The following is a 57,671-nucleotide window of genomic DNA, read 5'->3' on the forward strand; positions in this document are numbered from 1 at the left end:
AATCCATCAACCGACAACCAAAAACCAACAACTAAAAACCTTAAGGTGGTTATTGCGGCGGGGCTCACCTCTTCCCATCCCGAACAGAGTAGTTAAGCCCGCCTGCGCAGATGGTACTGCAGTTATGTGGGAGAGTATGTCGTCGCCTTTTTTTAGAGAATCCTCATCATTTATTTGATGAGGATTTTTTGTTTTATATAAATTTCTTAAGTAAAATAGCTGGTTTACCGCAAAGGGCGCAAAGTTTTTTTGTTATAGATCACGCTCATTAAACGCAAAGTTCGCAAAGCTTTATCAATATAGCTTGGCGAACTTTGCGTTTATATAAAACCTTACGAATAAAAAAACTTTGCGCCCTTTGGGGTTAAAATAATTAGTCAATACAAAATATTTTATGTTTCTGCGCAGGTTTTTGTGTTGATCCAAGATACGCTTAGAGGTATTTTCTGTATTTAAATGTGTCTGGATATTTAAAGTTAGCAAAGCTGGACCGGATATATTTTTGAGGCTTCTTGAAAAAAACTTCTGATGTATTTTGAATTGCGTTAGGGATGGAAGCGATATCCTTTTGTGATAAACCTGACTTCTTCTGTTTTTCTAAAGCCACTGTCACAAAAGATTTAGCGGACAGCCCGACCTGGAGGGGAACGCCTATAAAGAGTATTTGTAATTAAAGTAGTGATAAAATACTAATATTATACTAGATTTTATATTTTTGCTGCTCTATTATAACTAAAATATTAAACAAAACTAAGCCATGAAAAACATTTTTGATAAAGAGGTTTGTAACGAATTTATAAATCGAATCAATAAATTAAGTCCAGAGTCTAAAGCGCTTTGGGGAAAAATGAATGTTTCACAAATGTTGGCTCATTGTAATGTATCTTACGAAATGGTCTATGATAACATTCATCCAAGACCTAATGCTTTGTTTAGATTAATATTGAAATTACTTGTGAAAAATAAAGTGATAGACGATAAACCTTATGCTAGAAATAACGGGACTGCCCCACAGTTTATAATTAAAGATAGTCGAGATTTTGACGTTGAAAAGAATCGTTTAATCGCTTATATTAATAAAACGCAAGAATTAGGAGAAAGAGAATTTAAAGGAAAAGAATCTCTTTCTTTTGGAAAATTACATTCAAGAGAATGGAATAATATGTTCAGCAAACATCTGGAACATCATTTGAGTCAGTTTGGGGTTTAATTATATCTTTTAATTTAATTTTTATGAAAGTATATATTTTATTAATTGCATTATTGTTTGGATTGTCAGTAAATGCGCAAAAACAAGATGTTCAGAAAACTATTGAGTCTTTTTTTGAAGGATTTCATCAAAAAGACACAATTAAACTGAAATCCGTTTGTTCTGACAAGATTATTTTACAATCTATTAGCGAGAGTAGAACTAAGGGAAATAAATTATCTGATGAAAGTGCAAAAGAGTTTTATAATTCTATTGCTACAATTCCTTCTAATCTTAAATTCAATGAAAAGATTTTAAGTTATAACATTCAAATTGATGGTTCAATGGCACATGTTTGGGCTCCTTACGAATTTTATCTGAATGATAAACTGAGTCACTCCGGAGTAAATACTTTTACTTTGTTTAAAGAAAAAGATTCCTGGAAGATTATTTATCTGATTGATACGAGAAGGAAATAGTATTTTTTAGATAATTTCTGTTAGATAATAATTGCAAGAGTCTGCAATAAGGCATTCTTCACATTTTGGCTTAGGTCTGCAAGTTTCTCTGCCTAAAAAAGAGATTGTCATTCCAATTTCTGACCAAATAATTTTTGGTAGAACTTGCATAAGATCTTTTTCGACTTTAATTCCGTCTTTAGCTTCTTTTATTATTCCTATTCTCGGTGCTACACGAATTACGTGTAAATCAGCAATAATTCCTTCAGCAGGTTTGTGAGTTTCTCTCAGGATTACATTTGCAGATTTTCTTCCAATTCCCTTTAAAGCTGTCAATTCCTTCATGTTTAGCGGAATATCTTTGTCATTCTGAATGGTTTTGGCAATTTCCAAAAGCCATTGCGCTTTGGTTGGATAATTTCTAACTTTACTGATATAAGGAATAAAAGTCTCGGGATCAGTTTTGGATAAACTATTTAAAGTTGGATATTTTTCAAATAAAGCTGGTGCTATTTTATTAATATTCGCATCAGAATCCTGAGCTGATAAAACAACCATAACCAATAATTGATATGTATTTTGATATTCTAAAGGGTGTCTTTTTCCTTTATATTTCTCTAAAATTGGTGCAAGTTTCGTTTCCCAATTAGATGTTTCTCCAAATAAATCCATTTTCGCTTTGTTTAGAATTTAATAATCAAAATTGTAACTGTCACAAAATTAGTTAGTTTTGATGAATTCCAGTATCTTTTTTATAACATTTTGATTTCCAAGTATTTTTCGATGTCCCAATCCATCGGTTAGGTATAAAGTTCCGTTTTCAAGTTGTTGATGAATGTGAATACCTGCTTTAACCGCAACTTCAGGATCGTCATTATCATGCATTACTAAAACTGGAATTTTTACTTGTTGTGCTGCTCTATAAGCCGAAAAATCATCCATTTTTACTTGATATTTTTCTTCAAAAAGATCTCGAAGACGATCACTTATTTCTTGCTTTAAACCTAGTTTTGTAATAAAATCATCTAAGATATCCTGAACAATATCACCACTTCCTATTACTATTGCTTTGTTTACTTTAAGTCCGTCTTTTATAGCATTCAAAACCGACATTCCGCCTAATGAATGTCCTATTGCAATTTCAAATGGCCCATATTGTTTGTCGATTTCTAAAATAGAAGCAATAAACTCAGACATTATAGTGGTACTTCCTTTTGATTTACCGTGTGCAGGCGCATCAAAACTAATTGTAGAATATCCATTTTTTAAAAGCTCGTCGGCTATTTTGAATAATTGAGTGCCTCGTCCTGACCAACCGTGAACTAACAGAATTTTTTGATCACTTTGCCCGTACTGATACGTTACAACATTTTGGTTAATAGCTGGAACATAAACATTTTCCTGGACACTTTTTTGATCCATTTCAAGCTCTCGTTTTGGAACCTTATGTTTTATAGGTGTTGTAAATAACTTTGCTGCATAAGACGTAACTAATTTGGTTGAAATAAAAGCGCATATTTTACAAGATATAATTATAAACTGCGGAATTTCTAATGATTTAGTAGGATTAGTTGCCTTTTTTGTCATATCAATAAATTTTTTCTGAGGGCTTAGTTTTGCTTATTTTTTTTCTAAATTTAAAAAACATAAAAGTAGCATATTAATGAATGTTTACTGAAAAAAATAATTCACAAATTATTATTTAATACCACTATAAAACTTTAGCATGGAAATATTTCATATCAGTGCAGAATGTTACCCAATGGCAAAGGTTGGCGGATTGGCAGATGTTGTAGGCGCTTTACCTAAATATCAAACTAATGCAGGTCATCAGGTTAGAGTTGTGGTACCTTGTTATGATACTAAATTTAGAAAGGAAAACGATTTTGAATGTGTTCATTGGGGAAGTATTAAATTAGGAAATTTTAATTTCCCGTTTAGTGTTTTAAAAGAAACTACTAATAAGTTAGGCTACGAATTATATCTCATAGAAATAGATGAATTGTTCAATCGTCCTAATGTATATGGATATGAAGATGATATTGAGCGATTTATATCTTTTCAGATTGCAGCTTTAGATTGGATCTTGGCACGTCAAACGGTTCCGGATGTCATTAATTGTCACGATCATCATACTGGAGTAATTCCGTTTATGATCAAATATGCTTATAAATATGAAAGTCTTGCCAATGTAAAAACGGTTATTACAATTCATAATGGGTTGTATCAAGGCTGGTTCAGTTTTGATAAACTGTATTATTTGCCGGAATTTGATTTGATTCATGTTGGATTTTTAGAATGGAATAATTCTCTAAATTCTCTTGCAGTTGGAATTAAGTGTGCTCATGCTGTTACGACTGTTTCTCCTAGTTATTTAAACGAAATAAATGTCTCTGCAAATGGATTAGAAGGATTATTTAATTCTGTGCGTTATAAATCGAGAGGGATTTTAAACGGAATTGATATCGAAGTTTGGGATCCGTCAAAAGATATAATGATTGCTGAAAATTATTCTATTGATACTTTCGAAATTGGAAAACAAAAGAATAAAGAAAAACTATGTGAACAATTTGAATTAGATCCTTCAAAACCTTTGTTCAGTTTTATTGGTCGTTTGTTTGAAGAAAAAGGAGGGGATTTATTACCACAAGCTTCAGCATTAGCATTATCGGAAAATTTTGAAAACATTAATATTTTGATTTTAGGATCAGGAAATTCATTAATTGAAGAACAATTGCTGCAATTACGAAATGACTACAATGGAAATTACAATGTTTTTATTGGTTATAATGAAGAATTAGCTCATTTGATTTATGCGGGTTCAGATTACATTTTAATGCCTTCGAGAGTGGAACCTTGCGGATTAAATCAGATGTATGCTTTACGTTATGGTACGGTTCCAATTGTGAGAAGAACGGGCGGATTGCGTGATACTGTGGTTGATTTTGGTGATGATGGAAACGGAATTTGTCATGATCAGGCTTCAGTTGGTGATATTTGTTATTCTATAAATCGTGCGGTCAAGTTGTATGACGATAAAATAAATTTCAATAAAATAGTAAAGAAGGGAATGGCAACAGACCATTCCTGGGAAAGAGTTTGCCAAGAATATATCGAGATATACAACCTAATAATTGAGAAAAATGAAATTTAAAAAGAAAAATGTAGTTGCTATTATTTTAGGAGGAGGACAAGGATCACGTTTGTTTCCATTAACTGAGACAAGATCAAAACCTGCAGTTCCAATTGGTGGAAAATACCGATTAGTTGATATTCCTATTTCAAATTGTATCAATTCGGATATTTTTAAAATATTTGTTTTGACACAGTTTAACTCAGCATCTTTGAATGCTCATATCAAAAACACCTTTAATTTTAGTATTTTCAGTCAATCATTTGTTGATATTTTAGCAGCAGAACAAACTCCGGATAATCCAACTTGGTTTCAGGGAACTGCGGATGCTGTTCGACAATGTATGTCGCATTTTTTAAAACATGAATTCGATCATGCATTAATTTTATCTGGTGATCAATTATATCAAATGGATTTTAACGAAATGCTGGAAGCTCATATTGCTGCCGATGCCGAAATTTCGATAGCTACATTACCTGTAAACGCAAAAGATGCACCGGAATTTGGAATTCTGAAAACGAATCATGAAAGCTGTATTGAAGCATTTATTGAAAAACCTCACGCTTCGCTTTTACCGGAATGGGAATCTGAAGTAAGCGAGCAAATGCAGGAAAAAGGTAAAAAATATTTGGCCTCAATGGGTATTTATATTTTTAACCGTCAATTATTAGAAGATTTAATGGCTGATCCGGAAACGAAAGATTTCGGAAAAGAAATTATTCCGCAAGCTGTTGGAAAACATAAAATTCTGAGTTATCAATATGAAGGATATTGGACAGATATTGGAAATATTGAATCTTTCTTTGAGGCAAATATAGGTTTAACGGCTGATATTCCGGAATTTAATTTGTTTGATAATGATAATAAAATTTTCACAAGACCAAGATTATTGCCGCCTTCTAAATTTAGAAATTCAGTTATCAATCAATCGTTAATTTCTGAAGGTTGTATTATTAATGCAAAGGAAATAAAAAGTTCGGTTATTGGAATTCGTTCCAGAATAGGTGCCGGAACTGTTCTTGAAAATTGTTATGTGATGGGGAATGATTTCTATCAGGATCTAGATGAATTAAATCACGAAGCGAGTATTAATAAAATACATGTAGGAATTGGCGAAAACTGCTTTATACAAAATGCTTTAATAGATAAAAATGTTCGAATAGGAAACAACGTTCATATTAGCGGTGGAAAGCATTTGGATAATTTTACAAATGAATTATATAGCATAAAAGACGGAATTGTTGTCATTAAAAAAGGAGCTATTCTTTCTGATAATTTTAGAATTGAATAAAAACCTAAAAATTAATTGTTGCCTTAAAAACCAAATATGAATAAAGTTATCACGCATTCTCTATTTACTGATTTTGATATTGATTTATTCAAAGCCGGAAAACACTTCAAATTATACGAAAAATTAGGAGCGCATTTAATTGAAGTTAACGGAGTAAAAGGTGTTTATTTTGCGGTTTGGGCTCCAACTGCTCAATCTGTTTCGGTTGTTGGTGATTTTAATTATTGGACTCAGGGTGAACATTTATTGCAAGTACGCTGGGATTCTTCTGGAATATGGGAAGGATTTATTCCGTATATTACAAAAGGAGCACTTTATAAATATAAAATTCAATCGAATATAAATGGAATCATAACCGAAAAGGCTGATCCATTTGCTTTGTATTGTGAGAAACCACCTCATACAGCTTCTGTTGTATGGGATTTGGATTATAACTGGAAAGACGAAAATTGGATGCAATCCCGTCAGGAAAACAATGCTCTTGATAAACCATATTCAGTTTATGAAGTGCATCTTGGATCGTGGAAACGTGCCGAAAATAATCGTTTTTTGACATATCTGGAACTTGCCGATGATTTAGTAAAATATGTTAAGGAAACGGGTTTTACACACGTGGAATTCATGCCAATTATGGAATATCCTTATGATCCGTCGTGGGGTTATCAATTAACTGGATATTTTGCACCGACTTCTCGTTTTGGGAAACCGCAGGATTTTATGGTTTTGGTTGACAAATTACATCAGGCTGGAATTGGCGTTATTTTAGACTGGGTTCCATCACATTTTCCTGATGATGCACATGGTTTAGGTTTCTTTGACGGATCTCATTTGTATGAACATCCGGATCGTAGAAAAGGGTATCATCCGGATTGGAAAAGTTTGGTTTTTAATTATGGGCGAAATGAAGTTCGAGCTTTCTTAATTAGTAATGCTGTTTTTTGGCTTCAACAATATCATGCTGATGGTTTGAGAGTCGATGCTGTTGCTTCGATGTTGTATCTTGATTATTCCCGTAATGATGGCGAATGGGAACCTAATATTTATGGCGGAAGAGAGAATCTTGAAACGATAAGTTTTCTTAAAGAATTCAATGAAGTAATTTATGCTAATTTTAATGGAGTTCAAACTATCGCTGAAGAAAGCACTTCTTTTTCCATGGTTTCAAGACCTACGTTTACAGGCGGTTTAGGTTTTGGAATGAAATGGATGATGGGCTGGATGCACGATACTTTGAAATATTTTCAGAAGGAAACTGTTTATAGAAAATACCATCAGAATGATTTGACTTTTTCGATGACATATGCTTTTACGGAGAATTTTATGTTGCCATTTTCTCATGACGAAGTGGTTTACGGAAAGAAATCTATTGCCAATAAAATGCCGGGAGACGAATGGCAGAAATTTGCCAATTTAAGATTACTCTACGGTTATATGTTCACGCATCCGGGAACTAAACTATTGTTTATGGGATCTGAATTTGGACAAAGTGATGAATGGAATTTTGAAAAAAGTTTAGATTGGCATTTACTTCAGTATGATTTTCATGCAGGAATAAAAAATGTAATTACAGATTTAAATCACTTATATAAATCGCGTCCTGCATTGTATGAAAAACAATTTACCGGTGAAGGTTTTGAATGGATTAATTACTCAGATCATCAAAATGCGGTTCTATCTTATATTCGAAAAGGAAATAATTCAGATGAAAATCTAGTTGTAGTTTGTAATTTCACGCAAGTCGTACGAGAAAACTACAGAATAGGAATTTCGCAGAAAGGAAAACTGGAAGAAATCTTTAATAGTGACGCGACAGTTTACGGAGGAAGCGGCATTGGAAATTCCAAAACAATAAAAATAGACGCTACGCCTTATGATGGCAGAGATTTTTCTGTTGAATTAATTTTACCGCCTTTGAGTGTTACAGTTTATTCGTTTGTATAAAACATCAATTATATTTTTAGAATATCATTTTATCAGTTTAGAGTTTTTAAATTGTAGAATTGGTGATTTTTTGAACCGTTATTTAGTACTCGTTCAGAAAAAACGTTTTCGTGAATAAACCTTTTATTCATAGAGGTTTATCTAGTTTTTTTGTATGTTTGAAATAAAGATTAGCGTTCTACAATTAACTCATTAGCGATATGATTACAAATACATCATTAGAATACAAAGGCGATTTATATCCATCAAAAATTGTCTCATTTCAACATGAAGGCGATTCAATCTTTTTTCATACAGATAACAAAGTAATCTTAAAAGTTACTATTCTTAGAGACAGTTTAATTCGATTTCGTTTTACTACAAAAGGGTATTTTAGCAACGATTTTTCGTATGCAATAGATAAAACGCAGCTTCACGGTTATAATTTTTTAGAACTTAAAGAAGAAGAAACTTATTTTCAGATTAGAACAAGTAAGGTCAAATGCAAAATTCAAAAATCAGATCTTCGTTTGTCTATTTATGATTTAAATGATCTTTTGATTCTGGAAGATGAACTTGGTTTTCACTGGGAAGAAAGCTATGAATATGGTGGAAATATTGTAAAAATGAGTAAATCGTCAAAAGACGGTGAATGTTTTTACGGGCTTGGTGACAAAGCAACTCAAATGAATTTAAAAGGTAAAAGATTAGAAAATTTTGCCACAGATCAATATGCTTATCAAAAAGAGCAAGATCCATTATATAAGGTAGTTCCGTTTTATATCGGGTTGCATAACAAGCAATCTTACGGAATTTTCTTTGACAATACTTTTAGAACTTTCTTTGATTTTTGTCAGGAAAGAAGAAATGTTACCAGCTTTTGGGCAGAAGGTGGCGAGATGAATTATTACTTTATTTACGGGCCACAAATGCAAGATGTGGTCACTACATATACTGATTTAACTGGTAAACCGGAACTTCCGCCACTTTGGGTTTTGGGTTATCATCAATGTAAATGGAGTTATTATCCGGAAAGTAAAGTAAAAGAGATTACTTCGAAATTTCGAGAACTAAAAATTCCGTGTGATGCCATTTATTTGGATATTGATTACATGGAAGGATTTCGATGTTTTACCTGGAATAAAGAATATTTTCCTGATCCAAAAAGAATGGTTGCAGAATTAGCCGAAGACGGTTTTAAAACTGTAGTAATCATCGATCCGGGAATTAAAATTGACAAAGATTATTGGGTTTATAAAGAAGCTTTAGAAAAAGATTATTTCTGTAAAAGAGCTGATGGACCATATATGAAAGGAAAAGTTTGGCCAGGTGAGTGTAATTTTCCTGATTATACAAATCCCGTTGTTAGAGAATGGTGGGCTGGATTATTTAAAGAATTAATTTCAGATATTGGTGTAAAAGGAGTTTGGAATGACATGAATGAACCTGCCGTTATGGAGGTTCCAAATAAAACTTTCCCAATGGATGTTCGTCACGTTTACGACGGAAATCCTTGCAGTCATAGAAAAGCGCACAATATTTACGGAACACAAATGGCACGCGCAACTTATCATGGCGTGAAGCGATTTGCATATCCTAAACGTCCTTTCGTAATCACAAGATCTGCTTATTCCGGAGCTCAACGTTATACATCGTCATGGACAGGAGATAATGTGGCAACTTGGGAACATTTATGGATTGCCAATATTCAGGTACAAAGAATGTGTATTTCAGGGATGGGATTCACAGGTTCTGATATTGGAGGCTTTGCTGAACAACCAACCGGAGAATTATATGCACGTTGGATTCAGTTAGGTGTTTTTCACCCGTTTTGTAGAACACATTCTTCCGGAGATCATGGAAATCAGGAACCTTGGGCTTTTGATGAAGAAGTGATCAATATTACCCGAAAATTTGTGAGTTTGCGCTACCAGTTATTACCTTATTTATATACCATGTTCTGGCAATATATTGAAGAAGGAATTCCAATGCTGAAACCTTTAGTTTATTATGATCAGGATGATACACAAACGCATTATCGTAATGACGAATTCATCTTTGGAAACCAGATTTTAGTTTGTCCAATCCTTGAACCTAATGCTGTAGGTAGACGTATGTATATTCCAAGAGGTGAGTGGTATAACTATTGGACAAATGAGTTTTCGAATGGAGGAAGAGAAGTTTGGGTTGATACTAAATTTGATGAGATTCCCGTGTTTGTAAAAGCAGGCGCGATTATTCCAAAATATCCGGTGCAGCAATATGTTGGTGAACTTGAATTTGATGAATTGGTTCTTGATTTATACTTTAAAAACGGAAAAGAGAAGTCTGTAGTTTATGAAGATGCTCAGGATGGTTACGATTATAAAAAAGGGCGATATAGCTTTTTATCTTTCACTACAGTAGGAAAAGAAAAAGAACTAATTGTTCAGCTTCATAAAGAAGGAAAATACGATACACCTTATACCAAGTATAAAATTAATTTGATTGGATTGCCGTTTAAAGTTACCGAAATCGAAATTGACAATGAAAATGTCGTGTTTGATAAAATTGCTTTTGATGAAAATAACTTCTTAATTGTTGATAAAGAGTTTACTGAATTACATATTATTGGAGAATAAGTAAATTCTGATAAATTTTATGAAAATTATATAAATTGGAAATTAATAATAATTGTATTTTTGTGTGTTGTAAAATATCAAAATCATGAAAAAACATTTAATAATAGGCCTATTTGCAGTCGTTTTAGTCGGATGTGCAACCAATCCAATTACGGGAAAACAAAATTTAAACTTTGTTTCTAATAGCGAACTATTTCCAACATCATTTCAACAATACAGTACTTTTTTAACTGAAAACAAAGTCATTACCGGAACTGCTGATGCAAAAAGAGTTGACTTGGTTGGATCAAAAATTAAATCTGCCGCCGAAAAATATCTAAATTATTTAGGTCAGTCTCAGTATTTAAAAGATTATCGTTGGGAGTATAAACTAGTCGACAACAAAGAAGTAAATGCATGGTGTCTTCCAGGAGGAAAAATTGTTGTTTACTCGGGAATTTTACCTGTAACTCAAAACGAATCAGGATTAGCGACGGTTATGGGACATGAAGTTTCGCACGCATTGGCAAATCACGGAGCACAAAGAATGAGTGCTGCACAATTGCAATCAATAGGAGGTGCTGTTTTGGATGCTGCTACAAGTAATAAGACTGCACAAACTAAAGAAATATTTTCGCAAGCTTATGGAATGGGAACGCAAGTAGGAGTAATGCTTCCGTTTAGCAGAAGCAACGAAAGTGAAGCTGATAAAATTGGTTTAACATTAATGGCAATAGCTGGTTATAATCCAGATGATGCAATTGCATTTTGGACTAGAATGTCAGCTAATTCAGGAGCTGCAGGAACACCGGAATTTATGAGTACGCACCCATCTGATGCGACAAGAATTGCAAATTTAAAAGCATTAATACCAGAAGCAAGAGCGACAGCGATTAAAGTTGGCATTATAAAATAAAGATAATCATTTGATAAATAAAAAAGCTATTCTAGTTTTAGAGTAGCTTTTTTATTGTGATATAATACGCGCTGATTTCTGGATTGTTCATGATTTATTAATACAGGAATTTTTTAAAATCTACCTGTTTATGATAAAAATTAGATAAATTCGTAGCGCATTAACAAAACCATTTCTATGAAAAACCTACAAAAAGGAGATAAAAAATTATTAAATGCCTGGGCATTTTATGATTGGGCAAATTCAGTTTATACCTTGACAATTGCTTCTGCAGTATTTCCTATTTTTTATGAAGCTTTATTCTCTGACCGTGACCATTATATTGATGTTTTCGGCATGCATCTTAAAAACTCAGCTTTAATTAGTTTTACTACTGCTTTTGCATTTTTAGTGGTTTCTTTTATTTCGCCATTATTATCCGGAATTGCTGATTATGTTGGGAATAAAAAGTCCTTTATGAAGTTTTTCTGTTACTTGGGTGCTTTATCTTGTATGGGATTATATTGGTTTGATCTTGGAGATATCTATATTGGATTAGCATTTTATTTCTTTGGATTAATTGGATATTGGGGAAGTTTGGTTTTTTATAATTCATATTTACCTGATATCGCATTTGAAGAACAACAAGACAGAATTAGTGCCAAAGGATACTCATTAGGTTACATTGGAAGTGTAATTTTACTGATCATTAATCTGGCAATGATTATGAAACCAAAACTTTTTGGAATCACAGGAACAGATGGTGAAGCTGCGATGAAAGCAATGCGTTATTCTTTTATAATGGTTGGAGTTTGGTGGATATTATTTAGCCAGTATACGTATTATTATTTACCAAAAGGAAGTAAAGAAACTGGTGAAAAATTGACAAAATCTGTAGTTTTTAATGGTTTTAAAGAGCTTAAGAAAGTTTGGTCATTGTTGAAAGAAAATATTCCGTTAAAGAGATATTTGGGCGGATTCTTTGTTTCAAGTATGGCTGTACAAACTGTAATGTTGGTAGCAACTTATTTTGGAGCACAGGAAATTCAATGGTCATCAAAAGAAGAAGGTACTATTGGATTAATTATTTGTATTTTGATTATACAATTAGTAGCCGTTATAGGAGCTGTTTTAACTTCTAGAGCTTCTGCTAAATTTGGAAATGTCCCAACCTTAATTGTCATTAATGCTATTTGGGCAGTATTTTGTGCTTTGGCTTTCTTTATAACTTTACCAATGCATTTTTATGTTATGGCAACAGTTGCAGGATTTGTAATGGGCGGAATCCAGGCTTTATCACGTTCTACGTATTCAAAATTATTGCCGGAAACGGAAGATACAGCTTCGTTTTTTAGTTTTTATGATGTAGCAGAAAAAATCGGAATCGTAATCGGGATGTGTGTTTATGGTATTATCGATCAGATTACCGGAAGTCCTCGTGCAGCAATTGTAATTTTGGGAGTTTTCTTTGTTACAGCAATTTTCTTATTAAGACGAGTACATAAAAAGGCACTTTAAAAAAAGTACCTTATAATAAATTATTTTGATTTTTGCTGTGCATCGATTTTTGAAATCATTTGCGCAGCATTTTCATTTTTAGGATTTAAATCTAATGATTTTTGATAGTTTTGTTTTGCAAGTTCCAGCTTTCCAATAGCTTCATAAATTTCACCCAAACTATCATAAGCATTAGCTGATTTTGGATATTCTAAACAATTAAGCTTGAAAATTTGAAGTGAAAGATCAGTTTGTTTTTTATTAAAGTAACTATACCCTAAATTATTAAGACTTTCTTCAAAATTGTAATCTGGGTATTTTAATCTCAATTGTTTGAACTTCTTTTCTGCTATTTCAAAAGTATTTTCGCTAAAGATTTCAATCAATTGCGTTTGTGGCGTTCGTATTTGATCTAGCGTAAGTACTAATTCTTTTGATGTATCATTTGGTCGGGAAATAGTTAACCCTTTTAGTTCGTCTTTATTTAGGTTAAACCGAATGATATTGGGATAATTTTCAACTTTAAAAGAATTATTACCTATATAATACATTTCGTTTTTCTCGGCATTAAAATTATCTTTTAAATAAGGAGAATTAAGATATAAATGATTGTTTTCTTCAAAGATTTTGGTAACGCCTAATCTGTTATAACCATAAAGTACTTCATTATAATAGCCTTTTATCGCTTCTTTTAATTCTTTAGGGATTTGTTTATTATCGCTAGTATTAATTGGTTTAATCCAATGAAGTTTAGTGATAATTTCATTATCCATATAACACATTACAGGCAAACGATTTGGTTTGTCTCCATTTGCTAAAATTGCAATTCCGTTGCCATTTGTCATTGTAGCCAATAAATCGCCTCCGGTTCCGGTGTTTGATCCGTCATGCGAGAACCACTCCAGATTTCCGTAACCTAAACTTCTTTGCCAGCCATAACTCCAAGCACGAGGACCATTCATAGTCACAATATCAGTTACTTTTCTAGCGACATTTGTAGAAATTATTTTGTTTCCTTTTCCTGATAATGCTTTTTGCATTTCGATTGCAATGAACGCTAAATCAGTAGGAGTAGACCACAAACCTGATGGCGCAACTTGCGGAGTTATTGGTATTCCGGTTCTAATGATTTCGCCTTTGCTATTATGAACTTTTGCAATATTGGTTAAGAAACCTTTTTCGTTGGGTTGTAACATTGTTGAGTTTTGCAATTGCAAAGGATCAAGAAGAGTTTCTTTTACGATTTGTGCTAACGGCTTTTTAAAATGATCTTCAAGTGCACATTGAATAATTACATAACCGCCACCACTATATTCCCAGTTTGTTCCCGGTTTAAAGAGAAATTCAATTGGCTTTTTTGATCTTGGAAGTAATTTTCCTTGCAAACTTTCTACAATAGTTGGTATAGAATCACCTGTATAATAATCCTCAAAACCGCCTTGACTTGTTCCTGCGGTGTGAGATAAAAGTTGTTTCCAGGTTACTTTTGTATCTTTACTAAAAGTGCTTTCCGGAAGTTTCCATCTTTCAAGATAATTCTCAATTGGATCATCGAGATTTATTAAACCTTTTTCTTCAAGCATCGCACAAACAATAGCCGTTATTGGTTTTGAAATTGAAGCGGTCGAAAATGCTGTGTTTTCATCGATTTTTTCCTTAGAATCAGAAGCTTTTATTCCCCATTGATTTGTCCATATAATTTTGTAATTTTCAAATACAGCAACACTTAAACCTTTAAGGTTGTATTTTAGCATCATCTCCGAAGTACTTTTTTTAAGGTCTTCAAAAACTTTAATATTAATTGAATCTTGCTTTTTTTGCGCAAAAGACAGGGCACAAGAAAGCGCCAGAAGGATAATCATTATTGTCCGTCTCATCTGATTTTTATTTTTTAGATTGTTGTTTTTGCCGAAGCAGAACTTTCAGTTATTATTTCTGCTTTAATTCATTCAATAAATTATTTACTGCAGATTCGAGATAAGTTCCTGAATTTTTATCACTTTGGTTCATGATAATTACAAAACCAAAATTAGACTCAGGGAATATTTTCAAGATGTTTTGTGTTCCATTTGAGCCACCATCTTTTGCATAAACAGTATTACCGTCAGCGTCAGTTTGAATTTCCCAAAAATAGCCCATATCAGGATTTGATGCAATTTTTTGATGCGATTCTAATACTATTTTGTTATTTTGATCTAATTCAAATTTGATGAATTTTGTCAAATCACTAATAGTTGACTTAAGCATTTTTGAAGCGCCCCAAAGATTGCTTGAAAGAGGTGTCATCAATAATTCACTTTCATTGTAACCATTTGCAACTATATCATTTTTAATAAGCTTAATTTTTGTTGAATTCATTTTCAACTTATCAAAAATCACTTGATGTAATTGATCTTCGAAATTCTTTTTATAAACATTTTCTAAAACATGAGCGCATAATTCAGGTCCAAGCGCACCATATTTAAAGGTTGTTCCTGGCAATGTGTCAACTTTTACTTTTCGCAAAGCATTAAAAAAATCACTTTTAGTGTACGATTTATCAAGCCTGTTTTTGTGAACTAAAAAACTATCAGGGCTATATTTTTGACGAATTTCTTTGGTGTCTGGAAAAGGAGTTAATATACCGGTTCTATGCGTCAGCAAATCTTTAATTCTGATTGGATTTCCGTTATATTCTAAATTAGAAAAAGGTTCGTTTAGATATTTTCTAATATCGTCATTCAGATTGATTTTCCCTTCAAGAACAGCATTCGCCATTAAGGTTCCTGTAAAAATTTTAGTTACAGATGCAATTTCGAATAAAGTGTTATTGTGGGCCTTGTTTCCTTTTTTCTTATTAATTTCGCCAAAATGCCTGATATAAGATTTTCCATCTTTTACAACAGCAATTGAAACCGAATGTGCTTTTGAATCCTTTAATAAAGTTGTAGCTGTTTTTGTAATTGCTGCAAAAGCTTCTTTTTCTGTAAAGTTGTTTTGTTTTTGCTGGCTGAAAATTGTAAAATTAAAGCTCAATAATAAAAGCAGTTTGATTCTGTTCATTTTTTTATGTTTGATTTGATGATCGTTCAAAATTCTTTTATTATTGAGCTTTAATCAACATTATGCTTTTGAAATATTTCCTGAACCGGATACTTTTACGTCACGTTTTTCTGGATTTCCACTGTATTTAATATCGCCTGAACCAGAAACTCTTGCTGTTAAACTTTGATTGCAGTTAACACGACTATTTCCCGATCCCGAAACATTTACGTCTACATTTTTAGATTTTAAATCAGCAGCATCGATATCTCCGGATCCCGAAAGTTTTGTAGTAAAATTATCAGCCGTTCCTTTTAAGCGTACGTTTCCGGAACCGCTTAAATTAAGTTCTAAAGAATTTGAATCTACAGCTAAATTAAAGTTTCCTGAACCAGATAATTTTGCCAAAAACTTATCATTTTTAATTGGATTTTTAGTCTGAATATCTCCCGAACCTGCCAAAGCTAATTCTGAAATTTTATCAAACGGAATTGTCAACTGAACTTTTTTACCCATACTTGGACGTAAGTTCGTATTGCTTTTATTGTGGATTTTAAGCGTATTATCTTCAACTTCAACAACAATAGCTGCAAGAATATTCTCTTCTCCTTTGATGATGATTTTACCTTCTTTTCCTGCCACTAAATCAACATCATAAAAGCCTGATATTTTTATACCATCGTATTCAGCTGTAGTTCTGGTTTCGGTGACAACTTTACCATTTCCGTTTATTTTGTTTGATTGCGCATTTGCCATAAAACCAACTAAAAATGCTCCAAAAACTATAAGATGTACTACTTTTTTCATTGTTTTAAATTTTAAATTATTATTTTTTGATTAATGATACGTTTCCATAATTCGATGTTACTTGAATTTTATTTTGACCTTTTCTTTTATGATAACCGTTTATGTTTTTAGTACTGCTTTTACTTTCACTTACTGAAATTTCTAAATCATCGCCTGTTTTGATGCTTCCATATTTTGTTACTATATCAAAATCAAAAGGATAGTTTGAGCTATATCCCAATGAAACATCAGAATAACCAGAGCTAATATTGACATTGCCGCCTTTGTCATTTATAATACCAACACTCAGTTTACTATAAGTAATATCTGAAGTCAGATTGCTTGAAAGTTCAGAAATCCCAATTGTCAGATAATTTCCAGATCCCTGAAAAGAGTTCACTTTTTGGAATTTTATAGTTCCATAATTGCAATCATATTTAATATTCTGACTATCTCCTACAGTCAAATCACTATAATTGGCATCCAGATTTATATTTCCGGATTCGTTAATTTTTAAATTTGAATAACGTGCTTCAATATTTGAATTTTTGATGTAATCAATATTTGAATTTTGACAATATTCGATATGAATATTATTGCTAGAACCATTTAATCTCCCCAGATTTATTTTGCCGTACTTACATGAAATATCAGTTGTAGATTCCAGATTTAGAGTTGTAATATTTCCGTACCTGTTTTCGAGCTTTACAGAACCGTTTTTTGGGATTTTTATCACATAATTAATTTCGAAACTGTTGCTGCTTCCTTTACTTTTAAACGAAGAGCTTCCAATATTTGTAACCGCAGTAACCAATGATTTTAAGGCAGTAATATCAACATCAATACTGTTTAGTTTTTCGTTAACCCAGTTTTCATTTCCACCGGTTACTTTTATCGTAATATCAAGATCAATTTTATCTTCATCCCAGGTTGATACCGTGATGTTTCCGTATTTATTGGTAATATCAATTCCTGCATTCGAATTTACGATATAGGTTTTTTTGATACTTTTTTGTTTTGAGATGTAATTATCATCATTAGAAAAACCTAGTATAGGTATTAAAATGAATAGAATAAGTAAGTTATAATGTTTTTTCATCAGATGTGTTTTTTAGATTTTCGTTTTCTTCAATTCGTTTTAAAACTGTTTGTAAAAAAGAGATTCGTGTTTGCAGATTGCTAATCATGGCGTAAATAATTTGTTTGTTCTCGCCATTTTTCTGAAGCTCTTTTATGATTTTTGCATAATCGGCATCAAAAACTTTCATTTGCTTAAGCGCATCATTAATGATTTGCTCATTTTCCGGTGAGTTTTTCTCTTTTAATTTAACAAGTTCATTATCGATCAAAATGCTGAAAATAGAATCAGTTCGTTTGGTTTCATTAGACGCAAATTTGAATTCTTTTGGTTTGTTATTTTTATAAAAAACAGATATTCCTAACATCAATACAATTGAAGCCGCAACAGCTGTTACAAACCAATATTTCCTTTTGGATTGCTTTTTATTTAATTTGTTTAAGAAATCAACCTGATGGTCAGAATTCATTTCCTGAATATCCCATTGATTTTCAAATTTGTTAAATAATTGATCTAAATTGTCATTTTCCTTTTTCATATTTCCTCTAATTTTTTTCGTAAATTCTCTTTAGCTCTGCTTAATGTTGTTCGACAATTGGCATAACTAATATTCAAAATTTCGCAAATTTCTTCCTGATCATAACCTTCAATATAAAATAGCGTCAAAACCATTCTGTAATTATCTTTTAATGATAAAATGGTGTCCAAAACCTGTTTCACTTTAAGTGAATTCAAATCTATATTTTCAGAAAAGAAACTGTCATTTTCTTCTATTTTATAAAGTGTTTTACTCAAATCCTCGACTTGAAACGCGTTATTCTTTTTATAAAAATCAATACTATAATTGATGATTATCTTTTTTAGCCACGCTCCAAAAGCGACTTCCTGCTTGTAGTCATTGATTTTTGTAAACGCTTTCAAAAAGCCTTCTTGCATGACGTCTTGTGCAAAATGTTCGTCCTTCACAATACGGTAAGCCACGTTATACATAGCTTTACAGTAACGATTGTAAACTTCGAATTGAGCCTTTTGATTGTTTTCTTTACAAAGAGCGATTAATTCTTCGATATTTTGATTGGTTATGTTCAAGTTTTGATTGCTAGTTTTTTATAATGACTTTGCTTTTTTTGGTTTGTTACACTTTTTATAAAATTTTTTTATTTTTTTTCGTTTACGTAAAGCCGTAAGGAAAAATAAAATGATCGGTTTATTTTTGGTTAGAAATTTACTTACAATATACCATTAACAAATCTAAAACTATGAAAAAACTAAAAAGCCTAATGTTAATCACATTATTTGTTTCAACAACTTTATTTACATCGTGTTCAAGCGATTCCGGGAGCGATGATTCTGGATCAGAAAATTCTCAAGGAGATTATTGGCCGACAGCAGTTGGCAATCAATGGGTTTTCAACCAAGATGGAGTCGAAACTTCAATGAAAATTGTCAGCTCACAAAAAGCAAACAACGATACTTATTTTAAATTCGATAAGTTATTTATATCCTCTTCGAGTGAAGTTGCAGGTTCAGCTTCAGCATCGATTAAAAAAGTGCAGGGAGATTACTTTATCAAACTAGATGAGATTAATATTAGCGCAAACGGTTTTTCTGGAAAAATAAGCGGGTATGAATTTATCTTCTTTAAAGATTATTTAGATGTAAATAAAAATTGGACAGGAACTTATACACAAGAAACCACATATACTGGTCTGGGAACTATTAAAACAACAACAAAATACACAGGTACAATTTTAGAAAAAGGCATAACTACTGTTGTGAAAAATGTTACTCATAAAGATGTTATTAGATTTAAACTAAAACTTGAAACATCATTAGAAGGACAGAGTGCCGGTTCTACCGAAGCAGAATATTGGATTGCTAAAGGTGTAGGGGTTATTAAGTTTAATTATAATGATACAGCTTCAGAACTAGCTTCTTACAAAATAAATTAAGAATATTCCAAATTAAGATTTTAAAACCCGAAATAACTTTCGGGTTTTTTTATGCTTTATAATTTATCTTGTTTGAGAACTTAAAATACTAAAAACTGACATTTCAAAACTTTCTTTTTTGGTTTTGGCATAATGATTGTCTATTTTTACTGCCTATCATGTAAATCAAACACTTAATGAAGTTGTACTAAAAACTACATAGCGTTTGGATAAATTTGCAGTTAGGATTAAACTTTTAATGACAAAACGACTTATATATTATTATGTCAAACCATAAAATACTTACTATTGACAATCTGTCACTTCAAGAATTTGATTCAGAAGCCGAATTAATTCCATTATTAACTCCAGAGGACGAAGAAGAAATGAATAACGAGGAGCTTCCGCTTTCGTTACCAATTTTACCTTTGCGTAATACCGTTCTTTTTCCAGGAGTTGTAATTCCAATTTCGGCAGGAAGAGATAAATCGATTAAGCTAATTAATGATGCTAATGCCGGTGGAAAAATCATTGGTGTAGTTTCTCAAATCAATGAAGAAGACGAAGATCCATCAAAAGACGATATTCATAAAATAGGAACTGTAGCGAGAATTTTGCGCGTTTTGAAAATGCCTGACGGAAATGTTACGGTTATTTTACAAGGAAAAAAACGTTTTGAAATTGACGAAGTAGTTTCAGAAGAACCTTATATTACTGCAACGATAAAAGAGGTTGCTGAAGAACGTCCGGAAGAAGATGATACGGAGTTTACAGCTATTTTGGATTCTGTAAAAGAGTTGGCAATTCAAATTATTAAAGAAAGTCCAAATATTCCATCAGAAGCTACTTTTGCGATTAAAAACATTGAAAGCCAGTCGTTTTTGATCAATTTTGTTTCTTCTAATATGAATTTATCCGTAAAAGAAAAACAAGGTTTATTGTCTATCAACGGATTAAAAGACAGAGCGCTTGAAACCTTACGTTATATGAACGTTGAATTGCAGAAATTAGAATTGAAGAATGACATTCAGTCAAAAGTCCGTTTTGATTTAGACCAGCAGCAACGTGAATATTTCTTACATCAGCAAATGAAAACCATTCAGGAAGAACTGGGAGGCGTTTCGCAAGAGGAAGAAATGGACGAAATGGGATTGAAGGCAAAAACCAAAAAATGGGACGAAAAGACGCAGAAACATTTCGAAAAAGAATTGTCAAAAATGCGTCGTATGAATCCACAATCTCCTGATTTTGGAATTCAGCGTAACTATTTAGAGTTGTTTTTAGAATTGCCTTGGGGCGAATATTCTAAAGACAAATTCGATTTAAAACATGCTCAGAAAATATTAGATAAAGATCATTTTGGACTTGAAGAAGTAAAGAAAAGAATGATTGAACATTTGGCAGTATTGAAACTTCGTAACGATATGAAATCGCCAATTATATGTTTGACAGGACCTCCGGGAGTTGGTAAAACATCTATTGGACGTTCAGTTGCAGAAGCTCTTGGTCGCGAATACGTGCGTATTTCGTTAGGAGGTTTACGTGATGAAGCTGAGATTCGAGGACATAGAAAAACTTATATTGGTGCAATGCCGGGACGTATTATTCAGAGTTTGAAAAAAGCCGGAACTTCAAATCCTGTTTTTATTCTGGACGAAATTGACAAGTTGTCAAACGGAAATAGTGGTGATCCATCTTCTGCTTTATTAGAAGTTTTAGATCCGGAGCAAAACAGCGCTTTTTATGATAATTTCCTTGAAATGGGATATGATTTATCAAAAGTTATGTTTATCGCGACTTCGAACAATATGGCAGCTATTCAGCCAGCGTTGCGTGACAGAATGGAAGTAATCAAAATGTCAGGTTATACAATTGAAGAGAAAGTTGAAATTGCAAAAAGACACCTTTTTCCAAAACAATTAGAAGCACATGGATTGACGACTAAAGATCTGACAATTGGTAAAAAACAATTGGAGAAAATCGTAGAAGGTTATACACGTGAATCCGGTGTTCGTAACTTAGAAACAAAAATCGCTCAGGTAATTCGTAACGCTGCAAAAGCAGTTGCAATGGAAGAGGAATACAATAAAAAAGTAACCGACGAAGATATTGTAACCGTTTTAGGAGTTCCAAGATTAGAGCGTGACAAATACGAGAATAATGATATTGCAGGAGTTGTTACAGGTCTTGCCTGGACAAGTGTTGGTGGTGATATTTTGTTTATTGAATCTTTAATTTCCGAAGGAAAAGGTTCATTAAGTATTACAGGAAATTTAGGTACTGTAATGAAAGAATCAGCAACAATTGCATTAGAATATATTAAGGCCAATGCTAAGAAATTAGGTTTAAGTGTTGAGCTTTTCCAAAAATATAATATTCACTTGCACGTTCCGGAAGGAGCAACGCCAAAAGATGGACCAAGTGCCGGTATTGCAATGTTGACGTCTTTAGTTTCTTTGTTAACACAAAAGAAAGTGAAGAAAAGTTTAGCAATGACTGGAGAAATTACGCTTCGAGGTAAAGTATTACCAGTTGGTGGTATCAAAGAGAAAATCTTAGCAGCAAAAAGAGCAGGCATTAAAGAAATCATTTTATGTCATGAAAACAAAAGTGATATTGACGAAATAAAAGCTGAATACTTAGAAGGTTTGAGTTTTCATTACGTAAAAGAAATGAGTGAAGTTTTAGCACTTGCTTTAACAGATCAAAATGTAAAAAATGCCAAAACTTTAAAATAAAATTTTAAAGTTAAATTCCAATATTTTTAAATTCCAAATTCCAGGCTGATAACTCAGTTTTGGAGTTTGGATTTTTTTATTATGTCCAATATTTATTAGGAAACTTTAATGATTTCAAGCTCTTATTTAATAAATTTTGGTTTTGAAATTTGGATTTTTTAATTGGAATTTAATTTATAATTAATTTTATTTTATACGTTATATAATTTTATCTTCGCATTTGCGTTATTCACACATAGGATTCGCCCCAAAAGCATGTTAAAACGATTTGTTTTACTTTTTTTTAGTTTAGTTTGTTCGGTTTCTTACGGGCAAATTGGTGGTCGATATACTTATCAGTTTTTAAATTTAACGACTTCACCACGACAAGCTGCATTGGGAGGTGAAACGATTACAATATACGATGAAGATGTGAATCAGGTAATGTCTAATCCGGCAGCTTTAAATGAAGATATGGATAACCATTTGGCAATGAATTATGGAAGTTACTACGGAGAAGCATCTTACGGAACTGCTTCGTACGCTTATACTTACGATAGACATGTTCAGACATTTTATGCCGGAATGAGTTATGTAAACTATGGTTCATTTGAAGGATATGACGAAAACGGTCAGGCAACATCCAGTTTTTCAGGAAGCGAAGGCGCGCTATCACTGGGATACGCATATAATGTTCCTTTTACAGATTTGCATATTGGCGCTACAGCTAAGTTAATAACTTCAACTTTAGAAAGTTATAATTCAATTGGCGGCGCAATTGATGTGGGAATTATGTATCAAATTGAAAAAAATGATGTAAATTTGGCATTGGTATTTCGTAATATTGGTAGACAGTTTACAACATATTCTGGTATACAAGAAAATTTACCATTTGAAATCATTGCAGGAGTTTCTCAGGAATTAGAGCACGTTCCAATTCGTTGGCATCTTTCGTTAGAAAATTTGCAGCAATGGAATATTTCTTTTTCGAATCCCGTTCGCGGAGAAACCAACATTGATGGATCAACAAATGAAGAGAAGGTTTCGTTTGTAAATAATGTTTTGCGACACGTTGTTTTCGGCGTGGAGCTATTCCCCAAAAGGGCATTTAATTTGCGTTTAGGATATAATTTTAGAAGAGGAGAAGAACTAAGAGTGGCGGATCAACGCAATTTCTCAGGAGTTTCATTAGGGTTTGGTTTAAAGATGAATAAATTAAAATTTAATTATTCATATTCCAGATATACATTGGCAGCAAATACGAGTCTTTTTGGTCTAATTTTAAATTTTCAATAGTTATATGAAAATATTTAGTTTGTTTTTGTTTATGACAGTAGGTTTTTTTACGGGTTCAAAACACTACTACAAAGAAGAAACTTCTATTACCACTGTGGAAATAGAGAGGATTAATACAAGAGTTAGCGAGATAAGAAACATGATGAGTATTGATCCCAAATACAATACTAAAATCGCTTTTTTTGTGGACATGAGAATACCATCTGGAAAGAATCGTTTTTTTGTTTACGACTTAGTAAATAATAAAATAATCGACCAGGGTCTTGTGGCACACGGTTCAGGATCTGAAACCGGAGTAAAAGGAAGTTTAAGATTTAGCAATACACCAAACTCAAACTGCACAGCTTTGGGCAGATATTCTATCGAAAAATGTTATAAAGGATGTTTCGGGAAATCATATAAGCTAGAAGGTTTAGACGAAACAAACAATAATGCTTTAAAAAGAGCGATAGTGCTACATTATTATTCAGCGGTTCCTTATGAAGAGCAAGATTATTATATTAGTAATAGTCATGGCTGTCCAATGGTAAATGAGCAATTCTTCAAACGAATCGAAAAAATAATTGATAGTTCTAAGTCGAATATCATCTTAGATATTTATTACTAAAATAACATTTCATACAATCTTATTATAATCAAGCTTTTGCTGTTGTTAATTTTTTCAACAGCATTTTTTTTGAAATTATATTTTTCCACATTTAAATTTCAGTTCGTCAAACAAATAGTTTAGTATGAAGAAGTTTTTTTTCGCTTTTTTTGTTGCGCTGTTGTTTTTCATCGGATTTAAAATTCTCTGGAAAGACGAAAAAGTTATTTTATTAACTGAAAAGAAAATTGATATAACGCAAATTAATGAAGTCAAGAAAGTAATAAAGAGTAATTCGAAATATAATAATAGAATTGCGTTTTTTATTGATATGAAAATTCCTTCGGGTAAGAATCGCTTTTTTGTTTATGATTTAAAAGAAAATAAAATTATAGACAGAGGTTTAGTTGCTCATGGTTCAGGATCTGAAACCGGTTTAAAAGGAAAACTAAGATTTAGTAATATTCCAAATTCACTGAGTACGTCATTAGGGAAATATGCTATAGGAAATCATTATAACGGAAAATTCGGGAAGGCTTATAAACTATACGGATTGGACAAAACAAATAGTAATGCATTTAAGCGGGATATTGTTTTTCATTACTACTTTGATGTTCCGTATAAAGAGAAAGATGGTTATATTTGCAACAGCTACGGCTGCCCTATGGTTAATAAAAAATATTTTGACAGAATAGCAAAAATAATAGATAGCTCTGAATCAGATATTCTGATGAGTATTTATTATTAAAATCAAAATTAAAGCACTAAAGAAATTAAAATTTAAAAAATAAAAAATTGAAAAAAATTACCATTGCAATTGATGGATTCTCATCAACAGGAAAGAGCACTTTGGCAAAACAATTAGCAAAAGAGTTAGAATATGTTTATGTAGATACCGGAGCAATGTACCGCGCTGTTACCTATTTCGCAATGCAGAATGAACTTATTAAAGCAGATTTTTTTGATAAAAAAAGCTTACTAGATTCACTTCCAAATATTCAATTAGAATTTAAGTTTAATGCTGATCTTGGTTTTGCTGAAATGTATTTGAATGGTGAAAATGTCGAAAAACCAATTAGAACTATTGAGGTTTCTAATTTCGTAAGTAAAGTAGCCGAAGTTTCAGAAGTGCGTTCTAAATTGGTAGAACAACAACAAGAAATGGGAAAAAACAAAGGTATTGTTATGGATGGAAGAGATATAGGAACTGTAGTTTTTCCAGATGCCGAACTTAAAATTTTCATGACTGCCAGTGCAGAAACGCGCGCACAAAGACGTTTTGATGAATTACAAGAAAAAGGCGATAATGTATCTTATGAAGATGTTTTGAAAAATGTTGTAGAGAGAGATCATATAGATACACACCGTGAAGATTCTCCTTTAGTGATTGCAGATGATGCTATAGAAATAGATAATTCTTACCTTAATAGAGAAGAACAATTTTCGGCTGTTTTAGAATTAGTAAATGATGTTGTTAAAACTGTTTAATTTTTTGTAGATATCATTTTTAATGGTAGTTTTACCGCTTCATTTTTACTAAAAGACAATTTCATCATATGGGAATTAAAAACAGGTTGATTATAATGAGCTTTCTTCAATTTTTTGTTTGGGGAGCGTGGCTTATAACAATTGGAAATTATTGGTTTGGTACTAAAAATTGGGAAGGAACTCAGTTTGGTCTTGTCTTCGGAACCATGGGAATTGCCTCTTTATTCATGCCTACATTAACAGGAATCATAGCTGACAGATGGATAAATGCTGAAAAATTATATGGTTTTCTACATATAATATATGCAGTAGTTTTGTTTAGCATTGCACATGTAACAACTCCTGATAACTTTATTTACGTAATGTTTGCCGCAATGTGTTGCTATATGCCAACAATTGCATTAAGTAATTCAATTTCGTACACTTCACTGAAATTAAACAATAAAAACATTGTAAAAGATTTTCCGCCAATTCGTGTTTGGGGAACTATTGGTTTTATTGCCGCAATGTGGATTACTAATTTAAGTGGAAGTAAAGCAACTGAATATCAGTTTTATATTGCTGGAATTGGTGCTTTGATTCTTGGGATTTATGCTTTTACATTACCAAAATGTGAACCACAACGTTTGACTAAAGAAGATGCTTCATTGACGGAAACGTTAGGATTAGAAGCTTTTAAATTATTCGGAAATTATAAAATGGCTTTGTTTTTTGTGTTTTCTATGTTTTTAGGAGGCGCTTTGCAATTGACAAATGCTTATGGAGATGTGTTTTTAGATGAATTCAAGCATTTTCCAAAATATGCGGATTCATTCGTAATTCAATATTCAACTATTATTATGTCGATTTCTCAGGTTTCTGAGACCTTGTTTATCTTGGCAATTCCGTTTTTCTTAAGACGTTTTGGAATCAAACAAGTAATGTTGATTAGTATGTTGGCTTGGGTATTACGTTTTGGATTATTTGCTTTTGGAGATCCGGTTGGAGGATTATGGATGATTATTATGTCTTGTATCGTTTACGGAATGGCATTTGACTTCTTTAATATTTCAGGTTCTTTATTCGTAGAAAGTAATACAGATTCTAAAATTCGTTCATCTGCTCAAGGTTTGTTTATGATGATGACAAATGGAGTAGGAGCCGTTTTAGGAAGTTTGACTTCAGGTTGGGCAATTGATCGTTTCTTTACAAAATCATTTCACAATACAACTGAATTAGCAGGATTTTTACAAACTGACGCCACAAACTCTAAAATGTTAGATTTTGTAAAAGGTCAGGGAAATACAATTTCTACAGACGGAATTTTTACCAATCCAATTTTGATGAAAGACTGGCACACAATCTGGTTATCATTCGCAGCTTATGCTTTGGTTATTGCAATTGCTTTTGCTGTTTTGTTTAAACATAAACATGATCCAAAAGAGATTGAGAATTTAAGTCATTAAAAATAAAATTATATAGAATCCCCTTTTTTAGCAATTAGAAATGGGGATTTTCTTTTAATAAATGATATATAATGATAGAAGTGTTTGTTAAAAAGTATTGGGATGAAGAAGATGTATTGTTCTATATTCATTTTCAAGATGATGAAGCAGTAAGGCAAATTGAAGTTAAATCTGAAGAGAAAATATGTCTGACTTTAGAAGAACCAATAAAAGAAGAATCTATGTTGTATGATCAAAAGCTTTCTGAACTAGATTTAGAAGAATCTGATTTTATAACAGAGGAAGAATTTAATCAATTTTGGAAAAAAGCATAATGATGCAAACCTTTGTCAAAGTTTAAAACTTTGAAAAAGGTAGAACGCGCACAGTAAACCCGACAGGTTTTTAAAACCTGTCGGGTTTGTTGTTTTTTAAAGGCTTCTATTTAAATAAAAAGCAATAACTTTATTCATCATTTTTAAAACAATACGATGCAGAAAATTAAACTATTTGTGTTGCTATTATTTGGAACTTTTAGTTTTGCTCAAACTAAGGTTTTATACAGCCAAAGTGTTGAAGCTTATAAAAGCAAAGATTATGCTTTGTTTTTGAAATTGGCAAAAGAATTAGATAGCATTCGTCCAATGCATCCAACGTTTACTTATAATTTAGCTTCGGCATATTCATTAAATGGTAAAAAAGAGGAATCTTTAAAGGTTTTGAAAACTGTTGTTCTGGCAAATAACACTGTAGATTTCGAAGGCGATTCAGATTTTGAATCTATTAAAAACGAAAAAGGTTATAAGGATTTGTTAGAACTGAAAGTTTCTCAATCTAAAATAATAGAAAGCTCAAAAGAGAAAGTTAGTCTGTCTGAAAAAGATTTACATCCTGAAGGCTTGCTTTATCTAGAGAAACACAAACTTTGGCTGTCATCAAGTATTCGAAATAAAAAAGTAATCTCTTTTGATGAAAAAGGCAATTGCTCTGATTGGTTTACAGATTGTTTGTATTCGGTGTTTGCAATAAAAGCAGATTATAAAGAGAAGTTTTTATGGATAACTTGTTCAGCAATTCCTGAAATGAAGGGTTTTTCGAAAGAATTAGAAGGAAAAAGCGAGATTCTGAAAATTGATATTACAACGAGAAAACTGGTAAAACGTTATACAATTGAGGGAAATCATGTTTTTGGCGATCTTGTAGTAACTAAAAACAATGATGTTTACATTTCGGATAGTGCTGAATCGATAATTTATAAAATAGAAAATGAGTGTTTGATTTTATGGAAAGATCTTCGGAGAGAAGCTTTTAACCTGCAAGGAATTACTTTTAATAAGGACGAATCTAAGTTTTTTATTGCTGATTATTTAAAAGGAATTTTAGTGATAGATATAAAAAACCAAAAAGAAAATTGGATTGAATTCCCGATCGATGCTTCTAAAAAAGGAATTGACGGATTGGTTTTTTATAATAATTCATTAATAGCAATTCAGAATGGAGTAGTACCAATAAGAATCGTGCGTTACAAGCTGAACGAATCTCAAACTAAAATAATTGATTTTACGATTCTGGATAATAATAGACAAGTTTTTAATGAACCTACTTTGGCAACGTTAGTTAAAAATAAAATATATTTCTTCGCTAATTCTCCTTGGGAATTTTATGATAAGAATTTTCAATTGGACGAAAGTAAGTTTGAAAATCCAAAGTTGTTTGAGCTTAGTTTGGATTAGTTTTTTAATCACACAAAGATAGCCGCGAGTAGTAAACCTAATAGGTTTTTAAAACCTGTTAGGTTTGTTGTAATGAGATGCTTAAAAAACTAAAAAGATCTAATTTAGCCCCGATAGAGTTGTTATCCTTTTTCCGGCTTTTTAGACGGAAAAAGATATAGGCGAAAGCGGGAATGAAGCTCTTGAAAAATCCTACAAGATCTGCTTCTGAACAAATGACTGATAATCATTTAGAATTGTTTTGCTATTACAAATAAATGTATTAATTTTGCAAACCTTTTGGCAGAGAAGAGTTTCCATTAGGGATCAACTATTTATGTAAAACAACTTCTGTTTTTTCTATCGCTTTGAGAAACTCAAGAAAAACAGAATACAAATTTTTTATCAGCATGTCTGAACAATTAAAATCACAAGAAGAGTTTTTAGCAAATTTTAACTGGCATAATTTCCAAGAAGGAATTGATGCAGTTGATGAGAAAAACTTACAAGAGTTTGAAGAACTAGTATCTAAAACTTTCATCGCTACAGATCAAGAAGAAGTAGTTGAAGGAGTTGTTGTTAGAATTACAGATAGAGACGTTATCGTTGATATCAATGCTAAATCTGAAGGTGTTATTTCTTTAAACGAGTTCCGTTACAACCCAAATTTAAAAGTAGGTGACAAAGTAGAAGTATTAATCGACATCCGTGAGGACAAAACAGGTCAATTAGTATTATCTCACAGAAAAGCACGTACTATTAAATCATGGGATAGAGTTATTTCTGCAAACGAAACAGGAGAAATCGTTAATGGTTTTGTAAAATGCAGAACTAAAGGTGGTATGATCGTTGACGTTTTCGGAATTGAAGCTTTCTTACCAGGATCTCAAATTGACGTTAAGCCAATTAGAGACTACGATGTATACGTAAACAAAATGATGGAATTCAAAGTGGTAAAAATTAACCACGAATTCAAAAACGTTGTTGTATCTCACAAAGCTCTTATCGAGGCTGATATTGAAGTACAGAAAAAAGAAATCATCGGTCAATTACAAAAAGGACAAGTATTAGAAGGTGTTGTTAAAAACATTACTTCTTATGGTGTGTTTATTGACTTAGGTGGTGTTGATGGATTAATTCACATTACTGACCTTTCTTGGAGTAGAATCAACCACCCAAGTGAAGTTCTTGAATTAGACCAAAAATTAAACGTTGTAATCCTTGATTTCGATGATGAGAAAACAAGAATTCAATTAGGATTGAAACAATTAAACGCTCACCCATGGGATGCTTTAGATGCTAATTTAACTATTGGTGATAAAGTAAAAGGTAAAGTAGTTGTAATCGCTGATTACGGTGCATTTATTGAAGTTGCTGAAGGTGTTGAAGGTTTAATCCACGTTTCTGAAATGTCATGGTCAACTCATTTACGTTCTGCTCAGGATTTCGTAAAAGTTGGAGATGTTGTTGAAGCTGTTATCTTAACTTTAGATAGAGATGACCGTAAAATGTCATTAGGTATCAAACAATTGACTCAAGATCCATGGACTGATATTACATCTAAATACCCAGTAGGTTCTAAACATACAGGTATCGTTAGAAACTTTACAAACTTTGGTATTTTCGTAGAATTAGAAGAAGGAATTGATGGATTAATCTACATTTCTGACCTTTCTTGGACTAAGAAAATCAAACACCCATCTGAATTTGTAAATGTTGGTGAAAAACTTGATGTAGTTGTATTAGAATTAGATGTTGAAGGACGTAAATTATCTTTAGGTCACAAACAAACTACTGCTAATCCTTGGGATCAATACGAAGATTCTTTCGCTGTAGGAACTATCCACAATGGTGAAATTTCTGAAATTGTTGACAAAGGAGCTACTGTAGAATTCGGAGATGATATCGTTGCTTTCATTCCTACTCGTCACCTTGAAAAAGAAGACGGAAAGAAATTGAAAAAAGGTGATACTGCTGATTTCAAAGTAATCGAATTCAACAAAGAATTCAAAAGAGTAGTTGCTTCTCACACTGCTATCTTCCGTGAAGAAGAAGAGAAAAACGTGAAAGCTGCAACTGAAAATACTTCATCTGCTTCATCTACAAATGCACCAGCTGCAACTTTAGGAGATAACAATGATGTATTAGCTGCATTAAAAGCTAAAATGGAAAAAACTGAGAAAAAATAATCTTAGTTTCCTCTAAATAGAAAGTCCCACAGTAATGTGGGACTTTTTTTTGCGCTATAGTTTTTGTTTTAAGATATTTTAACAAATAAAGTTGTGTTATAATCTTAAAAAGTTATTTTTACTTAAAATTTCCTATATGAAGAAAATCTACTTTTTAATTCTTGCTTTGTGTTTTTTTAATGGCTTGAAAGCTCAGGTCGTGAATATTCCAGATTCTAATTTTAAAACAGCATTAATTAGTAATAAGATTTTATGCAAAGATGTAGATGGAAATTCGATCAAAATCGATAAAAACAATAATGGAGAAATAGAGACAAGTGAAGCTTTGAGTGTATATCAGCTAATTGCCAATAAATGCTTGATATCGGACTTGACCGGTATAAATGATTTTAAGAATTTGACATTGCTACATTGTTATGAGAATTCAATTTCAACTCTTGATTTATCAAATTTAAAAAATTTAAATACACTTGATTGTAGAGATAATTTGCTTACAAATCTAAATATCATTAATTCTCCTGTTTTTAACTATTTAGATTGTTCAAACAATAAATTAACAAATTTAAACCTTACCAATGCTAAAGATCTGGTAACTCTTAATTGTAAAAACAATTTGCTTTCAAGTATTGATTTTGATAATAAAAATTTAAATATATTAAAAACATTAGTCTGTAATGACAATGCAATATTAGGGCTAAATTTGACAAATTTTTATGAATTGTGGTATATTGATTGCCACAATAATTCTTTGAAAAATTTAGAATTACAATCTGGATCCAAATTAGGGGAATTAAATTGCAGCCAAAACAAATTAACAAATTTAGTTCTATCAGATTTACCAAATCTTAGCACAATGAATTCTTATGATAATTTATTGACTTCTGTAACTTTAAATAAATTACCCTTAATTATAGATTTAATTCTGTACAAAAACAAACTAGCAACTATAGATTTATCCAATCTATCCAGAGCAGATAATAAACTAAATAGCCTTAATGTAGGTAGTAATTTATTAACTAGTATTAATTTAGGATCAATAAAATATTTCACATCTCTTAATGTTGCAAACAATAAATTAACTGATTTGAATTTTTTGCCAGCTTATAAAGGAGCAGATTATTTTAATTGTTCAATGAATTTGATTAATTCTATTAGTATAACTGTTCCTGCGAGTAAATTTTACTGTAGCAATAATCCGCTTACGTCTTTAGATATATCAGGATTTATGGAAACTTTTGAATGTACCAATACTTTATTACAAGCTATTGAATTGTCAAATACAAGAGGCAATACTAGTTTTGATGTTTCGAATAATAAAGACCTTAAATTTTTAAGTACAAAAAACGGTTATATAAATTCTGGCTTTTTGAATAATTGTCCCAAGATTAAATTTATCTGTGCTGATGATGATGATGTTAAGAATTTACAAAACGCTATTAATAATGCTGGTTATCTCAATTGCGCTATAAGTAGTTATTGTTCATTTACTCCGGGAGGAACACACTACGTTATTCAAGGGAATCATAGATTAGATAGTAATATGAATGGTTGCGATAATAAGGATATAGTTGTTCCCAACTTAAAGTTTAAAATTACTGATGGAGTAAAAACCGGAAATGTTATCTCTAATTCTTCTGGTGGTTATTCTATTCCTGTTAAAGAAGGAACTCATAAAATTACTCCAGTTTTTGAAAACCCGGATTATTTTATTGCCTTTCCTGAGAATATTGAAATAACTTTTCCAACACAAGCTAGTCCATTTATCCAAGATTTTTGCGTGACAGCAAATGGTGTTCATCCAGATTTAGAAGTTTCGCTTTTACCTATTGAAGAAGCAAGACCAGGGTTTGATGCGAAATATAAAATAGTTTATAAAAACAAAGGAAACAATACTCAATCGGGGACGATAAATCTTAAATTCGATGGCACAATATTAAATTTAGTAACAGCTAATCCAATTGCTTTAACTCAGAGTAGTAATAGTTTGACTTGGAATTTTACCAATTTGCAACCTTTTGAAATACGCGAAATCTTCGTTACTCTAAATTTAAATGGACCAACAGAAACTCCTGCAGTTAATATTGGTGATATTTTAAATCTTATAGTATCAATTTCATTACAAGATAATGATGAAACCCCAAATGATAATACATTTACGTTAAATCAAAGGGTTGTAGGATCTTTTGATCCAAATGATAAAACATGTTTAGAAGGTGATGTAATCACGCCAAGTCTAATAGGTGAGTATGTCCATTATATGATTCGTTTTGAAAATACAGGAACTTATTCTGCTCAAAATATTGTAGTGAAAGATATGATTGATTTGTCAAAATTTGATATCTCTACATTGATTCCAACAAGTTCCAGTCATTCTTTTGTAACTAAAATTTCAGATGAAAACAAAGTAGAATTCATTTTCGAAAATATTAATCTTCCTTTTGATGACGCGAATAATGACGGCTATATTGCATTTAAAATTAAAACAAAACCAACATTAGTAACAGGAGATACATTTACAAATGATGCTAATATTTATTTTGATTATAATTTCCCAATTTTAACCAATAAAGCAATTTCTACTTTTAAAACATTAGGAACTAAGGATTTTGAATTTTCAAACTATTTCAAATTATATCCCATTCCTGCTAATAATGTTTTGAATATTGCAGCGACTCAAGCTATAGAAATAGATTCATTTGGGATCTATGATATTTTGGGACAATTGGTTATCGCAATTCCAAATGCGAAATCAGTTTCTAATATTGATGTTTCAAAACTTAGAACAGGAAATTATTTTATAAAAGTAAAATCAGATAAAGGAAGTTCAAGTATGAAGTTTATTAAATTATAAAGAACTATCACAAATAGAAAATCTCACAGCAATGTGGGATTTTTTTATGTCTTTTTGTTTCAAATTTAGATTTTAGGAGCTATTTCCAGCTATCATTCCAATCTTTTGTACCGAACGCCGGCACAAAAGGATTTTCCCTTCTATCTGGGGCTATGGCAATCGTTTTCAAAAGAAATTTCTTTTTATTTAGAAGCTAATAATTTTGATTCTTCAGGAGTATAATAATCAACAATTGAATAAGATTTTATTCCTGTTATTTTTATCTCATCAAGAATATCGACTAAATTCCCGTAATTAGAGTTTTTACTTGGTTTAATAATAACTGTAACTCCAATTTCTGGCCTGCCCATTGCGGCAGAATATTCATGAACTTTTTTATCAATGACTAATAATTCTTTTCGTATTCCTTTTTTACCATATTGCACCTCTTTAGGTTCTTGGATTGGAGAGTACAATAGTCCCATATAGGTAATCATTTTATTATTATCATCAAGTAGGACAGTTAGAATACGATTTTCATCAGGTTTGTTACATTCAGGTTCAGGACCACAACCGCCACGGTATCCATATTCATACTCCATCATTTTCGGCTTTGCCAACTCAATTGTCACCATAAAAAAGATAATTAACAAGAAAGAAACACTAACCATTGCAGTCAAATCAACTCTCGTACTTAATTTTTTACTTCTAACTTTCTTAGGTAGATTATTCATGGCTGGTATATTTTTTTAATTTGAAGCTAATAATTTTGATTCTTCGGGAGTAAATTCAGGTACGATTGCATAAGTACTGATTTTTGCAATTTCCATTTCGTTTAGAATATCAATTAGATTTTTGTAATTGGATTTTTTACTTGGTTTTATAATTACAGTTATATTTTCCAGTTTTGCACCTTTAGCGGCATATTTAAGCAGATTATTTTTTCTTTGCAGTAATTCTCTTCGGATTCCGTCTTTACCGTATTCTATTTCTTTGGGAGAAATTATAGGAGAATCTGAAAGCCCCATATAATATATCAGTTTATTATTTTCGCCTAACATTACAGTTATCGCTCTGTTTTCTCCTTCATGTCGATAAGACGATGGACAATCACAACATCCATGATCTGGAAAATCTAAAATTAGAGCTTTAGGCTGAGCTAATTCAATTGTAACCATGAAAAATATAATCAATAAGAAAGAAACACTAACCATAGCGGTTAAATCGACTCTTGTACTTAACTTTTTACTTCTGATTTTCTTAGGTAGATTTTGCATTTTTGAAATATTTTTAATTAGAAGCTAATAGTTTTGTTTCTTCCGGAGTGAATTCATTTACAATAGCATAAGCCTCAATGTTTGCAAGTTTCATTTCGTTAAGAATATCAACGAGGTTTCCGTAATTACTTTTGCTGGATGGTTTTATAAAAACAATTACACCTCGATTTGGTTTACCAATAGCAGCGGAATGTTCAAGTATTCTTTTGTTAACTGTTTTAAGGTCACTATGAAATCCATTTTTACTATAATTGGTTTCTCTTGGTTTTTCTAAAGGACTGTCTAGTAGACCAGCATATGTTATTAATTTATTATTTTCCCCCAATAAAACAGTGTAAAAACGATTTCCATTATAACATCCAGCAATTGGTTCACCGCATCCTCTTTCTCTATCAGGTAAACCTAAGCTAATCCCTTTAGGTTTTGACAACTCAATCGTAACCATGAAAAATATAATCAACAAGAAAGAAACACTAACCATTGCGGTTAAATCGACTCTTGTACTTAACTTTTTACTTCTTATTTTCTTAGGGAGATTTTCCATGGCTTCTTGGTTAAGTTGAATGATATGTTTATTTTGAAGCTAAAAGATTAGATTCTTCCGGAGTAAAATCATTTACAATAGTATAAGTTTCAATTTTAGCAATCGCCATTTCGTCTAAAATATCGACTAAATTTTTGAAATTTGATTTTTTACTTGGTTTTATAATTACAATGGGACCGTTTCTTGGCTTTCCCATCGCTGTTGAATATTCCAAAATGTTTTTTCTTCTTTTAAAAAGCTCTTGACGAATTCCGTTTTTTCCATAATTAAACTCTTTTGGATTTGCTATTGGAGCATATAAAAGTCCAGAATAAGTTACGATTTTATCATTATCATCAAGTAAAACAGTTATAATACGATTCACATCTGCACCACAAGTAATTACACAACTCCATTCCTCATCGAAATTTTTTGCAGGTAAACTTAAATCAATCGCCTTAGGCTTTGCTAATTCAATCGTAACCATAAAAAAGATAATCAGTAAAAAAGAAACACTAACCATTGCAGTTAAATCAACTCTCGTACTTAATTTTTTACTTCTTATTTTCTTAGGGAGATTCTCCATATCGAATGATTTTTTACTAAAGTTAATAATAAAAGTAATACAAAGACTTTACTGATTTTAAAAATAATTAAAAATAAATTAAACTTTCAATGTGTTGTTTTACAACGGTTTTTAAGGATTTTACAATGATTTTGAAACTTTTTTGAATTTTTAATAAAACCAAATCGAAAACTATCCCGTAAATGAGCTTATAACTTAAAACATTCATTATGAAAACTAGAAAATTTTTAGCCGTAGCAATCTTAGCATTAGGATTTGGATTTACATCATTTGCACAAAAAACTAAAATGGTTGGTGGAGCTGCAATGTACCCAAACAAAAATATTATTGAAAATGCCGTAAATTCAAAAGATCATACTACATTGGTTGCTGCTGTAAAAGCTGCTGGATTAGTAGAAACATTACAAGGAAAAGGGCCGTTTACCGTTTTTGCTCCAACAAACGAAGCATTTGCTAAATTACCAGCAGGAACTGTTGAAACATTATTGAAACCTGAAAACATCAAAAAATTGCAAACTATTTTGACTTATCACGTTGTTGCAGGAAAATGGAATGCTTCTGATATTGCAAAAGCAATTAAAGCAGGTAAAGGAAAAGCAACTATTAAAACCGTTAGCGGTGGATCTCTAACAGCTTGGATGAAAGGAAAAGACCTTTATATTAGCGACGAAAGCGGAAACAAAGCTAAAGTTACAATCGCTGACGTAAATCAATCTAATGGTGTAATTCACGTAGTTGATACAGTATTGTTGCCAAAAATGTAATACTGCACAAAGTCCCAATAATAAAAAATTCCAAATTCCAACTTTATAAAGTTTGAATTTGGAATTTTTTATTATTTGAATTTTAAAAGCTTATCGTTTAGCTGTTAAAGTCGATCCAACAGAAGCTATGACAACACAAAAAACAGCTAATATTTCATAGAAAGTCAAATATTCCTGCAAGAATATAAAGGCACAAACTGAAGCTGCAGCAGGCTCTAAACTCATTAATATACTAAAAGTACGAGGAGGAAGCTGACCTAAAGCTTTCATTTCAAGAGTAAATGGAATAGCGCTTGATAAAAGAGCAAGTGCAACACCCATTCCAAGAAGTTTTGGAGTTAGGTTGGACAATCCATTTTCATAAAAACCAAACGGAAGTATTAAAATTGCACCAAACAACATTCCGGTTGCAACTGCTTGGCCGCCATGCATTATTTTAGAAACTTTTCCGCCTAAAACAATATAAGCCGCCCAAAGAGCTCCTGCTAATAAGGCAAATAAAACTCCTAAAGAATCTATACTATTATTTGACCAGGGTGCAATAAGTGCAATCCCGATTGCTGCAAGTAAAACCCAGCAATAATCAACTAAACGGGTCGAACCAATTATAGCTACCACTAATGGACCTATAAATTCTAAGGTTACAGCAAGTCCAATTGGGATTCTTTCTATTGCCATATAAAAAATCAAATTCATTGCACCTAAAGCCAAACCATATGGAACAACAATTTTCCATTGATCAGCTGTAATTTGCTTTAAATTTGGTCTGTATGCAATCAGTAAAATTATAGCTGAAACTCCAATTCGTATTGATGCTGTTCCCGCAGCTCCAATTGCAGGAAATAAGGTTTTTGCAATTGCGGCGCCACATTGTACACTTACAATAGCCAAAAGTACTGCATAAACAGGCGGTATATTAAAATCTTTATTTTTCATGATAATTATAAAAAGGAGATAAGAAGAATTGAAATAGGAAAAGTGAATCTTTTATCTCTTAGAAGAAAGTATCGTTGGAATTAAATTCCAACTATTTTAAAACATGTTATATTATTGTAAAGCTCTTTTTGTAATAAAAGCCCGGTAACCAATAATTGCCATTTGCCATTTTTTTGCTTTCGAAATATCTAAACCTTGTTTTGTAAAACTTGGTAAAAGAATTTTGTTGATTTTGGCTAAAATTTTATACATGGTAGGTTATTTTTTTTTTTTTTGGCAAAGATATAAAAAAGACCTTGCAGTTAAGCAAAGTCTTTCAGGGATTTAGTATTGAGTATTAAAAGGTTACTGGGTGCTTATAACTCAATTCCTATTTGTGAAATTTTCTGTATTTAATGCATCTTAAGTCAGTTTTTATTGCTAATTATAAAATTATACAAACAAATATATTTCTTCAAAAAAAAAGCCAGTGTTTAGAAACACTGGCTTTTACTTTATTTAATTTCTGCATTAAGATCGTTTATTGTCTTTTTCAAATTTTCTGATATTTTTTTCATGCTCTTTCATGTTTTTTTCATAAACCTTCATGTCTTTCTCAAATTGCTCCATTTTCTTTTCAAAATCTCCTCCAAATTGTTGGTCGATAAGTGCGCTATATTTATCCATTTCAGCTCCAAATTTATCCATAGCGATTTCATACTTTTCCATTTCTTTGTCATAAACAAGTTCACGTTTTGACATGATTTGGTCTACTTGATCTTGATAAGCGTCCATTTTTGGATGAAATACATCCATTTTTTTCTGAAATTCAACCATTTTTTTGTCAAAATCTTTCATAGCCACTTTGTCCTTAATATTTTTTGGTAATACGGGAGGTTTTGGCATATTTGACATATTTGGCGGAGTTGGTAGCTCTAAATCTTTTGGCAATACAGGCATTATCGGAGCAACAGGTGCTGGCTGTAATTCTGGCGTTGCAGGAGGTGTAGGAGGAACCGGAGGAGTGGGCATGTTCTGACCGTTATACTCTGTAACTTCAGCTACACGATTTTGATACTCAGTTGATTTGTCGTTTTCTGCATCTGTAACAATACCGATTTTTTTAATGCCATTTTTTTCGGTCGAAACAGAAATTCCAAAGCTATCTATAGCTTCATCGCCATCAATTTGAACGGTTTGAACTTCTTCAGATCCTTTTTTAATACTGATTTTAATTCCTATTAATTCCTTTTTAGAGTTTCTCTTTATATTAGAAACAGCAACATCTGCACCATGATTCTTTTTTAGTTTTTCAGCAATTACTTTTAACTCCTGATCAGTAGTGTTTTTAGTAATGTTGTAAGTGTCATCCGAATCATTAGTTTGAGAAACTTCCTGAGACTGACTTTTTTCCTGAGCAAGAGTTTTAATTTGAAACAACAGCACAAAAGCAATAAGTGCGGGAATTATGGCATAATATTTCCAGTAATTCCATTTTTTTGATTGATTTTTGTTTAACATGACAATTCGTTTTTTGATTAATGATTGATAAAAATGATTGGTGATTGCAACGCATGATTCGTGCGTTGTGATTTTTAAAAGCGTGTATTGATACGCTTTCTTGTCGGATATGTTTTTGGCAGCTTCACGATCTGCAATAAATTCAAGGTTTTGAAGAATCGCTTTTTTGTATAACCACATGATAGGATTGAACCAAAAAAGAACGCAAAAAACTCTTGAAATCAAAACATCTACAGTATGATTTTGATCGCTATGCACTTTTTCATGCTCGATAATATTTTCCAATTCCGAAGCTGTGTACATTGATGAGTTGTACACGATGTAATCAAAATAAGAAAAGGGAGCAATATTCTCGCTAATATCTATAAATTTAAAATCAGCTTGTTGATGAACTTTTTTTCCTTTTAAGACAGAATTTAAACTATAGAAATCAAGCGCAAATTTTATTATCAGAGCAAGAAAACCAATACTATAAATAGCAAGAACTACATAATTCCAGTTAATTTGAAAAGATTCCTGCTCAACTGCATGCGGAGTATAAACTCTCGAATAATCTACTGCAGACATTGTCACCGGAGTTGGATCGATCCAAACAATTTTGGTATAGACCAAAAATGGCAATACAACAGAAGTTATTAGTCCGGCAAGCAAGAACCATCTATTGCTATTGAAAAAAGTCTCTTTGCGTAATAAAACATAATAAGCAAAGTAAAACAGCAGCAGTAATCCGCTTGATTTTGCGATAAAAATAAAAAGTGCTTCCATAACGTTATTTTACTTCAAGTGGAGTTTCGATCATAGCCAGGATTTCACGTAATTCTGCCGCTGAAATTTTTTCTTCTTTAGCAAAAAATGAAACCATACTTTTATAAGAACTATTGAAATAATTGTCAATTGCTGTACTCATAAAACCTTTGCTGTAATCTTCAATACTTACTATTGGATAATATTGATGAGTATTTCCAAAAGCATTATGTCCCACATATCCTTTTTCTTCCAGATTACGAACAATAGTCGAAAGTGTATTGTAATGCGGTTGATCTTCAGTGATTTCTGTTTGAATCTCTTTTACAAAAGCTTTTTTAAGCTTCCATAAAATATGCATGATTTCTTCTTCTTTGTTGGTCAGCTTTTGCATAATTTTAGTTTTTAAATGCAATTCAAACTATTTTTTTGTTTCAATAATAATGGCTCCATGTATAGCATCTTCACCATATTTTGCTTTGGCTTCAGGGCTTTTAAGAACATTTATTGCTTTGATATTTTCGGGATCAATAATATTTAAATCTTCTTTATTAAGATTCCCAATTACTATTCCGTCAACAATAACTAACGGGTCATTGTTTACTTGTAAAATTTGGTGCCCAACACTTTTAATTACAATTTTTGTACTTGTTTTTTCGTCTACATTAGTGTTTACAGTAGCGCTACTAGTAGTGCTAACAACGCAATCAGCTTTTGTGCTAGTATTAGAATTAGTGTTAACATCATTGTTGGTTTTAGAATTTTGAACTTTTACGATTTTAATTTTGTCTGTTTTGTTGCCAGAATCAGAAACTTGATTATCAGTAGCTAAACTGATTTTTTTAGAACCGTCAGCTTCAGTTAAGACGATAACTCCACAATCTTTAATAGCTTTGTCTCCTGAAACTTGATATTCTTGAGCTTCTTCAGATCCTCTTTTTACGTTTAGTTTTATTGCAGTTAATTCGTTTTGAGAATTTCTTTTCAAGTCTGAAATTGTAAAATCAATGTTGTGATTTAATTTTAACTTTTCTGCAATAACTTTCAATTCCTGATCTGTAGTCGTTTTTTTGATTTTGAAAACATCGATAGATTCATTTCCTTTTTTAGAAAACTTAACAGGCGTTTCTCTTTTTTCTTTTGCAATTACTTCGATTTGAAATAATAGTACAAATGCTGCAAGAGCTGGTATTACAACATAATACTTCCATGAATTACTCTTTTTTGATTGATTTTTGTTTAACATAATGATTCGTTTTTTGATTAATGATTGATAAAAATGATTGGTAATTGCAACACATGATTCGTGTGTTGTTATTTTTAAAAGCGTGTACTGATACGCTTTTTTGTCTGATATTTTTTGAGCAGCTTCTTTATCAGCAATAAATTCAAGATTTTGAACAATTGCTTTTTTATAAAACCACATTATAGGATTGAACCATAATAAGATGCAAAACACTCTCGAAATAAGAACATCAACGGAATGATTTTGATCGCTGTGAACTTTTTCATGTTCCAGAATACTCTCTAATTCTACTGCCGTATACATTGATGAATTGTACACGATATAATCAAAATAGGAGAAAGGAGCAATGTTTTCTTCTACATCTATAAATTTAAAATCGGCTTGTTGTTGTATTTTTTTACCTTTTATAATAGTATTTAAACTATAAAAATCGATTCCAAATTTGATTAGAAAGCCAATAAAACCAATAGTATAAACAGCTATAAACGTAATATTCCAATTGATTTCAAAAGAACTATTTTCTGCGTTTAATGGATGAAGCTCTAAATAATTTATATTCGAAAGTGGAGTAGGAGTAATCCATACTACTTTGGTGTAAACCAAAAATGGTAATACAACAGAAGTAATTAAACCTGCCATTAAAAACCATCTGTTACTATTGAAGAATGTTTCTTTGCGTAATAAAAAGATATACGCACAGAAAAACAAGAGTAATAATCCGCTTGATTTTGCTATAAATATAAAAAGTGCTTCCATAAACGATTATTTTTCTTCTTTTGGAGATTCAATCATAGCAAGAATTTCTCTTAATTCGGCTGCAGAAATTTTTTCTTCTTTAGCAAAAAATGAAACCATATTTTTATAAGAACTATTGAAGAAGTTGTCAATAGCCGTATTCATAAACTTTTTACTGTAAGCTTCAAGTGTAACTGCAGGGTAATATTGATGTGTATTTCCAAAAGCATTATGTCCCACAAAACCTTTTTCCTCAAGATTACGAACAATCGTAGAAAGTGTATTATAATGAGGTTGATCTTCGGTAATTTCTGCTTGGATTTCTTTTACAAAAGCTTTTTTAAGCCTCCATAAAATATGCATGATTTCCTCTTCTTTGTTGGTTAACTTTTGCATGTTTTCTAATTTTAATTCAAACCTACAACTATTTTTCTAGTTACGCAACTACAAAACTAGTTATTTAACTAAAAAAAGCGTTTGAAAGTTTTTTTAGAATAGAAAAACTGCCGTAAAAGCCTTTAAAATAGGGCAAAAAGCAAGTTGAGTTTTTTTATAAATATTTTAGTTCGTGAAGCCGGGAAAGAAAATGGTACACGGATGACAAGGATTCGCTAAAGCGAAAACGCGGATTTTGACGGATTTTATTTTTATTCTTTATTGAAATGAAAAATTAACCGCAAAGCGCGCTAAGATTTTTCGCAAAGTTCGGAAAGATTTACGCTTTTTGCGGGAAGTTGCTTTCTATCGAAAAAAGTTCGCAAAGCTTTATGTTGATTTAGTGTTGCGAACTTTACGTTTATAGAAAAACCTGTATAAACATATAAATTTAATTCAACTAACTACGTATCTAAAATCATCAATATTCGTCTAGTTTCGGTTGTGATTTCTTTTCGGTCGAAAAGATAAAAAAATCCGCGTTTTCGCTTTAGCGAATCCGTGTCATCCGCGTGCTATTTCTCACTAAGCTTTGCGAACTTTGCGTTTACTAACCACAATCCAAAACAAAAAAACCTTGCGAGCTTTGCGGTTAAACCAACATTAAATAGAAGTTTTTAACTAACCCTTTCATTAGATAAAGCTTTCTTAATCCAAAAACAGCAAAGAGTAGCAAAAACTCCAATACAAGCCATAAAAAGCCAATTGATTTGATATCCTAAACGAGAAATGATCTCAAAACCAACTTTCGAACTAATAATATGAGCCAGACTAAAACTCATCGTATAAAGCGCCATATATCGGCCTTCTTGTCCTCGGGGCGCGCGACTTAACGCAAAAGCATTCGAAAAAGGGAAGGTCAGAATTTCGCCAATCGAAATACAAATCATGCTTATAACCAAAATTCCTGCCCAGACATTAATTAATAATAGAAAGAAACTTAATGCCATAACAAACGATCCGAGAATTATAATTCTTATTTTCGGAAATCCTTTTCTTTCCATAAAACCAACTGTTGGCATTTCTAAGGCAAATATCAAAAGTCCGTTTAGAGTCATTAATAATCCGGTTTGAAATTCACTTAAGCCAAATTTCTCGTTATGATATAAAGGTAGCGTTGTGAAAAGCTGAAAGAAAATCATTGCCGTAACAAAACTCACAAACAAAAAGACCCAAAAGATTTTATCATGAAATACTGATTTTATTTCGGCTGCGCTTTCGATTTTATCTTCATGAACGACTTTTTTCTTCTCTTTAACTAATAATGCAAATATTGAAATAGAGATAATACATGACGCACCATCAACCCAGAATAAACCGGAATAACCAATTCCCATAATAATCAAACCTCCTAAAGCCGGTCCTGCAGCAAAGCCAAGATTTACCGCCAAACGTACTAAGGTCAATGCTCGAGTTCTATTTTCGGGTTTTGCATAAGCGCCAAGCGAAACAAACATTGCGGGCCTGAACATATCAGCAATTGTCATTAAGATAAACATAGCGATACAAAGCGCCCAAAATGTCGTAATATATTGTACAAAGAAAAGCGAAACTCCACTTGTGAATAAACTAAAAATCATGATTTTATAGAATCCGATTTTGTCTGATAATTTTCCGCCTAACCAGGAACCTAACATCGATCCAAGTCCAAAAGCTACCATTATCCAACCAACTTGATTATAAGTAAATTGAAGATCTTCTTTTAGATATTTGGACAAAAAAGGAAGTACCATTGTTCCGGCACGATTGATAAAAGTGACAATTGTAAGTATCCAAATTTCTCTTGAAAATCCTTTAAAGTTGTTGATGTAATGGTTAAAAGCGGTTTTGAGCATTATAAATAAGTTATTTGCAACAAAGTTAGGAAACTTTGTCACGTATAGTGGTTGTCGCATTGTTACTTTTAAACTATTTTTGCTGAAAATTTCCAAGATGAAAAATGCGATTGTATTGGCTTTAATATTGGCTTTTAATTTTGGCTTTAGCCAAAAGAAATTTGACCAGAATGATGCGAAAAAATTTCAGGACAAAATAAACTCAGAATATGCTGACGCTAAGACGAGTCCGTTAATGGCTGAAGATTTAAAGAACTTTAAAACTTTGGATTTTTTCCCAATTTCTGGTAAATATGCTGTCGTTGCAAAATTTGAAAAAGCAAAAGATGAGAAAGTTTTCGAAATGAAAACGACAGGAACAAGAACACCAAAATACATTAAATTCGGAACATTATATTTTACTTTAGACGGCGTTGAGTTGAAATTAAATGTTTACCGAAATATTGAACTTTCGAAAACAACAGAATATAAAGATCATTTGTTTTTGCCATTCTCAGATTTAACAAGCGGAAAAGAGAGTTATATAGGAGGAAGATATATTGATTTGAAAATCCCGAAAGGAAACACGATTGCAGTAGATTTTAATGAGGCTTACAATCCATATTGCGCATACAATCATAAATATTCATGTCCGCTTGTTCCTTTAGAGAATGATTTGAAAGTGGAAATTAAAGCAGGTGTAAAAACGTTTCATTAATGGAATTTTTCAATTTTCATACACATCAATTTACAAATCAACCTAATATTTTAGAATTGGTCAATCAATATCCGCAAGAATTTGATGCTACAATTCCATTTTATTCGATTGGAATTCATCCTTGGTACATTAAGGAAGATCAAATTGATGCCGAATTGAAAATTATTGAAGAAAAATTACAAATGAAAAATTGTCTTGCAATTGGAGAATGTGGTGTAGACAAACGAATCGAAGTTCCGCTAGAACAACAAATTTTAGTTTTTGAAAAACAATTGGCTTTGGCCGAAAAATATAAAAAACCTGTTGTAATTCATTGCGTTGCGGCTTTTCAGGAAGTGATTGCAATTAAAAAGAAGCTGAAAATTTCGGTTCCGATGATTATTCATGGTTTTTCTAAGAATAGTCAAATTGCGGAACAGCTTATCAAAGCAGGATTTTATATTTCGTTTGGAAAATATTTACTTAGAAATCCGGAATTAAAATCGGTGTTTCTGAATGTAACAAATGATCGGTTTTTTCTGGAAACAGATACAATTGAAGAAGGAATTAGTCAGGTTTATGATTTAGCATCAGAATATAAAAATATAACAATCAAAGAATTGCAAGAGATTATCTCAAGTAATTTTGCATCAGTATTTGAAAAGTAATTTGTAAAAGGTGAGAGGTAAAATGATTTCGCTCAGTCTTATCGGCAGTGAAACCTGAAACTTTAAACCTGAAACAAAAAAAGTAAAAAAACAAACAAAAGAAACAAAATTAAGATATGGCAGAGTGGACAGAAAGAGCCGAGCTTTTATTTACTAAAGAAGGATTGCAAAACCTACAGAACTCAAATGTTTTGGTTGTAGGTTTGGGTGGAGTTGGATCATTTGCAGCAGAATTTTTGGCTAGAGCCGGAGTAGGAAGCATGACAATTGTAGATGGAGATGTGGTAGATATCACAAATATTAACAGACAATTACCGGCTTTACATTCGACTGTTGGTCAGCCAAAAATCACAATTGTTGGAGATCGTTTAATGGATATTAATCCGGAATTGAAATTAACTCGTGTTCAGGAATTTTTATCTCCTGAAAGAGCTTTTGAAATCGTTTCTCCAGAGTTTGATTATGTTTTGGATTGTATTGACAGTATTACTCCAAAATTAAATTTGATTATCGCTGCAAAACGAAAAAGAGTAAAAATCATAAGCAGCATGGGCGCTGGGGGAAAAATGTTAGCTTCAAAAGTGAAAGTGACGGATATTTCTAAAACGATAAATTGTTATTTTTCTAAAACCATCAGAAAACGTCTGAAAGTTGAAAAAATCAACAAGTTAAAAGTAGTTTTCTCTTCTGAAATTCAAGATGAAAAAAGCTTGAAATTGACAGATGGTAAAAACTTCAAAAAATCATTCTACGGAACCAACAGTTATATGCCGGGATTATTTGGTCTTCATGTTGCCGAAACAGTGATTAGACATTTACTTGCTAAAGAATAGTTTCTAAGGTTCTAAGGTTCTGGGATGCTAAGTTACTAAGCTTGCAACTGAAAATCGTAGAATTTTAGAGCCTTGAAAAAGTGTTTCAAGTTCTGGACATACGTGAACTTTGTCAAAGTTTTCGCAAGTCAAAGAACCCAAAATAAAAAACGAAATTACCACAAAACAAAAGACGCTAAATTATACGTTCCAATAAGAAAATCTTAGAACCTTAGCATCTCAGAACCTTAGTACCTTAAAAAAAAATGATTAAAACAGTAATTTTTGACATGGATGGTGTAATTGTAGACACTGAACCAGTTCACCGTTATGCTTATTACAAACAATTTTCGGAATTAAATATTAGCGTAGGTGAGGAGATGTATACTTCTTTTACGGGATTTTCGACTCGCAACACATTTCAGGCTTTGAAGGGATTTTTTCCGACTATTGAGCATGAAGTTGAAGATTTGATTCAGAGAAAGAGAACCATTTTTAATGATGCGTTTGACACGAAAGAAGATTTGTATTTATTAGAAGGCGTCCAGGATTTGATTAAAGATTTATTCGCTAACGGAATACAATTGATTTTAGCTTCTTCGGCTTCAAAAGTTACGATTGAGCGTGTTTTTACAAGATTCAATTTGCACCAATATTTTACGGATATCGTGAGCGGTGAAGATTTTCCGCAATCAAAACCAAATCCGGCGATTTTTATACATGCGGCTTCATTGTCAAAAGCACCAAAAGAAAATTGTATTATAATAGAAGACAGCACAAACGGCGTAAAAGCGGCAAAAGCAGCAGGGATTTATTGTGTAGGTTATAATAGTCTTCATTCTAAATTGCAAGATCTGTCTGATGCTGATTTAATTATTAATCATTTTAACGAATTAAACGCGCAAAAAATATCACAATTAGGAGCTTGAATTATATAAAATTTAACATTTGTTACCTAATTGAATTTGTAAATTTGAACAAACAAAATAAACTCACATGAAAAAACTACTTATTGCATTAGCCATTATTTTGGCTCCTTTTGCTACAGAAGCACAAATAAAAACCCCACAAGCGAGTCCGAAAGGCTATATTAAGCAAACAGTTGGTTTGACTGATGTTGAAGTTACCTATTCAAGACCAGGAGCCAGAGGTAGAGCAGTTTTTGGAAATTTAGTTCCGTTTGGTAAATTATGGAGAACTGGAGCTAATGAAAACACAATCATCAATTTTAGCGATGATGTTGTGATTGATGGTAAGACTTTGAAAAAAGGAAAATATGCAATTTATACGATTCCTAAAATCGAAAGCTGGGAAGTTATTTTTTACCTTTCTACAGACAATTGGGGATTGCCAGAAAACTGGAGCGATGCATATGTTGCTTTAAGAACTACTGTAAAAGAGAACGCATTACCAACTCCCGTTGAGACTTTTACAATTGGAATCAATGGTTTAGATCCAAACTTTGGATATTTAGAAATGGCTTGGGAAAACTCTCATGTTGCTTTAAAATTTGAAGTTCCAACTGCAAAAACTGCTACAGCAAGTATCGAAAAAGCATTGGCTGGACCAACTTCAAATGATTATTTTGCTGCAGCTCAATATTTATTTCAATCTAACGGAAGTATCGAAAACGCAAGAAATTATGTAGATAAATCTTTAGATATGAGCACTGAAAAACCTTATTTCATCTTAAGATTAAAAGCTCAAATTCAAGCAAAACAAGGCGATAAAAAAGGAGCTGTTGAAACTGCAAAAGCTTCACTTGCCGCTGCAGAAGCTGCAAACAATCAAGATTACGTAAAACTAAATAAAGATAGTATTGCTGAATGGAGCAGATAATGATTCTTATTAGAATTATTAAATTCGAAAATTTTAAAAAATCCAAATTCCAATTAATATTGGGATTTGGATTTTTTTTTGTTTAGCACATTTTTGTCATCTCGACAGAGGAGAAATCGCACGAGGAACTCCGCAATAAAAAGCGTCAATCTTTGTGGAATTTCTTGTGTGATTTCTCCCTTCGTTCGAAATGACAATATTGAGATTAACTTTTCTTTTTAATAATATAGACAGACTTGTCTGTTTTTTATTGTTTTAATTCATACATTTGTATTCATAATTCATCATACAAATGCAACCGAAAGAAAGAATCTTAGATACAGTTTCCGTTTTATTCCACAAACAGGGATATAATGCGACAGGTATAAATCAGATTATTGAAGAGGCTAAAGTGGCGAAAGCTAGTTTTTATCAGCACTTTAAATCTAAAGAAGACTTATGTGCGGCTTTTTTGAATCAGCGTCATGATTATTGGTTTGAGCAATTGGAGAAATTCGTTTCAGATGAAAAGGAATCAAAACGACGAGTTATAGCTTCATTTGATTTTTTGATTTTTATGAATCAGAAAGAAAATTTTAGAGGTTGCAGCTTTTTAAATATACTTTCTGAAATTCCTTCTGATAATGTAAAAATCCTAAGTGTCATTCAAAGTCATAAATCAGATTTAAGAAATTATTTCAAAATTATTACTGAAAACGAACTAATTGCAGATCACGTTTATTTACTTTTTGAAAGCTGTATTATCGAAAGTCAGTTGTTTAAATCAAACAATCTTATCGAACAATCTAAAAAAATCATTCAAACTTTAAATTTATAAAAATGGAACAGAAATTACCATTGCCACCTTTCACTTATGAAACGGCATTAGAAAAAATTCAATTAGCAGAAGACGCATGGAACAGCCAGGATCCAGAGAGAGTTTCAAAAGCTTATACCGTAGACAGCGAATGGCGAAACAGAGATCAATTCGTAAATGGAAGAGAAGAAATCGTTCGTTTTCTGGCTAAAAAGTGGGAAAAAGAGAAAAATTACAAGCTGAAAAAAGAATATTGGGCTCATACCGAAAACAGAATCGCAGTAAGATTTGAATATGAATATCAAAATGCCGAAGGAGATTGGTTCAGAGCTTACGGAAACGAAAACTGGGAATTTGACGCAAACGGTTTAATGCAAAAAAGATTTGCCAGTATAAACGATCTCGCAATTAGGGAAGAAGACAGAAAATTGAAATAATTAGTTTAGACTTGGCGGTTCCGGTATTTTGATATTTCGTTTAATTTTTTTTACGATTAAGAGATAAAAAGTAATTCCGCCCAGAATTATGAGTAAAGCAATTTGCAATTGTCCCAGACTATTATTTTTATTATACATTGCATTAGCGCTTGCCAATTTTGCTTTTCCTTCCTGAATCTGTATTTGCGATAAAGATTCTAATGTCGTTAAGGCTTCCTGGCTCAAAGCGCTAATTTTACCCCAGTTTTTGCTTGCAAGATGATTGTTTATTTCTTTGCAAACAATCAAAAAAGTATCAAAATGCTGCTTTTCTTTATTCGTCAAAACCGTTTTAGAATACAAATCATCAATATTATGAATGATGTCAAGTGTATGAATAATTTCGTTTTTTTTAGTTGTATCACTTAGATCTAGTTTTTCGGCTTCGGCTTTTATAAAATGAAGTTCTTTAGAATATTGAAAGATATAATGCGCGACAACCAATCGATCATTAAAAATGGCATTAATATTTTCGTTTACGTTTTTTGAATTCCGAAGCGTATTAAAATTTCCCAATAAAATAATAAGCATGACAACAAGCAAAATATAAGCAGCCTTGGTTTTATTGCTGTATTTTTTTAAATCTTTCATAATGTGGTATTTTAATTGATTAAGAAAGCTGATTTATAAGATCTATTTTGCTTTTATTTTGCGAGTATTCCAATATTTAGTGTCTTTTCAATATTTTTTATGGAAGCAATTGGCGCGATTTTTATGGTTTTCTTTCCTTTTTGAACATAAAAATAATAAATGCTATTGGTACTAATAAGGTAAATTTGCTCAGATTCACCACTATTATAATTTAAAGTATAATTATATTTTACTTTGTTTTCTCTAATACGATGTATAGTATCATAGCCACCAGCAAATCCAGTTCCTATGAAAAATGATAATAAAATGACAGCAAACATTTTGAAAGAAGCAAAAAGGTAATGATTTTTAAGTTCTTCTTCTGAGAATTCTTTTGTAGATTTTAATTCAAACACTTTTTGAAGTGTCTTATTGTTCTTGTATTTTTGGAAGATTTGCGGCAAATAATAATGAAACGCAAAAAGGGATATTATAAATAGTAGTGTTATAGGATTTGAAGTAAACTCAGCAATTGGACTAATCAAAATATCCATGATTGTGGAGTATTTCAGGATATTTATTCCTAATTGATAATAAAAGATGCTCTCTTTGAGTATTCCTAATATTACAAGATAAATGTAACCTAGCGGAAGTAGTTTTTGTAGTTCCTCTGAATATTTCATTAAATGGTTTGTTTTTGGCAACTACTAAAATAGTACTTTTTTATTACAAATATTCAATAAAGGAATCTATATGTTTTTAATAAATTTGCCATTTTCAAAAAGACATTCTTTCTTTTCTCCGTTTTTATCGATTGAAAAAAGCGTTCCATTTTTTTTATTATTATTATTGTAAGGACAACTGTAAATTAAAACTCCATCTTTCAATTCTTCTTCGAGTTTTTTATTTCCGTTTTTTTCGTAATAAGTTGTCGACATTATTTTGTGGTCAAAATACCTAACTTTCTTTTTAATTTGAGAGCTTTTCTCATAGTAATAATCTTCATCCAAAACTATGACTTCTTTTCCATTAGCATAAACAGAGGTTTTGTATAAAATTCCATCAACAAATTCAATTTCAGAAACTAAATGAGTTTTGTGCTTAAAGTTTTGAACTTTACCCGTAAAAAGTTTATTGTCTTGTAATTTATACACTAAACTGTCTTTTGTATAAATATCATTTTTAGTTAATATTTCCTGAGAATAAATGTTCAAACTGAATACTGTAAGCAGCAACCAAAGATATTTTTTCATTTGTAATTTATTTAATGGATTATAATTAGTTTGATTTATTTTGATGAATTAATGTCATCGTTTGCTTGTTTACAATTTCAGCAGCTTGAGTTAGATATCGGGGATTTATACATTCGCCATAACTGATATAAACGATATGATCGTCGTCATCGAGGTTTTGGTTTCTCTTTTCCGCTTCCAGATAACTGTCCATTCCCATCGTTAATATAACAGGAGTTTCTTCGTAATAAAGCCGTGTCGCAATACCTATTAAACGGGCTTCGCCCATTTGTTGTATTTCTTTATCCTCGTATCTCAAAAGCTCCATACAATACATAAGAGAACAGAGTTTTATCTCTTTCCATTTTGGATTTTTTTCTAAAAACTCAGAACCTTGATTTAAGTTTTCAAAACATTTTGTATAAAGTTGTGCCGAGATTGAATTGTCTATAGTTCCTTCATCTTCAACGATATTTTGACTTTGAATTTGGACAGAAAAATAAAGTGATACAATTAGAATGAGTTTTTGAAACATAATCGTTTTATTTTGGAATATAATTCCCTAAAGATATTAGTTTTTTCTAATTTAAATTTTTCACCTTCCTTATAGCCAATAGGGAATTTTGGACTTTTAATGCCAAATGGTCCCGCGTGATCCTCATTATAATATAATTCTTCATCGTCATCACTATATCTTCCGGCACATAGAAGATTAAAAGTTGTAGTTTTTCTACTTGATTTCAGAACATTTATATCAATCCAAATCGGAACTTTATTCTTCCGATAAAGCAAATCAATTACTTCAATATCGGTTAAATTTAATTTTATAATTCCTTCGTCTTCGGGGTAAATATCAAACTTAACATTATCATCATGTTTTGGGACAGTAAAGATAACATTGTATCTAAAATTAGGTTTCAGTTTATCTGAAACGTAACGTTCAGCAAAATCAAGCGCTATAAAACTGGCATTTTTTAAACGGAATGAGAACTCTTGTTTTATCATTTCTTATTCTAATAATTAGAAATTCTATAATTGAAGATTGTCTAAAATATTTTTTATTGAACTCTTGATAAGTCTAATATTTTTGAATTTACAGTTTCAACTAAAATTGATTCAATTTGTTCTTGTATCTCGGGAAATTTACTTGTCTTCTTTAAAGAAACAATTATTGGTTTTATTTCATTATTAAAAATTTCAACCGTCAAATTATCAGATTTTGATTCCCCAAATCTTAAATATTGAAAAACATTACTCAGTCTATTTTCATTATTAGATTCTAGAGCTTCTTTAATTGCAGAAATTCTGTTCCATTTTTTACCATTTTCTTTCCACCACTTTTTAGCGTTTAATGAAATGTTTTTTCTGTATTGCGCAGTTCTCTCTTCGATGGTTTTATTTTTCCAATCTAATTCATAACTGCCTTTTTTGATATAATCATTATAGTTTTCTTCTGAAAGCTTCATTAATGTTTCATCAGTTACATCAATGTTTTTATAACCAAAATCTTGAAACGTTAGATCTTCAAGCAACCAACCTGATCGTATGGAAATCCAGTCTATATTATACGGTAAATACTCTCCGCGACCATAAAATGTTGTAGTTCCTGGGTAAATTAGGTCAGCAGTGCCGGTTAATTTTGAAAAAGTAGTATCTTTTAACAGTTTAATTAATTCAGGAATAATATCCTTTTGGTAATTTTCTAGTTCTTTTTTAGCTGGAGATACATTTCCGTAAAATGAGTTTTTCTTAAATTCTGCAAATAAACTATCTATTTTAACTGAATTGATTTTTTGAGCATTAACGCTTAGAAAGATTGAAGTAAAAACCAAAGTGAAATAAAATTTAATTTTCATAATTTTTTAAGGTTAATCATTAAAAAAAATAAGTTTCTCATTTTGCTAATTTCTCTTGAATAATTATTAAATAAAAATATTTTGTCATTACTATAGTTTTAATTATTTTTTAGTTTGTAGTTCTTTTTGCCATCAATAAAAATATTACGAAAACAATATTCAATATCGGAATAAAGTTGAAAAGGAAAAAAGTAGGTTTTGCATTCAAATCTCGTAATCTTCTCGATGTTACAGCTTGCATTGGAACAAATGTTATTAAAAGAATGAGGCAACTATAAAAAATATTTAGAATCCTTTCGTTGTCTAAACTTACATTACTGTATAAATACAGAGCAAAGTACCCCATTAAAACATTAATTAAACAATAAATTCCATATTCGATTCTTCCCGATTTACTGGAAAAAGAAGAATAGAAAAATATTAAATTTTTTAAATTAATCATTAGTAAATTTTTAAAATGCCGACATTTCAATTCTAGTTTTATATTTCTTTTTTTCTATAACCCAGATAACCTCATAACCTCCCGCACCATCACTATTTGAAGATTGGATGTATAAGATATCATTTATTTTATCGTAATTTATTTTAGAGTCGGATAAACTTGGTTCGTATAGATTTCTTAAAGCCTCATTTGGTATTTTGACTTTTATATTATTTATTTGAACTTCTATACTTTTATATTGTCTTTTAGGGATTTCTCCATCTGTTCCTAAAAAATCTAAATCATCAATTTTTTTAAGGATATCTGAATCCTCTTTTAGAAATTGTAATTTATGCTTCTCTTTAATAAAAGGACTTTCAGATATTTTTACTTTTACATTTGCATTATCAAATAAAACTTCTTTGACTTGATTTAATTTTAAAGGGATATTTATAAAATCGCTTATGAATTTAATTTTGCCTTTATAAATATATCCGTTTAATTCTTTTCCGTTTTTTTTATAATCAATATTAGCCCAATTTCCTTTAGGTTCGAAATAGTAAATTATAAATCCATTTTTGAGTTTATCAATAATATTATTGCCTATTTCTCCTGAACTTCGGACATTAACATAACCATCAGAATGCTTAACAATTGCAAATTGCGAATAGGAAAAGCTTAGGTTTAGTAAAAACAGAATACATAAAACGTTTTTCATAAAGGCTTTAGTTTAGTCCAAAATAACTTCCTTACAATCCGGCTGATTAAAAAAAAGAAAATTAATAAATAAGAATAATAGTCAAAATTGCCACCAATAAAATTCAGCCTTTACTTAAATTCTACTTAAAAAATTAATTGTCGATTCAGTTCCCGTTAATTTGCAATTTTCTTCATAACTCAAGCTTGGTTCAATTCCAAATTCTCTCATTATTTCGTTTTTTAAATTTTCATTTTTGGGATTTCTTAAATCAAACTCTGTTTTAAAGTATGGATCTTTATTAAAATCAAAAACATTGTTATTTCTGATAGTTTCAACAATATTAATTTTGTCATAATTGGTACTAAATCCACATGAATAATATCCATATGGATTTCGCATATGTCGAGAATAGGTGTCTTCAGGAAGAAATGGATTTTCTCCGTTTATATATTTATTAAATTTTGAGACAGGTATTTCTTTATGAATAAACCCCCATTGAAAAAAAACATTAGTACTACCAGATTTAATAACTTTTCCATAAGAAATAGGATACTCAAATTCATTTTCTTCTAATTTTTTATGACCAATGATTTCATATTCGCCATAATAAAGATGATTGTCCATCATATAGTCTGAAGGTAAAGCGTCAAGATTTTCAAGTAAGTCTGTGTTAATATATTTGTTTTCTGAAATAAATGGATACATCTTTATTAAGACCGGAGTTCCCATCAGATAACTTAAGCCATGATCCTTTTCTAGTACATTAGCTTTTCTAAATTTATTAATTTCAAGTAATACTCTTCCAAAGCCGTAGTTTTTTCTGTCAATTTTAAAGGCAAAGAAATCACCTGATTTAAATTTTATATTTTTCTTTTTTGCACTTTTAAAATTATTTATTGCTTGAAGATGATTCTCATCTGAATCTTTTATAAAATTGTCGATCCAAAACTTAAGTTTTTTTTCAGTTTTTTGATTGTTGTTTTCCCAACGACTATTAAAAAAAGAGGTTTTTGTAGTATGATTTCCAATAATAAGATCACCATGTCGATCTAGATACAAATAGACACCAATTGGTGTTTTTGTTTCCAAAACAGCAGCAGTTAGTTTTTTTTCTTTCCCTTTAGCGGTTTTCGGACGTATAAATTCTCGATTTATTGTTTCTTCATTATATTGACGTTCTGTATATCGATTTTCTGTCGATGTTATATGTTTTTTGATAGTATTTTTTTCAAAATATAAAATGCTAGGTTCACGATAAGTATCACCGTTTAGGACAATCTTTTCCCAATTTGGCTCTACTTTTTCAAGTCCAAAATATTCGCGTTCCGTATTTGTTAATTCAAAATTCATATATTCTTTTTTTAACTATTTTATATATTAGTAAAGAAACTAAATATATTCAAATTTACTCCAAAACAACTTCCTCAGAATCCGGTTCGTTTTTAAAAAACGCAAATTGCATTAGTAAAGCAAGAACAATAGTTAACATTGCGCCAATAAAATTCAGCCATAAATAACCTAGTTTTTCTTCTTTGTAAATCATGAAATAATAGATTACAAAAATGGTTGTCTGACTTATAATTGCGCTACAAAACATGGCTTTTGCTTTTACGCGACGCAGGTAAAATCCAACAAGGAAGATTCCTAAAACGGTTCCGTAGAAAATTGATCCAATAATATTTACTAACTGAATTAAATTTTCGAATAAAGTTCCAACGCAAGCAAAAAGTATCGCTACAACTCCCCAGAATAGAGTGAAGAATTTAGTCGCATTTAGATAATGTTTCTCTGATTTTTCGGTTTTTAAATTTCGTTTATAAATGTCAATTGCCGTTGTAGAAGCAAGAGCATTTAATCCCGAAGCCGTTGACGACATTGCTGCAGAAAGAATTACTGCCAATAATAAACCTATAAGTCCTTTTGGCAAATAATGCAGAATGAAGTGAAAGAATACATAATCTTTATCATTTGTTTCGCTCGTACTATCTGCTTTTAGAATAATTTCTTTGGCACGATCGCGCAAATCTTTTTCTTTATTGGATAAAGTAACCAATTCCTTTCGCAAAATCGGATTGTCAAAATCCTGATTCAGCTGATCGATATACAATAAGTTAATTACTTTTTTATCTTCTGAAAGTGTGCTTAATTTCTTTTCTAAAGCGTGATATTCTTCTTTATAAGCCGATTTTTCAATGACAATTTTATTATTCGGATTGAAATTTAAAGGAACTGGATTGAATTGAAAAAACACAAAAACCATAACTCCGGTTAACAGAATAAAGAATTGCATTGGCACTTTTAAAAGTCCGTTCATGATTAATCCCATTTGGCTTTCACGAACTGATTTTCCGGATAAATAACGACCAACTTGCGATTGATCTGTTCCAAAATAGGCGAGGGCAAGGAAAAAACCTCCCGTGATTCCACTCCAGAAAGTGTATTTTTCTTCGGGATTAAAAGAGAAATCTACGATGTTCATTTTATCATTTGCGCCCGCAATATGCAATGCGCTGGTAAAAGTCATATCGTTTGGTAAGTAGTGCAAAATCAGAAAAAACGTGATAAACATTCCTGACATAATCACAAACATTTGTTGCTTTTGCGTTACGTTTACGGCTTTTGTTCCTCCAGAAAAGGTGTATATAATTACTAGAACACCAATCATAACGTTCATTAAGGTTAAATTCCAGCCTAAAAGAGCTGATAAAATAATAGCTGGTGCATAAATGGTTAAACCTGTTCCTAAACCTCTTTGCACCAAAAATAATATCGCTGCGAGTGAACGTGTTTTCAAATCGAATCGTTTTTCCAGAAATTCGTATGCTGTAAAAACTTTATTTTTATGATATAATGGTATAAATGTCAGGCAAATAACAATCATAGCAATTGGCAATCCAAAATAGAATTGCACAAAACCCATACCGTCGTGATACGCTTGTCCAGGAGTAGAAAGAAATGTAATTGCGCTGGCTTGTGTCGCCATTACCGAAAGTCCTACGGTGT

At 31.4% G+C, this 57,671-nt stretch carries 55 protein-coding genes and 1 rRNA gene (1 of these 56 running past the window's edge); 28 read left to right on the forward strand and 28 right to left on the reverse strand.

The features are described from left to right. Positions 1–41 precede the first annotated feature (41 nt). From rrf to C8C83_RS21910, 3 genes are all read left to right on the forward strand, one after another. Positions 42–151 (forward strand): 5S ribosomal RNA (gene rrf, locus C8C83_RS21900). A gap of 606 nt (positions 152–757) precedes the next feature. After that, a complete protein-coding gene (locus tag C8C83_RS21905; RefSeq protein ID WP_121330682.1) occupies positions 758–1,210 on the forward strand; it encodes a DUF1569 domain-containing protein in 453 nt (150 codons plus the stop codon). A gap of 23 nt (positions 1,211–1,233) precedes the next feature. Continuing rightward, positions 1,234–1,668, forward strand: coding sequence for a nuclear transport factor 2 family protein (locus C8C83_RS21910; protein ID WP_121330683.1), 435 nt, complete (start codon positions 1,234–1,236; stop codon positions 1,666–1,668). A 6-nt stretch (positions 1,669–1,674) separates the two neighbouring features. Here C8C83_RS21910 and nth read toward each other — a convergent pair whose 3' ends face one another. Continuing rightward, the gene (nth, locus tag C8C83_RS21915; protein ID WP_121330684.1) at positions 1,675–2,319 is read right to left on the reverse strand and encodes an endonuclease III; all 645 of its coding nucleotides are present in this window, start codon (positions 2,317–2,319) and stop codon (positions 1,675–1,677) included. A gap of 48 nt (positions 2,320–2,367) precedes the next feature. Next, positions 2,368–3,234 carry an alpha/beta hydrolase gene (locus tag C8C83_RS21920; RefSeq protein WP_121330685.1) on the reverse strand — a complete coding sequence of 289 codons (867 nt, stop codon included), beginning with the start codon at positions 3,232–3,234 and terminating at the stop codon, positions 2,368–2,370. 139 nt (positions 3,235–3,373) lie between these two features. On the opposite strand from C8C83_RS21920, the gene C8C83_RS21925 reads away from it, so the two are divergent. From C8C83_RS21925 to C8C83_RS21950, 6 genes are all read left to right on the forward strand, one after another. After that, positions 3,374–4,801, forward strand: a complete 1,428-nt coding sequence (locus C8C83_RS21925; RefSeq protein ID WP_121330686.1) for a glycogen synthase — start codon at positions 3,374–3,376, stop codon at positions 4,799–4,801. Continuing rightward, the gene (locus C8C83_RS21930; RefSeq protein ID WP_121331419.1) at positions 4,791–6,071 is read left to right on the forward strand and encodes a glucose-1-phosphate adenylyltransferase; all 1,281 of its coding nucleotides are present in this window, start codon (positions 4,791–4,793) and stop codon (positions 6,069–6,071) included. Before C8C83_RS21925 ends, C8C83_RS21930 begins: the two co-directional genes overlap by 11 nt. A 36-nt stretch (positions 6,072–6,107) precedes the next feature. Continuing rightward, positions 6,108–8,012 (forward strand): 1,4-alpha-glucan branching protein GlgB, encoded by a 1,905-nt coding sequence (gene glgB, locus C8C83_RS21935; RefSeq protein ID WP_121330687.1) that lies wholly within the window; start codon positions 6,108–6,110, stop codon positions 8,010–8,012. A gap of 200 nt (positions 8,013–8,212) precedes the next feature. Then, complete coding sequence (locus C8C83_RS21940) at positions 8,213–10,612, forward strand: glycoside hydrolase family 31 protein (protein ID WP_121330688.1); 2,400 nt, start codon at positions 8,213–8,215, stop codon at positions 10,610–10,612. An 85-nt stretch (positions 10,613–10,697) separates the two neighbouring features. Then, positions 10,698–11,507, forward strand: coding sequence for a M48 family metallopeptidase (locus C8C83_RS21945; RefSeq protein WP_121330689.1), 810 nt, complete (start codon positions 10,698–10,700; stop codon positions 11,505–11,507). Between the two features lie 177 nt (positions 11,508–11,684). Then, positions 11,685–13,004: an MFS transporter gene (locus tag C8C83_RS21950; RefSeq protein ID WP_121330690.1), complete on the forward strand. Its 1,320-nt coding sequence runs from the start codon at positions 11,685–11,687 to the stop codon at positions 13,002–13,004. 20 nt (positions 13,005–13,024) lie between these two features. On the opposite strand, the gene C8C83_RS21955 is transcribed toward C8C83_RS21950, so the two are convergent. The 6 genes from C8C83_RS21955 to C8C83_RS21980 are packed head-to-tail and all read right to left on the reverse strand — an operon-like array spanning position 13,025 to position 18,957. Then, positions 13,025–14,860, reverse strand: a complete 1,836-nt coding sequence (locus C8C83_RS21955) for a serine hydrolase (RefSeq protein ID WP_121330691.1) — start codon at positions 14,858–14,860, stop codon at positions 13,025–13,027. Between the two features lie 52 nt (positions 14,861–14,912). Beyond that, positions 14,913–16,025, reverse strand: a complete 1,113-nt coding sequence (locus C8C83_RS21960) for a serine hydrolase domain-containing protein (protein WP_121330692.1) — start codon at positions 16,023–16,025, stop codon at positions 14,913–14,915. A gap of 60 nt (positions 16,026–16,085) precedes the next feature. Continuing rightward, positions 16,086–16,811, reverse strand: coding sequence for a head GIN domain-containing protein (locus tag C8C83_RS21965; protein WP_121330693.1), 726 nt, complete (start codon positions 16,809–16,811; stop codon positions 16,086–16,088). Positions 16,812–16,830: 19 nt separating this feature from the next. Further along, positions 16,831–17,889, reverse strand: a complete 1,059-nt coding sequence (locus C8C83_RS21970; protein ID WP_132011907.1) for a hypothetical protein — start codon at positions 17,887–17,889, stop codon at positions 16,831–16,833. Then, on the reverse strand, positions 17,873–18,406 hold the full coding sequence (locus C8C83_RS21975) for an anti-sigma factor (RefSeq protein ID WP_121330694.1): 534 nt from the start codon (positions 18,404–18,406) through the stop codon (positions 17,873–17,875). Before C8C83_RS21975 ends, C8C83_RS21970 begins: the two co-directional genes overlap by 17 nt. After that, the gene (locus C8C83_RS21980; protein WP_121330695.1) at positions 18,403–18,957 is read right to left on the reverse strand and encodes an RNA polymerase sigma factor; all 555 of its coding nucleotides are present in this window, start codon (positions 18,955–18,957) and stop codon (positions 18,403–18,405) included. Before C8C83_RS21980 ends, C8C83_RS21975 begins: the two co-directional genes overlap by 4 nt. 170 nt (positions 18,958–19,127) lie before the next feature. On the opposite strand from C8C83_RS21980, the gene C8C83_RS21985 reads away from it, so the two are divergent. The 11 genes from C8C83_RS21985 (at position 19,128) to C8C83_RS22035 (ending at position 34,062) form a co-directional block, all read left to right on the forward strand. Next, positions 19,128–19,820 (forward strand): hypothetical protein, encoded by a 693-nt coding sequence (locus tag C8C83_RS21985; RefSeq protein ID WP_121330696.1) that lies wholly within the window; start codon positions 19,128–19,130, stop codon positions 19,818–19,820. A gap of 263 nt (positions 19,821–20,083) precedes the next feature. Next, on the forward strand, positions 20,084–22,537 hold the full coding sequence (lon, locus tag C8C83_RS21990) for an endopeptidase La (protein ID WP_121330697.1): 2,454 nt from the start codon (positions 20,084–20,086) through the stop codon (positions 22,535–22,537). 255 nt (positions 22,538–22,792) lie between these two features. Beyond that, positions 22,793–23,812 carry a type IX secretion system protein PorQ gene (porQ, locus tag C8C83_RS21995; RefSeq protein WP_121330698.1) on the forward strand — a complete coding sequence of 340 codons (1,020 nt, stop codon included), beginning with the start codon at positions 22,793–22,795 and terminating at the stop codon, positions 23,810–23,812. Positions 23,813–23,816: 4 nt separating this feature from the next. Then, positions 23,817–24,419 (forward strand): murein L,D-transpeptidase catalytic domain-containing protein, encoded by a 603-nt coding sequence (locus C8C83_RS22000; protein ID WP_121330699.1) that lies wholly within the window; start codon positions 23,817–23,819, stop codon positions 24,417–24,419. Positions 24,420–24,543: 124 nt separating this feature from the next. Beyond that, positions 24,544–25,146 (forward strand): murein L,D-transpeptidase catalytic domain-containing protein, encoded by a 603-nt coding sequence (locus C8C83_RS22005; protein WP_121330700.1) that lies wholly within the window; start codon positions 24,544–24,546, stop codon positions 25,144–25,146. A gap of 47 nt (positions 25,147–25,193) precedes the next feature. After that, on the forward strand, positions 25,194–25,886 hold the full coding sequence (gene cmk, locus C8C83_RS22010) for a (d)CMP kinase (RefSeq protein WP_121330701.1): 693 nt from the start codon (positions 25,194–25,196) through the stop codon (positions 25,884–25,886). 68 nt (positions 25,887–25,954) lie between these two features. After that, positions 25,955–27,331, forward strand: a complete 1,377-nt coding sequence (locus tag C8C83_RS22015; protein WP_121330702.1) for a nucleoside permease — start codon at positions 25,955–25,957, stop codon at positions 27,329–27,331. A gap of 71 nt (positions 27,332–27,402) precedes the next feature. Further along, positions 27,403–27,645 (forward strand): hypothetical protein, encoded by a 243-nt coding sequence (locus C8C83_RS22020; RefSeq protein WP_121330703.1) that lies wholly within the window; start codon positions 27,403–27,405, stop codon positions 27,643–27,645. 156 nt (positions 27,646–27,801) lie between these two features. After that, positions 27,802–29,043, forward strand: a complete 1,242-nt coding sequence (locus C8C83_RS22025; RefSeq protein ID WP_121330704.1) for a hypothetical protein — start codon at positions 27,802–27,804, stop codon at positions 29,041–29,043. A 389-nt stretch (positions 29,044–29,432) separates the two neighbouring features. After that, positions 29,433–31,211 carry a 30S ribosomal protein S1 gene (rpsA, locus tag C8C83_RS22030; protein WP_089354646.1) on the forward strand — a complete coding sequence of 593 codons (1,779 nt, stop codon included), beginning with the start codon at positions 29,433–29,435 and terminating at the stop codon, positions 31,209–31,211. Between the two features lie 136 nt (positions 31,212–31,347). Further along, complete coding sequence (locus C8C83_RS22035) at positions 31,348–34,062, forward strand: T9SS type A sorting domain-containing protein (protein WP_121330705.1); 2,715 nt, start codon at positions 31,348–31,350, stop codon at positions 34,060–34,062. Between the two features lie 182 nt (positions 34,063–34,244). On the opposite strand, the gene C8C83_RS22040 is transcribed toward C8C83_RS22035, so the two are convergent. The 4 genes from C8C83_RS22040 to C8C83_RS22055 are packed head-to-tail and all read right to left on the reverse strand — an operon-like array spanning position 34,245 to position 36,427. Then, on the reverse strand, positions 34,245–34,775 hold the full coding sequence (locus C8C83_RS22040) for a biopolymer transporter ExbD (RefSeq protein ID WP_121330706.1): 531 nt from the start codon (positions 34,773–34,775) through the stop codon (positions 34,245–34,247). A gap of 15 nt (positions 34,776–34,790) precedes the next feature. Beyond that, complete coding sequence (locus tag C8C83_RS22045; protein WP_121330707.1) at positions 34,791–35,318, reverse strand: biopolymer transporter ExbD; 528 nt, start codon at positions 35,316–35,318, stop codon at positions 34,791–34,793. Between the two features lie 13 nt (positions 35,319–35,331). Beyond that, positions 35,332–35,862 (reverse strand): biopolymer transporter ExbD, encoded by a 531-nt coding sequence (locus tag C8C83_RS22050; RefSeq protein WP_121330708.1) that lies wholly within the window; start codon positions 35,860–35,862, stop codon positions 35,332–35,334. 28 nt (positions 35,863–35,890) lie between these two features. Beyond that, complete coding sequence (locus C8C83_RS22055; protein ID WP_121330709.1) at positions 35,891–36,427, reverse strand: biopolymer transporter ExbD; 537 nt, start codon at positions 36,425–36,427, stop codon at positions 35,891–35,893. A gap of 209 nt (positions 36,428–36,636) precedes the next feature. Between C8C83_RS22055 and C8C83_RS22060 the strand changes: the two genes are divergently transcribed. Beyond that, positions 36,637–37,191, forward strand: coding sequence for a fasciclin domain-containing protein (locus C8C83_RS22060; protein WP_121330710.1), 555 nt, complete (start codon positions 36,637–36,639; stop codon positions 37,189–37,191). Positions 37,192–37,281: 90 nt separating this feature from the next. On the opposite strand, the gene C8C83_RS22065 is transcribed toward C8C83_RS22060, so the two are convergent. The 7 genes from C8C83_RS22065 to C8C83_RS22095 all read right to left on the reverse strand — a co-directional run bounded on the left by C8C83_RS22065 (position 37,282) and on the right by C8C83_RS22095 (position 44,622). Beyond that, positions 37,282–38,127: a DMT family transporter gene (locus tag C8C83_RS22065; RefSeq protein ID WP_121330711.1), complete on the reverse strand. Its 846-nt coding sequence runs from the start codon at positions 38,125–38,127 to the stop codon at positions 37,282–37,284. 111 nt (positions 38,128–38,238) lie between these two features. Beyond that, positions 38,239–38,379: an SsrA-binding protein gene (locus C8C83_RS22070; RefSeq protein ID WP_121330712.1), complete on the reverse strand. Its 141-nt coding sequence runs from the start codon at positions 38,377–38,379 to the stop codon at positions 38,239–38,241. Between the two features lie 258 nt (positions 38,380–38,637). After that, the gene (locus C8C83_RS22075; RefSeq protein ID WP_121330713.1) at positions 38,638–40,392 is read right to left on the reverse strand and encodes a M56 family metallopeptidase; all 1,755 of its coding nucleotides are present in this window, start codon (positions 40,390–40,392) and stop codon (positions 38,638–38,640) included. A gap of 4 nt (positions 40,393–40,396) precedes the next feature. Beyond that, on the reverse strand, positions 40,397–40,765 hold the full coding sequence (locus tag C8C83_RS22080; protein WP_121330714.1) for a BlaI/MecI/CopY family transcriptional regulator: 369 nt from the start codon (positions 40,763–40,765) through the stop codon (positions 40,397–40,399). Between the two features lie 27 nt (positions 40,766–40,792). Next, positions 40,793–42,373, reverse strand: a complete 1,581-nt coding sequence (locus C8C83_RS22085; RefSeq protein ID WP_121330715.1) for a M56 family metallopeptidase — start codon at positions 42,371–42,373, stop codon at positions 40,793–40,795. 6 nt (positions 42,374–42,379) lie between these two features. Further along, positions 42,380–42,748 carry a BlaI/MecI/CopY family transcriptional regulator gene (locus C8C83_RS22090; RefSeq protein WP_121330716.1) on the reverse strand — a complete coding sequence of 123 codons (369 nt, stop codon included), beginning with the start codon at positions 42,746–42,748 and terminating at the stop codon, positions 42,380–42,382. A 656-nt stretch (positions 42,749–43,404) separates the two neighbouring features. Then, entirely contained in the window at positions 43,405–44,622 is a 1,218-nt protein-coding gene (locus C8C83_RS22095; RefSeq protein ID WP_121331421.1) for an MFS transporter, read from the reverse strand. Between the two features lie 97 nt (positions 44,623–44,719). Between C8C83_RS22095 and C8C83_RS22100 the strand changes: the two genes are divergently transcribed. From C8C83_RS22100 to C8C83_RS22130, 7 genes are all read left to right on the forward strand, one after another. Beyond that, positions 44,720–45,319: a DUF1684 domain-containing protein gene (locus C8C83_RS22100; protein ID WP_121330717.1), complete on the forward strand. Its 600-nt coding sequence runs from the start codon at positions 44,720–44,722 to the stop codon at positions 45,317–45,319. Beyond that, positions 45,319–45,966 (forward strand): TatD family hydrolase, encoded by a 648-nt coding sequence (locus tag C8C83_RS22105; RefSeq protein WP_121330718.1) that lies wholly within the window; start codon positions 45,319–45,321, stop codon positions 45,964–45,966. The genes C8C83_RS22100 and C8C83_RS22105 overlap by 1 nt, the downstream gene beginning before the upstream one ends. Before the next feature lie 116 nt (positions 45,967–46,082). Next, on the forward strand, positions 46,083–46,799 hold the full coding sequence (locus C8C83_RS22110; RefSeq protein WP_121330719.1) for a tRNA threonylcarbamoyladenosine dehydratase: 717 nt from the start codon (positions 46,083–46,085) through the stop codon (positions 46,797–46,799). Positions 46,800–47,044: 245 nt separating this feature from the next. Beyond that, positions 47,045–47,707: an HAD family hydrolase gene (locus tag C8C83_RS22115; protein WP_121330720.1), complete on the forward strand. Its 663-nt coding sequence runs from the start codon at positions 47,045–47,047 to the stop codon at positions 47,705–47,707. 67 nt (positions 47,708–47,774) lie between these two features. Next, positions 47,775–48,617, forward strand: a complete 843-nt coding sequence (locus C8C83_RS22120) for a DUF2911 domain-containing protein (protein WP_121330721.1) — start codon at positions 47,775–47,777, stop codon at positions 48,615–48,617. A gap of 292 nt (positions 48,618–48,909) precedes the next feature. Continuing rightward, complete coding sequence (locus tag C8C83_RS22125; protein ID WP_121330722.1) at positions 48,910–49,434, forward strand: TetR/AcrR family transcriptional regulator; 525 nt, start codon at positions 48,910–48,912, stop codon at positions 49,432–49,434. 2 nt (positions 49,435–49,436) lie between these two features. Continuing rightward, a complete protein-coding gene (locus C8C83_RS22130) occupies positions 49,437–49,850 on the forward strand; it encodes a nuclear transport factor 2 family protein (RefSeq protein ID WP_121330723.1) in 414 nt (137 codons plus the stop codon). On the opposite strand, the gene C8C83_RS22135 is transcribed toward C8C83_RS22130, so the two are convergent. From C8C83_RS22135 to C8C83_RS22180, 9 genes are all read right to left on the reverse strand, one after another. Continuing rightward, positions 49,851–50,480, reverse strand: coding sequence for an MCP four helix bundle domain-containing protein (locus C8C83_RS22135; RefSeq protein WP_121330724.1), 630 nt, complete (start codon positions 50,478–50,480; stop codon positions 49,851–49,853). Between the two features lie 53 nt (positions 50,481–50,533). After that, positions 50,534–51,142: a hypothetical protein gene (locus C8C83_RS22140; RefSeq protein ID WP_121330725.1), complete on the reverse strand. Its 609-nt coding sequence runs from the start codon at positions 51,140–51,142 to the stop codon at positions 50,534–50,536. A 66-nt stretch (positions 51,143–51,208) separates the two neighbouring features. Further along, positions 51,209–51,712: a hypothetical protein gene (locus C8C83_RS22145; protein ID WP_121330726.1), complete on the reverse strand. Its 504-nt coding sequence runs from the start codon at positions 51,710–51,712 to the stop codon at positions 51,209–51,211. A gap of 25 nt (positions 51,713–51,737) precedes the next feature. Next, the gene (locus C8C83_RS22150) at positions 51,738–52,226 is read right to left on the reverse strand and encodes a hypothetical protein (RefSeq protein WP_121330727.1); all 489 of its coding nucleotides are present in this window, start codon (positions 52,224–52,226) and stop codon (positions 51,738–51,740) included. Beyond that, complete coding sequence (locus C8C83_RS22155; RefSeq protein WP_121330728.1) at positions 52,205–52,696, reverse strand: hypothetical protein; 492 nt, start codon at positions 52,694–52,696, stop codon at positions 52,205–52,207. Before C8C83_RS22155 ends, C8C83_RS22150 begins: the two co-directional genes overlap by 22 nt. 53 nt (positions 52,697–52,749) lie before the next feature. Then, complete coding sequence (locus tag C8C83_RS22160; RefSeq protein ID WP_121330729.1) at positions 52,750–53,547, reverse strand: hypothetical protein; 798 nt, start codon at positions 53,545–53,547, stop codon at positions 52,750–52,752. Between the two features lie 452 nt (positions 53,548–53,999). Further along, complete coding sequence (locus tag C8C83_RS22170) at positions 54,000–54,686, reverse strand: hypothetical protein (protein ID WP_121330731.1); 687 nt, start codon at positions 54,684–54,686, stop codon at positions 54,000–54,002. Between the two features lie 114 nt (positions 54,687–54,800). Then, positions 54,801–56,018, reverse strand: coding sequence for an immunity 26/phosphotriesterase HocA family protein (locus tag C8C83_RS22175; RefSeq protein ID WP_132011908.1), 1,218 nt, complete (start codon positions 56,016–56,018; stop codon positions 54,801–54,803). A 55-nt stretch (positions 56,019–56,073) separates the two neighbouring features. Then, positions 56,074–57,671: the 3' portion of a sodium:solute symporter gene (locus tag C8C83_RS22180; RefSeq protein ID WP_121330734.1), read on the reverse strand. 127 nt of this gene lie beyond the right edge of the window; 1,598 of the gene's 1,725 nt are visible here — the last part of the coding sequence; its start codon lies beyond the right edge, outside the window; the stop codon is at positions 56,074–56,076.

Source organism: Flavobacterium sp. 90 (assembly GCF_004339525.1).
In the GTDB taxonomy this organism is placed as follows: domain Bacteria; phylum Bacteroidota; class Bacteroidia; order Flavobacteriales; family Flavobacteriaceae; genus Flavobacterium.

What these genes read in the sequence shown, in the direction of transcription:
- C8C83_RS21905 (WP_121330682.1), top strand. Translation starts at nt 758, where the DNA reads ATGAAAAACATTTTTGATAAAGAGGTTTGTAACGAATTTATAAATCGA.
- C8C83_RS21910 (WP_121330683.1), top strand. Translation starts at nt 1,234, where the DNA reads ATGAAAGTATATATTTTATTAATTGCATTATTGTTTGGATTGTCAGTA.
- nth (WP_121330684.1), bottom strand. Translation starts at nt 2,319, where the DNA reads ATGGATTTATTTGGAGAAACATCTAATTGGGAAACGAAACTTGCACCA.
- C8C83_RS21920 (WP_121330685.1), bottom strand. Translation starts at nt 3,234, where the DNA reads ATGACAAAAAAGGCAACTAATCCTACTAAATCATTAGAAATTCCGCAG.
- C8C83_RS21925 (WP_121330686.1), top strand. Translation starts at nt 3,374, where the DNA reads ATGGAAATATTTCATATCAGTGCAGAATGTTACCCAATGGCAAAGGTT.
- C8C83_RS21930 (WP_121331419.1), top strand. Translation starts at nt 4,791, where the DNA reads ATGAAATTTAAAAAGAAAAATGTAGTTGCTATTATTTTAGGAGGAGGA.
- glgB (WP_121330687.1), top strand. Translation starts at nt 6,108, where the DNA reads ATGAATAAAGTTATCACGCATTCTCTATTTACTGATTTTGATATTGAT.
- C8C83_RS21940 (WP_121330688.1), top strand. Translation starts at nt 8,213, where the DNA reads ATGATTACAAATACATCATTAGAATACAAAGGCGATTTATATCCATCA.
- C8C83_RS21945 (WP_121330689.1), top strand. Translation starts at nt 10,698, where the DNA reads ATGAAAAAACATTTAATAATAGGCCTATTTGCAGTCGTTTTAGTCGGA.
- C8C83_RS21950 (WP_121330690.1), top strand. Translation starts at nt 11,685, where the DNA reads ATGAAAAACCTACAAAAAGGAGATAAAAAATTATTAAATGCCTGGGCA.
- C8C83_RS21955 (WP_121330691.1), bottom strand. Translation starts at nt 14,860, where the DNA reads ATGAGACGGACAATAATGATTATCCTTCTGGCGCTTTCTTGTGCCCTG.
- C8C83_RS21960 (WP_121330692.1), bottom strand. Translation starts at nt 16,025, where the DNA reads ATGAACAGAATCAAACTGCTTTTATTATTGAGCTTTAATTTTACAATT.
- C8C83_RS21965 (WP_121330693.1), bottom strand. Translation starts at nt 16,811, where the DNA reads ATGAAAAAAGTAGTACATCTTATAGTTTTTGGAGCATTTTTAGTTGGT.
- C8C83_RS21970 (WP_132011907.1), bottom strand. Translation starts at nt 17,889, where the DNA reads ATGAAAAAACATTATAACTTACTTATTCTATTCATTTTAATACCTATA.
- C8C83_RS21975 (WP_121330694.1), bottom strand. Translation starts at nt 18,406, where the DNA reads ATGAAAAAGGAAAATGACAATTTAGATCAATTATTTAACAAATTTGAA.
- C8C83_RS21985 (WP_121330696.1), top strand. Translation starts at nt 19,128, where the DNA reads ATGAAAAAACTAAAAAGCCTAATGTTAATCACATTATTTGTTTCAACA.
- lon (WP_121330697.1), top strand. Translation starts at nt 20,084, where the DNA reads ATGTCAAACCATAAAATACTTACTATTGACAATCTGTCACTTCAAGAA.
- porQ (WP_121330698.1), top strand. Translation starts at nt 22,793, where the DNA reads ATGTTAAAACGATTTGTTTTACTTTTTTTTAGTTTAGTTTGTTCGGTT.
- C8C83_RS22000 (WP_121330699.1), top strand. Translation starts at nt 23,817, where the DNA reads ATGAAAATATTTAGTTTGTTTTTGTTTATGACAGTAGGTTTTTTTACG.
- C8C83_RS22005 (WP_121330700.1), top strand. Translation starts at nt 24,544, where the DNA reads ATGAAGAAGTTTTTTTTCGCTTTTTTTGTTGCGCTGTTGTTTTTCATC.
- C8C83_RS22015 (WP_121330702.1), top strand. Translation starts at nt 25,955, where the DNA reads ATGGGAATTAAAAACAGGTTGATTATAATGAGCTTTCTTCAATTTTTT.
- C8C83_RS22020 (WP_121330703.1), top strand. Translation starts at nt 27,403, where the DNA reads ATGATAGAAGTGTTTGTTAAAAAGTATTGGGATGAAGAAGATGTATTG.
- C8C83_RS22025 (WP_121330704.1), top strand. Translation starts at nt 27,802, where the DNA reads ATGCAGAAAATTAAACTATTTGTGTTGCTATTATTTGGAACTTTTAGT.
- rpsA (WP_089354646.1), top strand. Translation starts at nt 29,433, where the DNA reads ATGTCTGAACAATTAAAATCACAAGAAGAGTTTTTAGCAAATTTTAAC.
- C8C83_RS22035 (WP_121330705.1), top strand. Translation starts at nt 31,348, where the DNA reads ATGAAGAAAATCTACTTTTTAATTCTTGCTTTGTGTTTTTTTAATGGC.
- C8C83_RS22040 (WP_121330706.1), bottom strand. Translation starts at nt 34,775, where the DNA reads ATGAATAATCTACCTAAGAAAGTTAGAAGTAAAAAATTAAGTACGAGA.
- C8C83_RS22045 (WP_121330707.1), bottom strand. Translation starts at nt 35,318, where the DNA reads ATGCAAAATCTACCTAAGAAAATCAGAAGTAAAAAGTTAAGTACAAGA.
- C8C83_RS22050 (WP_121330708.1), bottom strand. Translation starts at nt 35,862, where the DNA reads ATGGAAAATCTCCCTAAGAAAATAAGAAGTAAAAAGTTAAGTACAAGA.
- C8C83_RS22055 (WP_121330709.1), bottom strand. Translation starts at nt 36,427, where the DNA reads ATGGAGAATCTCCCTAAGAAAATAAGAAGTAAAAAATTAAGTACGAGA.
- C8C83_RS22060 (WP_121330710.1), top strand. Translation starts at nt 36,637, where the DNA reads ATGAAAACTAGAAAATTTTTAGCCGTAGCAATCTTAGCATTAGGATTT.
- C8C83_RS22065 (WP_121330711.1), bottom strand. Translation starts at nt 38,127, where the DNA reads ATGAAAAATAAAGATTTTAATATACCGCCTGTTTATGCAGTACTTTTG.
- C8C83_RS22070 (WP_121330712.1), bottom strand. Translation starts at nt 38,379, where the DNA reads ATGTATAAAATTTTAGCCAAAATCAACAAAATTCTTTTACCAAGTTTT.
- C8C83_RS22075 (WP_121330713.1), bottom strand. Translation starts at nt 40,392, where the DNA reads ATGGAAGCACTTTTTATTTTTATCGCAAAATCAAGCGGATTACTGCTG.
- C8C83_RS22080 (WP_121330714.1), bottom strand. Translation starts at nt 40,765, where the DNA reads ATGCAAAAGCTGACCAACAAAGAAGAAGAAATCATGCATATTTTATGG.
- C8C83_RS22085 (WP_121330715.1), bottom strand. Translation starts at nt 42,373, where the DNA reads ATGGAAGCACTTTTTATATTTATAGCAAAATCAAGCGGATTATTACTC.
- C8C83_RS22090 (WP_121330716.1), bottom strand. Translation starts at nt 42,748, where the DNA reads ATGCAAAAGTTAACCAACAAAGAAGAGGAAATCATGCATATTTTATGG.
- C8C83_RS22095 (WP_121331421.1), bottom strand. Translation starts at nt 44,622, where the DNA reads ATGCTCAAAACCGCTTTTAACCATTACATCAACAACTTTAAAGGATTT.
- C8C83_RS22100 (WP_121330717.1), top strand. Translation starts at nt 44,720, where the DNA reads ATGAAAAATGCGATTGTATTGGCTTTAATATTGGCTTTTAATTTTGGC.
- C8C83_RS22105 (WP_121330718.1), top strand. Translation starts at nt 45,319, where the DNA reads ATGGAATTTTTCAATTTTCATACACATCAATTTACAAATCAACCTAAT.
- C8C83_RS22110 (WP_121330719.1), top strand. Translation starts at nt 46,083, where the DNA reads ATGGCAGAGTGGACAGAAAGAGCCGAGCTTTTATTTACTAAAGAAGGA.
- C8C83_RS22115 (WP_121330720.1), top strand. Translation starts at nt 47,045, where the DNA reads ATGATTAAAACAGTAATTTTTGACATGGATGGTGTAATTGTAGACACT.
- C8C83_RS22120 (WP_121330721.1), top strand. Translation starts at nt 47,775, where the DNA reads ATGAAAAAACTACTTATTGCATTAGCCATTATTTTGGCTCCTTTTGCT.
- C8C83_RS22125 (WP_121330722.1), top strand. Translation starts at nt 48,910, where the DNA reads ATGCAACCGAAAGAAAGAATCTTAGATACAGTTTCCGTTTTATTCCAC.
- C8C83_RS22130 (WP_121330723.1), top strand. Translation starts at nt 49,437, where the DNA reads ATGGAACAGAAATTACCATTGCCACCTTTCACTTATGAAACGGCATTA.
- C8C83_RS22135 (WP_121330724.1), bottom strand. Translation starts at nt 50,480, where the DNA reads ATGAAAGATTTAAAAAAATACAGCAATAAAACCAAGGCTGCTTATATT.
- C8C83_RS22140 (WP_121330725.1), bottom strand. Translation starts at nt 51,142, where the DNA reads ATGAAATATTCAGAGGAACTACAAAAACTACTTCCGCTAGGTTACATT.
- C8C83_RS22145 (WP_121330726.1), bottom strand. Translation starts at nt 51,712, where the DNA reads ATGAAAAAATATCTTTGGTTGCTGCTTACAGTATTCAGTTTGAACATT.
- C8C83_RS22150 (WP_121330727.1), bottom strand. Translation starts at nt 52,226, where the DNA reads ATGTTTCAAAAACTCATTCTAATTGTATCACTTTATTTTTCTGTCCAA.
- C8C83_RS22155 (WP_121330728.1), bottom strand. Translation starts at nt 52,696, where the DNA reads ATGATAAAACAAGAGTTCTCATTCCGTTTAAAAAATGCCAGTTTTATA.
- C8C83_RS22160 (WP_121330729.1), bottom strand. Translation starts at nt 53,547, where the DNA reads ATGAAAATTAAATTTTATTTCACTTTGGTTTTTACTTCAATCTTTCTA.
- C8C83_RS22170 (WP_121330731.1), bottom strand. Translation starts at nt 54,686, where the DNA reads ATGAAAAACGTTTTATGTATTCTGTTTTTACTAAACCTAAGCTTTTCC.
- C8C83_RS22175 (WP_132011908.1), bottom strand. Translation starts at nt 56,018, where the DNA reads ATGAATTTTGAATTAACAAATACGGAACGCGAATATTTTGGACTTGAA.